The following is a 52,992-nucleotide window of genomic DNA, read 5'->3' on the forward strand; positions in this document are numbered from 1 at the left end:
GCTACGGCGGGTGGCGCGAGACATAAGGGGACCTCCAAGTACGATTCAGTATCGCTTCTTGGCGTCCGCTGCTGGGGGACCAGATCAGTGAGCCGCATGGATGCGGCGACCGAACCTCCAGGGACGGATTTACGGCGTCCCCTGCGCAGCCCACCCGCCCGGCCAACCCACAAAATCCACAACCCGCCCCAGCCACGAGGGGGCCCCGCCGATGGCAGCCAACTGCGCGACAGCGCCGCCCTGCGCGGAAACCCCGAAATCCCGGAACCATGCGCTCGCTCACGGATTGACCGGGCAATTGATGACAACGTTGTCCCCACCTGGCCCCGGACTCTTTCCCCGGTAACCCAGGTACCCCGTCCGCCCCCACCGTCGCCCCCCTCCCGGGCGACGTCCGGACCTGCGTCACGCGCGGCGCCATCCGGCCCGCGCGCCACCGGAAGTCGGAGATACACCATGTACGACAAGCTTGTGCAGAGTGCCGATGTACGCAGTGCCGTATGTTCCTCCCGCCCACCACGCCCTCGCCGACTGGCCTGGCTGCTGGCCTTGGCCGCCGGGGCGGCCGCCCTGCCCGGCCTGGCCCAGGCCGCCAGCTGTACCGGCGTGGCGCAGTGGGACCAGGCCAAAATCTACCGGGCCGGCGACACCCTGCAGAAGGGAGGGGTCCTGTACCGGGCGAACCAGGACATCTGGAACGCGCCGCCGGACCACCCGGCCGGGGCGCCCTACTACACCAACCTCGGCGCCTGTGATGGCAGCGGCGCCAACCAGCCGCCGGTGGTCAGCCTGACCTCGCCGGCCAATGGCGCCACCTTCAGCGCCGGCAGCACGGTCACGGTCAGTGCGACGGCCAGCGACCCGGACGGCAGCGTCAGCAAGGTCGAGTTCTTCCGCGATGGCAGTTCGATCGGCGTCGACACCAGCGCGCCCTACAGCGCCAGCTGGGCCAACGCCAGCGCCGGCAGTCACACCCTGCGCGCGGTGGCCACCGACAACAACAACGCCACCACCAGCACGCCCACCCTCACCATCACCGTCAACGCGGCCAGCGGCGACACCACCGCGCCCAGCGTGCCCGGCGGCCTGGCCGTGGGTACCCGCACCGCCAGCAGCATCGCGCTGAGCTGGAGCCCCTCCACCGACAACACCGGGGGCAGCGGCCTGGCCGGCTACGACGTGTACCGCGACGGCAGCCTGGTCGGCTCGCCATCCAGCGCCAGCTACGTCGATGGTGGCCTGACCGCATCGACCACCTACCGCTACCGGGTACGCGCCCGTGACAACGCCGGCAACGCCTCGGCACAGGGCACCGAGATCAGCGCCACCACGCTGGCCGGCAGCGGCGGCGGCACAGGCAAGCGTGTCATCGGCTACTTCACCCAGTGGGGCATCTACGGCCGCAGCTACCGGGTGAAGAACATCGACAGCAGTGGCTCGGCCGCGCGCCTGACCCACATCAACTACGCCTTCGGCAACGTGCGCAACAACCGCTGCGAAGTGGGCGTCACCCAGCCCTCGGACCCCAACACCGGCGCAGGGGGCGATGCGTTCGCCGATTACAGCAAGGCCTTCGGTGCCGGCGAGAGCGTCAGTGGCAGCGCCGATACCTGGGACCAGCCGCTGCGCGGCAACTGGAACCAGCTCAAGCAGCTCAAGGCAAAGTACCCGAATCTGAAGGTGCTGATCTCGCTGGGTGGCTGGACCTGGTCACGCGGCTTCTCCAGCGCGGCACGCCCGGAAAACCGCCAGGCCTTCGTCGCCTCCTGCATCGACGCCTATATCAAGGGCAACCTGCCGGTGACCGACGGTGCCGGTGGTACCGGTGCGGCGCTGGGCGTGTTCGACGGCATCGACATCGACTGGGAATACCCGGTGGCCTGCGGCATCGAATGTGGCAAGCCGGAGGACAACGCCAACTTCACCGCGCTGATGGCGGAGTTCCGCCGCCAGCTCGATGCGGTGCGTCCGGGCCTGCTGCTGACCGTGGCCGTGGGTGCAGGCATCGACAAGGTCCGCGTCACCGACCCGGCGGCGTACCACCCGTACCTGGATTACATCAACGTGATGACCTACGACTTCCACGGCGCGTGGGATGCGAAGACCAATCACCAGTCGGCGCTGTTCGATTCGCCCAACGACCCATCCACTGGCGACCAGAAGCTGTACAACAGCAACGACGCCATCGAGGCCTTCATCAGCCGAGGCGTGCCTGCCGCCAAGCTCAACCTGGGCATCGGCTACTACGGCCGTGGCTGGACCGGCGTGGCCAGCGGCAACAACGGCATGTACCAGACCGCCGGCGGCGCCGCACCGGGTACCTACGAGGCCGGCATCGAAGACTGGAAGGTGCTGAAGAACCTGGCCTGGCAGGGCTATACCGACAACACCGCCGGTGCCACCTGGATCTACAACGGCAGCACGCTGTGGAGCTTCGATACCCCGGCCAACATCACCCGCAAGATGGGCTACGTGAAAACGCAGGGCCTGGGTGGTGCGTTCGTCTGGGAATTCAGTGGTGACGATGCGCAGGGCACGCTGACAAAGGCGGTGAGTGATGGCCTGAAATAAGCAAAAAGCCGGGGACGCATAGCGTCCCCGGCCTCCACATGGATTCAATCTCCGCCGGGCATGGCCCGGCGACGTTGCGGTCAGCGCTTGGCGGACAGCTTTTCCAGCGCTGCACGGAGCTGCGCCGGCGGCAGGTAGCCGCCCAGCTGGGTGCCATCGGCCGCGAAGATGGCCGGTGTGCCGTTGACGCCCAGCTGCTGGCCCAGCGCGTACTGCATGGCCACCGGATTGGTGCAGTTCTTCGCCGGCACGCTGCCGCCACGCTTGGCATTGGTCAGCGCCTGGCGGCGATCGGCGGCGCACCAGACCGAGATCATGTCGACGTAATCCTTGCTGCCCAGGCCCATGCGCGGGAAGGCGAGGTATTCCACCGAAATGCCGTTGCGGTTGAGCTCGGCGATGTCCTGGTGCAGCTTGCGGCAGTAGCCGCACTCGATATCGGTGAACACGCTGATGGTGTACTTCGCGTTGGGCGCGGCAAACACGATGCGGTCACCGTGATTGGCCTTGGCCAGCAGGTCGCGGCGGTGGCCGAGCAGCCCTTCGCTATTGGCCGGGCCCTTGGCCTGGATGTCGTAGGGCTGAGACTGGAACAGGTAGCGACCGTCGTCGGACACGTACAGCAGCTGGCCGGACACCAGCACTTCGCGGAAGCCGGGGAACGGCGCCGAGCCGATGTAATCCACCTTGGAACCGGGGATGAGCGTGGCGAGCGCGGCGCGCACCGTCTGTTCGGAGGCGCCATTGGTGGCCGCAGCGCCCGGGCTGGCCTTGGCGGCCGCGGCCGCCGGGGCCTTGGCGGCGGGCGCCGCCGGTTGCGCGCAGGCGGTAAGGCTGACCGCGCTGAACAGTGCAGCGATGGCAAATCGGAACATGGGCAATCCGCTGGGAATCAGACCCCGGATTCTGACACAGGCGCGTGTGATGGGCCGCGACCGCGCGCATGCCCTGGGTGATGCGCCGCGCAGTCCGTTCAGCCGCGCGGGTGGTGCCGCGCGTGCAGCTTCTGCAGGTGTTCGCGTGCCACCAGAGTGTAGATCTGGGTGGTGGACAGTGAACTGTGGCCCAGCAGCATCTGCAGCGCGCGCAGGTCCGCGCCCCGGTTCAACAGGTGGGTGGCGAAGCTGTGGCGCAGGCCGTGCGGGCTGATCTGCGCCGGATCGATGCCGGCCACCTGCGCATGGCGTTTGACCAGGTGCCAGAACGCCTGCCGGGTCAGCGCATGCAGGCTCGGCTCGATGAACAACGGCGTCTGCCCATCGGCCAGCGCGTGCACCTTGCCCTTGCCCACCAGCTGCGGCCGCGACTGCTGCAGGTAACGTTCCAGCCAATGCTGCGATTCCTCGCCCAGCGGCACCAGGCGCTCCTTGCTGCCCTTGCCGGTCACCCGCAGCACGCCCTGGCGCAGGTTGACCGCGGTGGCCGGCAGCAGCACCAGCTCGCTCACGCGCAGGCCGGCGGCATACATCAGTTCCAGCATGGCGCGGTCGCGCAGGCCCAGCGGGCTGTCGATGTCCGGCGCGGCCAGCAGGGCGTCGATCTGGCTTTCGGCCAGCGCCTTGGGCAGCAGCCTGGGCAGCTTGGGCGGGTCGAGCAGCGCGCTGGGGTCTTCGCTGCGCTCGCCGCGGCGCACGCCATCGGCGAAGAACGCGCGCAGCGCCGACAGCAGGCGCGCGTTGCTGCGCGGCGACCAGCCATGGCGGGTGCGCCAGGCCAGGTAATCGAACAGGCCGGAGCGTTCGATGCCGGCCAGGCCGCCCTCGCGGCCATCCATCCAGCGCGCAAGCCCTTCCAGGTCACGCCGGTAGCTGTCCAGGGTGGCGCGGGCCAGGCCGTTCTCGGCCCAGATCGCATCGAGGAAGCGCTGGATGCGCACGCTGTCGTCGGCGCGCAGTTCCGGCAGCTGGGTAACCAGCTGGCGGCGTTCGGCAGGGGTGGAAATAACGGCCATGCGTGCAGGATACGAGGGCCACTGCGGGCGCGGCCAGCTTTGCGTATGCTCGGCGCATGTCCCGCCCTGCCACCGACACGGCCACTGCGGCCGCCACCGCAACGCCCCGCCCGCGTGCGCTGCTGCCGTGGCGCGTGCTGGCGATGGTCTATGACGCCTTGCCGGTGCTGGCGCTGTGGATGCTGGCCGGCACGCTGTTCACCCTGGCCTACACCTTCAGCGGCCATGCGCAACGCGAGAACATCGCGCCCTTCAGCGCCTGGCAGTGGCTGTTGTGGGCGGTGTGCTGGGCGGTGACCGGGTGGTACGCCACGGCCAGCTGGCGCCGCGGCGGGCAGACCCTGGGCATGCGGCCGTGGCGGCTGAAGCTGGAATCGCGTGATGGCACGCCGCTGCGGCGCCGCCAGCTGTGGCTGCGCTTCGCGGTGGCCACGCTGTCGCTGCTGCTGGGTGGGCTGGGCTTCTGGTGGGCGTGGCTGGACCGGCAGCGCCTGACCTGGCATGACCGCGCCAGCGGCACCCGCGTGGTGCGGATGCCGAAGCGCTGAGAAAACCCGCCGGGCATGGCCCGCTGCTACCCGAGTAGAGTCGAGCTTGCTCGACTACGCTGCTACCTGCGCCGGAACAGCCAGCCGGACACCGCCAGCATGACGATCGGCGGCAACGCGTAGGCAATGCGGTAATCGAATTTCAGCGCACCGGCCATGCGCCCGAAGAACAGCTGCAGCAGCCAGAAGCCCAGCGCGAACAGGATGCCCAGGAACAGGCGCTTGCCCATGCCGCCGCTGCGCAGCGAACCGAACGCGAACGGCACGGCGGCCAGGCACAGCGCCAGCACGTTCAACGGGTAGAACCAGCGGCTCCAGTAGATATCCTCAAAATCGCGGGCATCCAGGCCGTTGCGCTCGCGGTACTCGATGCTGGTGCTCAACTCGCTCAACTTCAGGTTGCGCGGCTTGGCGATGCCGGTTGCCAGCGCACCGGCATCCAGCCTGGAATCCCAGGGCTCGCGTGCGGCTTCCTCGCGGGTCGCGCCACGCTCGGCGAAGGTGTCACGCTTGACCCCGGTCAGCACCCAGCCGTCCTTGTCATGCTCGGCGGTGGCGGCGTGGGTCAGCGAGGCGATGTTGCCGTCTTCGGCGATGCGGTACAGGCGCACATCACGCAGGATCAGCCGCGTGCCCTTGTCACCGACCAGCTGCTCTTCGCCGCTGGCGGCATTGAGGAAGGTGTCACCCTCGCGTGCCCACAGGCCCGAATAGCGGGCCGTGGTCGCATTGGTGCCCCACTTGGCGCTCATCTTCAGCGCATCGGCGCGGTTCTGACCCCACGGTCCGAGCGTCTCGGCACTGATCACCATCAGGCCGGTCAGCAACGACAGGGCAATTGCCACCGAGACGCTGAGTCGCCGGCGCGACAGGCCCAGTGCGCGCAGCGCGGTCAGCTCGGAGGTCGCCGCAAGCTGGCCCAGCCCCATCAGCGCGCCGATCACCGCGGCGGTCGGGAACATCGTGTAGGCACGGCGCGGCACGGTGTACAGCACCCAGGCCGCGGCATGGCCCAGCGAATAGCCGTTCTTGCCGATGTCCTTGAACTCACCGGAGAAGGCCATCACCACGTCCAGGCCGGTCAACACCGCCCAGGTAAGCAGCACGGTGGTGAACACCGCACGGCCCAGGTAGAAATCGAAACGCATCGGTCGCAGCTTCATGCGCGGGCTCCCTTCGGGCGCGCCAGGCGACCATCGCGGAAATACATCCACAGTGCGAAGCCGAGCAGCGGCAGGGTCAGCCACCACAGGCCGACCGCAGGCGGAATCCTGCCGTTGGCGATCCAGCCACTGCCGATGAACATCAGGTTGGTACCAACCATGTAGGCAAGCAGGGCCAGCATCATCCGGCCATAGCGCTGCTGGCGCGGCGAGCTGCGGCCCAGCGGCACGGTCAGCAGGGCGAAGGCCAGGGCGATCAGCGGCGGAGCGATGCGGCGATGCAGCTGGGCCTTGGCCTCGGCGCGGTCGTCACCCAGCAGCTGCAGGGTCGGCATCAGCTCTGGGTCATCCTCGTCCTTGGCCTGGGCGCCGTCAGGCAGAGCCACGTCATTGCGGGCGAAGGTCGCCAGGCGGTAATCCAGCGCGCCGGCCAGCGGGCCCTCCACCTGGTGGCCGTCGTCCAGCTCCAGGAAGCGTTGCTGCTTGCCCTCGAAGAACATGCGGCCGCCGGCGGCGGAGACCACTTCCAGGCGGTCATCCTTCTGCCGCTGCAAAAACACCCGGCCAAGCGTGGTGCCATCGGGCGAGATCGAGGACAGGTAGACCACCCCGCCATTGGGCAGCGGGGTGAAGCGGCCCGGCTCCAGCCCGGCCATCAGCACGCTGCGGTTGGCGTTCTGGATCATCTGCTCGGCGGTGCGGCCGGCCCAGGGGCCCAGCCACAGCGAGCAGGCGCCGACCAGCACCACCACCGGCACCACCAGCAACAGCAGCGGCCGCAGCAGACGCTTGGGCCCCACGCCAATGGCGGTGATGACCGCCATTTCGGAATCGCGGTACAGGCGGGCGATGGACAGCAGCAGGCCCAGCATCAGTGCCAGTGGCAGGATGAGTGGCATGTAGGCGATGAACTGCAGGCCCAGCTGCGAGAACAGCAGCTTGGCCGGCAGCCGTCCGTCGGCGATGTTGCCGAGGATGTCCACCAGCACGCCGCCCACGCTGACCACCAGCAGGACGATCAGGGTAGCCAGGAAACTCTGGACGAAATCGCCCAGCAGGTATCGGTCGAGCTTCAGCATGGGGCGGTGGTTTAAACTCTGGGGTTCGTTCGCGGTGCCGCCCAGTCTACTGTCTGGGCGTAAACGGCCTGCGATTGTACGGACTCGCCAATGGAATCTGCTCAATGGCCCTCGAATTCACCCTGAACCACCTCGCGCCGGCCGTCGCCGGCGTCGACTGCCTGGTCGTCGGCGCCTATGCCGACCACTCCCTGACCCCGGCCGCCCAGGCCCTGGACGCCGCCAGCGGTGGCCGCCTGACCGCCCTGGCCCAGCGCGGCGACCTGTCCGGCAAGACCGGCGCCACCACCCTGCTGCATGACCTGCCGGGCGTCAGCGCTCCGCGCGTGCTGGTGGTCGGCCTGGGCGAAGCCGCCCGTTTCGGCGTCCCGCAATACCTGAAGGCCGTCGGCGACGCCGTGCGCGCGCTCAAGGCCGGCGCCGCCCGCAGCGCGCTGTTCACCCTGTCCGAAGTGGCCGTGAAGGACCGCGATGCGGCCTGGGCGATCCGCCAGGCGGTGATCGCCGCCGACCACGCTGCCTACCGCTACACCGCCACCCTGGGCAAGAAGAAGGCCGATGATGCCGGCCTGGCCCAGCTGGCCATTGCGGGTGACGACGCCCAGGCCCTGGCCCAGGGCCAGGCCATCGCCGCCGGTGTCGAGTTCGCCCGCGAGCTGGGCAACCTGCCGCCGAACTACTGCACCCCGGCCTACCTGGCTGAAGTGGGCGTGAAGTTCGCCGGCGAGCACGACGGCGCCGAAGCGGAGATCCTCGACGAGCACCAGATGGAAGCGCTGGGCATGGGCTCGCTGCTGGCCGTGGCCCGTGGTTCGGCCAACCGCCCGCGCCTGGTAGTGCTGAAGTGGACGGGCCTTTCAGGCGAAGGCGCCCGCGACGCCAAGCCGTACGTGCTGGTCGGCAAGGGCATCACCTTCGATACCGGCGGCGTCAACCTGAAGACCCAGGGCGGCATCGAGGAGATGAAGTACGACATGTGCGGTGGCGCCAACGTCATCGGCACCTTCGTCGCCGCCGTGAAGGCCAAGCTGCCGCTGAACCTGGTGGTGGTGGTGCCGGCGGTGGAAAACGCCATCGACGGCAATGCCTACCGTCCGTCCGACGTGATCACCTCGATGTCGGGCAAGACCATCGAAGTCGGCAACACCGACGCTGAGGGCCGCCTGATCCTGTGCGACGCGCTGACCTACGCGCAGCGCTTCGAGCCGGCCGCGCTGGTCGACGTGGCCACCCTGACCGGCGCCTGCCTGGTCGCGCTGGGCCACCAGACCGCCGGCCTGATGAGCAAGCACGACGACCTGGCCAACGAGCTGCTGGCCGCCGGCGAGCACGTGTTCGACCGCGCCTGGCGTCTGCCGCTGTGGGATGAGTACCAGCCGATGCTGGATTCCAGCTTCGCCGACGTCTACAACATCGGCGGCCGCTGGGCCGGCGCCATCACCGCCGGCTGCTTCCTGTCGCGCTTCGCCGAAGGCCAGCGCTGGGCCCACCTGGACATCGCCGGCGTGGCCAGCGACGAAGGCAAGCGTGGCATGGCCACCGGCCGCCCGGTCGGCCTGCTGAGCCAGTGGCTGCTGGACCAGGTCGCCCGCGCCTGACGCCGTACCTGCCCCTGGCCGGCGCCCGCCGGCCGGGGCATCCTCCGGCCTGCCCCCGCCCGGCATGCCGGGCCCCTGCCCGACCCGGACCCTGCCATGCCCCGCGCTGATTTCTACCTGATCGCCAAGCCCCGTTTCCTGACCGAGCCGCTGCGCCTGGTCTGCGAACTGGCGCGCAAGGCCAACGATGCCGGGCTGCCTGCCCTGGTGCTGGCCCGCGACCAGGCCCAGGCCGAAGAGCTGGACGAACTGCTCTGGTCGTTCGACGAGGATGCCTACATCCCGCACCAGATCGTCGGCGAGGACGTGGACGAGGAAGAGGCCGTGGTGCTGATTTCCATCCCCGGTGACGAGGCGCCGATGCGCCCGCTGGTCATCAACCTGCGCGACGAACCCTGGCTGGGCCAGTGCGAGCGCGTGCTGGAAGTGGTGCCGGCCGACCCGGAAGCGCGCGAACCGCTGCGCGAACGCTGGCGCCAGTACAAGACCGCCGGCTACGACCTGAACAAGCACGACATGTGAGCGCGGCGTGGCCCCCTTGATGGGCCGCCCCGCTGCCCTGATCCTTCAACGATTACCTCCTGGTTCCCCCGCATGACCCAACTCGCCTCCAGCTACGACCCGAAGTCCTTCGAGACCGACCTCTACGAGGCCTGGGAGAACGCCGGCCACTTCAAGCCGTCCGGCAAGGGCGAGCCCTACACCATCCTGCTGCCGCCGCCGAACGTGACCGGCACCCTGCACATGGGCCATGCCTTCCAGCAGACCCTGATGGATGCGCTGGTGCGCTACCACCGCATGCGTGGATACGACACGCTGTGGCAGGTCGGTACAGACCATGCCGGCATCGCCACCGAAATGGTGGTCAGCCGCAACCTTGCGCTGGAAGGCAAGGGCGAGACCCGCGATTCGCTGGGCCGCGAAGGCTTCATCGGCAAGGTGTGGGAGTGGAAGCAGCAGTCCGGTGACACCATCGAGCGGCAGATGCGCCGCCTGGGCACCTCGGCCGACTGGTCGCGCAGCACCTTCACCATGGACCCGCAGCCGTCCGAGGCGGTGGTCGAGGCCTTCGTGCGCTGGCACGAACAGGGCCTGATCTACCGCGGCCAGCGCCTGGTCAACTGGGACCCGGTGCTGAAGACCGCGATCTCGGACCTGGAAGTGGAGAGCGCCGAGGAAGACGGTTTCCTGTGGTCGATCGCCTACACACTGGATGAAGGCCTGAGCTACGAGCACGTCGAGCGCGATGCCGACGGCGTGGAAACCCTGCGCGAAACCCGCGATTACCTGGTCGTGGCCACCACCCGCCCGGAAACCCTTCTGGGCGATACCGCAGTGATGGTGCACCCGGAAGACGAGCGCTATGCGCACCTGATCGGCCGGAGCGTGGTGCTGCCGCTGACCGGCCGTCGCGTGCCGGTGATCGCCGATGACTATGTCGACCGCGCGTTCGGTACCGGCGTGGTCAAGGTCACCCCGGCGCACGATTTCAACGATTACCAGGTGGGCGTGCGTCACAGCCTGCCGATGATCAACCTGTTCACCCCGGTGGCGGCGCTGAATGAAAACGCGCCCGAACGCTTCCAGGGCATGGACCGCTACGAAGCGCGCAAGGCCGTGCTGGGCGAACTGGAGGACCTGGGCATCCTGGTCGAGACCAAGGCGCACAAGCTGCAGGTGCCGCGCGGCGACCGTACCGGCCAGGTGATCGAGCCCTACCTGACCGACCAGTGGTTCGTGAAGATGGACGAGCTGGCGCGTCGTGGCCTGGAACTGGTCGAGAACGGTTCGATTTCGTTTGTCCCGCCGAACTGGATCAACACCTATCGCCACTGGATGAACAACATCCAGGACTGGTGCATCAGCCGCCAGCTGTGGTGGGGCCACCGCATTCCGGCCTGGTTCGATGCCGCCACCGGCAGCTGCTACGTCGGCCGCAGCGAAGACGAAGTGCGCGCGAAGAACAACCTGGGCAGCGACGTGGTGCTGAGCCAGGAAAGCGACGTGCTGGAAACCTGGTTCTCCTCGCAGATCTGGCCGTTCTCCACCCTGGGCTGGCCGAACGCGCAGGCCATGGCCGAGCGTGGCTTCGACCGCTACCTGCCGTCGTCGGTGCTGGTCACCGGCTTCGACATCATCTTCTTCTGGGTGGCGCGCATGATCATGGCCACCGACAACCTGACCGGGAAGATCCCGTTCAAGGACGTCTACTTCACCGGCCTGATCCGCGACGGCCAGGGCCAGAAGATGTCCAAGAGCAAGGGCAACGTGCTCGACCCGCTGGACATCATCGACGGCATCAGCATCGACGACCTGGTGGCCAAGCGCACCGGCGGCCTGATGCAGCCGAAGATGGTGGAGAAGATCGAGAAGGCCACCCGCAGGGAATTCCCGGACGGCATCGCCGCCCACGGTGCCGATGCGCTGCGCTTCACCATCGCCGCGCTGGCCACCCACGGCCGCGACATCAAGTTCGACATGAACCGCGCCGAGGGCTACAAGAACTTCTGCAACAAGCTGTGGAACGCCAGCCGCTTCACCCTGATGAACACCGAGGGTGCTGCGTTCACCGGCGTGCCGCAGCCGCGCACCGATGCCGAGCGCTGGATCCTCGCGCGCCTGGCCGCGGTGTCCGCCGAGGCGCAGGGCCACTACGCCAACTACCGCTTCGACCTGCTGTCGCAGTGCCTGTACGAGTTCGCCTGGAACGAGTTCTGCGACTGGTTCCTGGAGCTGAGCAAGCCGGCACTGAACGGTGGCGACGCCGCCGACGCCGACAGCACCCGCCACACCCTGCTGTACGTGCTGGAAGCGCTGCTGCGCCTGCTGCACCCGCTCACCCCGTTCATCACCGAACAGCTGTGGCAGCAGCTGGCCCCGCGCCTGGGCCTGGCCGAAACCACGCTGTCGCTGCGCCCGTACCCGACCGCCGACGAATTCGCCGGTGATTTCGCCCAGGCCGAGGCCGACGTGGAATGGCTGAAGGCCGTAATCAGTGCCGTGCGCCGCGTGCGCAGTGAACTGAACGTGGCCCCGTCCAAGCTGGTGCCGCTGCGCCTGCAGGCCGGCCTCGAACTGGACCGCGTGCGCATCGAACGCTTCAGCGCCCCGCTGTCGTTCCTGCTGAAGCTGGACAGCATCCAGTGGCTGGGCGAAGGCGAAAGCGCGCCGCCGGCCGCCGCCGCGATCGTGGGCGAGCTGAAGCTGCTGGTGCCACTGGAAGGCCTGGTTGATCTCGACGCCGAGCGTGCGCGCCTGGACAAGGAGATCAAGCGCGTGGAAAGCGAGAAGGAAAAGAGCGAGGCCAAGCTGGCAAAGTTCACCGACAAGGTGCCGCCTGCGGTGGTCGAGCAGGAGCGCGTGCGCCTGGTCGACTGGAACACCCAGCTGGCCGGCCTGCAGGAACAGCGCGCGAAGCTGTACGGGCTGCAGGCACACGGCCGCCGGGCTTGGCCGGGCGCTACCGTGGCGGTGATTCATCGGTAGCGCCAGGCCATGCCCGGCGTTTCAGTTTCTGCCACATGGCATCATCGGCTGATGCCGCTTTCCCTATTCCTGCTGGTCCTGGCCGCTGCTGCCCTGCATGCCAGCTGGAACGCGATCGTCAAACGCGGGCCGGACAAGTTTCTCGGCACGGTGTTGGTGACCGGCAGCGCCGCACTGCTGTCGGCGGCCGCCCTGCCCTTCCTGCCCATGCCCGCGGCGGACAGCTGGCCGTGGCTGGCGGCGTCGGTGCTGCTGCAGGTGACCTATTACGGCCTGGTCGCACGCTGCTACCAGCAGGTGGACATGAGCCTGGCCTACCCGCTGATGCGCGGTTGCGCGCCGATTTTGGTCGCATTGGCCGGCAGCCTGTTCGGCCAGTCGTTGCCGCCGGCGGCGTGGCTGGGTGTGGTCCTGGTCAGCACCGGCATCCTGTGCATGGCGCTGGGCGCACGTCGCGGCCAACTCGGTCTGCCCCTGCTGACGGCGTTGATGATCGCCACCTACACGCTGGTCGATGCACAGGGCGCACGCCAGTCGGGCAGCGCGCTGGGCTACACGCTGTGGCTGTTCCTGCTGTCAGGTATTCCACTGCCGCTATGGGCGCTGTACACCCAGCGTGGTGCGGTGCTGGCCTATGCGCGCCAGCACTGGCCGCTGGGCCTGGCCGGTGGCGTCGGCACCACCGCATCCTATGCGATGGCGCTGTGGGCAATGACCCAGGTGCCGGCGGCGATGGTGTCGGCACTGCGCGAATCGTCGATCCTGTTCGCGCTGCTGGTCTCGGTGTTCGTGCTGCGCGAACGCGTACCGCGGGTGCGCTGGCTGGCGGCGGGCTTGATCGTGGCTGGCGTGCTGGCGCTGCGGATGGCGTAAGCCACCCATCGGTATCGGTATCGGTAGCGCCGGGCCATGCCCGGCGAGCGCAGCGGCCACGCGACGCCGATTACAGCGGCGGCATCGTCTGCAGGTCGTCGCCGACCAGCTCGATCGCCATCACCAGCGCATCCTCGCGGCCGTTGGCGGCCGGGTAATAGCGCGGGCGACGGCCGATCTCGTTGAAGCCTTCGCTGTGGTACAGCGCCAGCGCCGGGGTATTGGACGGCCGCACTTCCAGGAACACGCGCTGCGCGCCGCGGTCACCGGCCAGGCGCACCAGTGCACGCATCAGCTGCCGGCCGAGGCCGTGCGACTGCTCCAGCGGATCGATGCAGATGTTGAGCACATGAGCTTCGTCGGCGGCCAGGCTCAGCACGCCGTAGCCGATCAGCAGGCCGTCGCGTTCCATGGCCAGGCCGGGGTAGCCGGCGCGCAGGCAGTCCAGGAAGATGCCGCGCGTCCAGGGGTACGGATAGCCACGCACTTCGATGGCCATCACCGCATTGAGGTCGCTTTCGCGCAGGGCGCGCATCGATACCGGGCCCGGCCGGGCGACCGCACTCACGGCGCGCCCCGCTTGCGCAGCGCGCGCAGCTTCGGCCACAGCGCGCGCTTGGCCTTCGGATCGCGGCGCAGCTGTTCCAGCGGCCAACTGTCCATCAGGGCCTGCGTGGCCGGGTCATTCGGGTTGCAGCCGGACGCACGCAGCAGCGCGATCTGCAGGCGGTCAGGCAGGCGTACCGACGGCTGCCGGGCGTTGCCGCGGAGCAGCGGCCGCGATGCGGCCGGCGCCGTATCCGGGGCCGCCACCGGGGTGGTGCGTACTGGCGGTGCCGGGCGTTCGTACGGGGCCGCCGCGCGTTCGGTCGGCGCATCGGCCCGCCGCTGCGGCTGCCGTGGCGCTTCACTGCGCACCGGTGCAACGGCGGCTTCGGCCTCGGCCACGCTCAGCTGCAGCGCCGCATCCAGCTCGGCGGCCAGCTGGCCATCGTGGAAGACGGTGTAGCCCATGGCCTGCAGCCAGGCCTGCTGGGCCGGGGACCACAACACGGGCAGTTCCTCGCTCACGCCGCCTCGGGCTTCTTGCGCAGGCGCTGCAGGGCCCACATCACCGGGCCGGACAGCGCGTAGAGGATGCCCACCACGAACAGCACGCGCGGCAGGTCGATGACCGCGATGGCGATGGCCATCGGCACCAGCGCCAGCACCAGGAACGGCACCCGGTCGGAACGGGTGCCCCTGCCGGCACCGCCCTTGAAGCTCCAGAAGCGGATGCGGCTGACCATCAGCAGGGCCGCGACCACGGTGACGGCCAGCGCGACGAAGCGCAGCTCGTTGCCATTCCAGCCGAGGCTGCCATCGGCGAAGGCCCAGACGAAGGACATCATCAGCCCGGCCGCGGCCGGGCTGGCCAGGCCGACGAACCAGCGCTTGTCGACCACCGCCACCTGGGTATTGAAGCGGGCCAGGCGCAGCGCCGCGCAGGCGGCATACAGGAAGGCCACCGCCCAGCCGAGGCGGCCGAGCAGTTCGCCGTCGTACTTCAGCTCCGACAGCGACCAGTGGTACATCACCAGCGCCGGGGCCATGCCGAAGCTGACCAGGTCGGCCAGCGAGTCGTACTGCACGCCGAACTCGCTGCTGGTGCCGGTCAGGCGCGCGACGCGACCGTCCAGGCCATCCATCACCGCTGCCACGAACACGGCGATGCTGGCATTGACGAAATCGCCATTGGCCGCCGCGATGATCGCGTAGAAGCCGGAAAACAGGCCGGCGGTGGTGAACAGGTTGGGCAGCAGGTAAATCGTGCGCGAGCGCGGCGGCGGTGTGATCGGGTCCATGGAATCCAGTTTAATCGACTTGCCAGCCGTCGGCGGCAATGCTGCAATCGGCGTTCTACGCCCATTCCGCGGAGTTTGCCATGCGTGCCTTGTCCTGCCTGGGATGCCTGCTGCTGTTGGCCAGTGCCAACGCGGTGGCCGGACCCGTCTACAAATGGAAGGACGCCAAGGGGGTGACCCAGTATTCGGAGACGCCGCCGGCCGGGGGCAAATACGAAACCCGGGAGCAGGCCCGCGGCACGCAGCCGGCCGCACCGGCTCCCGCCGCCGAGGCCACGCCGGTACCGGAGCAGTGCAGCACCGCCCGCGCCAACGTGGCCCTGCTGGACGGCAGCGGGGAGGTCATGCAGGACACCGACGGGGACGGCAAGGCCGATACCGCGCTGACGCCGGAGCAGCGCAACGCGCAGAAGGGGTTGGCCGAAGCGGCGATCAAGGCCTACTGCCCGCCTGAAGGCTGAGTGGGTTCGGCAGGGCTTGCAGCCCTGCACCTGCTTGCAAGCCAAGGCAACGGCCAGAGCCAGAGCCAGAGCGGCATTCCGTGGGATGGCGGGGCACTGTGGGTGTGCGGGGACGCCGTAAACCCATCCATGGGGGCTTGGTCGCCGCTTGCTCGTGTGCGCTGTCCTGCGCACACGGCAAGACCGGGTTGGGCGTCCTGCCCAACCCGCCCGAGGCATGCCTCGGGCCCATGCGGCTCACACCCCGCAAACCCACAGTGCCCCGCCTTCGACAGTTGGTCGGCGGCTGTTGGTGGGTGCCGACCGTTGGTCGGCACATCTGTCAGATGTCGATTTTCATAATGAGATCGGGTTCCGTGCCGACCAACGGTCGACACCCACCACCATCAGCAGCGGGCGCCAACAGGCCGCAGAAATCTGTCGAAGGCGGGGTGGGTCCGGTTGAGGGGGCGTGAGCGCCATGGATGGCGCGACCGAGGCTCCATGGATGGATTTACGGCGTCCCCTGCCACTGGACCCACCCCGCCCAGCCACAGCAACCCGGCTTTTGACGTTGCTTCGGCCGTTGCCGTTGATTGCAGCGGGTGCAGGGCTGCCAGCCCTGCCGGTACAAACCCCCGGCCGGGCTGGCAGAATAGGCGTCTCTGCCGTTATCCGAAGCCGCCGATGCGCCTCTCCCAGTTCCACCTGCACACCACCAAGGAAACCCCCAGCGACGCCGAGCTGACCAGCCACCGGTTGATGCTGCGGGCGGGCATGATCCGCAAGCTGGCATCGGGCCTGTACACCTGGTCGCCGCTGGGCCTGCGCGTGCTGCGCAAGGTCGAGCGCATCGTGCGCGAGGAAATGGACCGCGCCGGTGCCGTCGAATTCCAGATTCCGACCATCCAGCCGAAGGAACTGTGGGAGCAGACCGGCCGCTGGGAAAAGTTCGGCCCGCAGCTGCTGAAGATCAAGGACCGCAAGGAACAGACCTTCTGCTACAGCCCCACCGCCGAAGAAGCGGCCTGCGATTTCGCGCGCAGCGAGCTGTCCAGCTACAAGCAGCTGCCGGTCAATTTCTACCAGATCCAGACCAAGTTCCGCGACGAAATCCGCCCGCGTTTCGGCGTGATGCGCGCGCGCGAATTCCTGATGAAGGATGCGTATTCGTTCCACCTGCACGATGACTGCCTGGTGCGCGAATACGAAAACATGAAGGCGGCCTACAGCCGCATCTTCACCCGCTTGGGCCTCGATTTCCGCATGGTGCAGGCCGATTCCGGCGCCATCGGTGGCGATGCCTCGCAGGAATTCCACGTCATCGCCGATTCGGGCGAGGACGCGCTGGTGTTCTCCACCGGCTCGGATTATGCCGCCAACATGGAAGCCGCCGTGGCCGCCGACCCGGCACCGCGCCCGGCTGCCACCGAAGCCATGCGCAAGGTGGACACCCCCACACAGAAGACCTGCGAGGACGTCGCCGCCCTGCTCGGCCTCGACCTGACCCGCACCGTGAAGTCGGTGGCGCTGATGACCGAGGCCGGCTTCGTGTTGGCCCTGGTCCGTGGCGACCATGACGTCAACGAGATCAAGCTGGGCAAGGTCGCCGGCCTGGAAGACCAGCGCTTCGCCAGCGAGGCGGAAATCGCCGAGTACCTGGGCAGCGTGCCGGGCTTCCTCGGCCCGGTCGCCCCGGCAAAGGCCATCCGCGTGGTGGCCGACCGTGAAGTGGCAGCCATGGCCGACTTCGTCGTCGGCGCCAACGAGGCCGGTTTCCATCTGGCCGGCGTCAACTGGGGCCGCGACCTGGCCGAGCCGGAAGTGGCCGACATCCGCAACGTGCAGGCCGGTGACCGCGCCGTGGACGGCGGCGAGCTGAAGATCGCCCGCGGCATCGAGGTCGGCCACGTCTTCCAGCTGGGCCGCAAGTACGCCGCCGCGCTCGACGCCACCGTGCTGGACGAGAACGGCAAGGCCGCGGTGATGGCGATGGGCTGCTACGGCATCGGCATTTCCCGCGTGGTCGCTGCGGCGATCGAACAGAACCACGATGACGCCGGCATCATCTGGCCCGAGGCGATGGCGCCTTGGCAGGTAGTGGTGTGCGTGATCAACCCGAAGGGCGACGCCGGCGTGGCCGAAGCGGCGGCCGGCCTGCTGCAGGAACTGCGCGATGCGGGCCTGGATGCGGCGCTGGACGACCGTGGCCTGCGCCCGGGCGCCATGTTCGCCGACATGGAACTGATCGGCGTCCCGCACCGGGTCGTGGTCAGCGAACGCGGCCTGGCCGCCGGCACCTTCGAATACCGTTCGCGCCGTGCCAGCGAGGCGGAAAGCCTCGACAAGACCACCCTGCTGCAGCGACTGCAGGGCTGATCAGAGAGACCGGGGCCTGCCCCGGTCTTTTTTTGCCTGTTTTGTGCGCACCAGCAACTCCGCCGGACATAATCCGGTCAAAATAGACGCATTGGGGCCGCCCGGCCGCCATGTCGCGACTGCCGATGTTTGTGCTGGGATTAATTCGTCATTATTCTGTCCCGCGACGCCACGGACCGGCTCGTCCCTGTCCCTAATTCAGTTTCCGGAGTAATCGTTAATGAGCATCGACCTGAGCGGCCTGTCGGCACGCGAGCTGGGCGCCCTGATCCGTACCGCCAAGAAGCAGCAGACCATCGTGGCCAAGCGTCGCCCGATCACCAAGGTGCGTGCCCAGCTGAGCAAGCTGGCGAAGGCCGAGGGTTACACCATCGAGGAACTGTTCGGTGATGCCCCGGCTGCCCCGCGCGCCCGCAAGGCAACGAAGGCCACCAAGGCACCGGCGAAGACCGCCGGCCGCAAGCTGGGCAAGGTTGCCCCCAAGTACCGTAATCCGGCCAACCCGAAGGAAACCTGGACCGGCCGTGGCAAGCAGCCGCGCTGGATGGCCGAACTGACCGCCAAGGGCGGCAAGAAGCCGGAAGATTTCCTGATCAAGAAGGCGTAAGGCCGAATATCAGGTTGGAATGAAAGACGCCGGCGAAAGCCGGCGTTTTCTATTCGGTAGCGCCGGGCCATGCCCGACGAGCGCAGCGGCAGTTCTCGCCGATCCGCCGGGCATGGCCCGGCGCTATTCGATCACAGTGTCTTGCGGGCCGGCATTAGCAGGTTGCCGAACAGCAGACCGGCCACGAGCGCCATCACCACGTTGAGCACGGTGAGGAACACGCTCTGCCCTGCGCCAACGTCCTGCTGCTGCACCAGGGTCAGCACGCCGCGCAGGCTGGTGCTGCCGGGCACCATCATGATGATGCCCGGCAGGCGGATGATCGCGCCCGGGCGCCCGACCAGGCGGCCGAACAGATTACCGCCGGCGGTCAGCAGCATCGCAGACAGGAAAATACCGGCCGGTGCGCCCCAGGCGTGGCCACCGAATTTGGAAATGGCATAACCGGCCACCGAGGCCGCCATCACCCACGGATAATCGCGGCGGTTGGCCTTGAACAGCATGGCGAAGGCGAATGCCGCGGTCAGCAGCGAGCCCCATTCCACCCATGGCCCCTGCGGCCGCGTGGCACGGATCACCGGCTCCAGGCCCAGCACATCGGCCAGGGTCACCGCGATCATCGCGCCGACGCTGAGTTTCATGATGGTGGTCAGCGCACCGGCGAAACGCGCAGTGCCCGATACCCAGTGCTGGCTGGCCAGTTCATTGACCGCATTGGTCAGCGACATGCCGGGCAGCAGCACCACCAGCGAAGCAATGATGACGGTATTGAGATTGAGCGCGCCGATGAACGCGGCCACCAGCGTGGCAACCATGCCAGCCAGCAGCGCGGCCAATGCCTCGGCGGCCTCGCGGGTGGCCGGGCGGCGGTCAGTGACCATGCCCAGCATGCCGATCATCAGACCAATGACACCGGCGGTGGCGATATCCAGCCACGGTAGCTTCCACATGCCGGCCACGCCGGCCGCGCCCAGGCTGAAGGACAGGATGGTGCGCAGCTTGCCGCGCCGGCCGGGATCCTTGTCCAGCTGGCGCAGGGCGGTATGGCCCTGGGCGATGCTCATGCGGCCGTTGGACACTTCCTCGGCGATGCGGTCGGCCACGCTCAGTTTGTGCAGGTCGTTCTCGCCCGGTGCCAGGCGGATCACCCGGGTGATGTCACTGGAACCGATGGCCTGCGCCGGATCGCTGAAGCTGAGGATGATGCCGGTGGGGTTGGACCACGGCTCACAGTCGAGATCGAGCTGGCGCGCCAGGGCCACCACGGCCGTTTCCAGGCGCTGTGCGGTGGTGCCGTAGCTGTGCAGGCGCCCGGCGATCTCGGAAACGAATGCCACGCGCTGTGCGTAGGTGGCCTGGGGCGTAGGGATCGTGTGAGCGTCTGCAGACATGCGCCGTAGTATTACCTACACGGGGCCCGGCAGGAGAAATTCATCCCGGTTCGACGCGGCGCGCAGGACGAAACGGTTATGCTGCGAACCGAATGGCCCCCATGACCCCGAACCACGCCCCCCGGCTTGAACAGGACGCCCACGATCCCGGGCTGATCCGCCTGTCCGGGCACTGGACCCTGAAGACCGCGCTGGACGCGGCCGAGGTGCTGCGTGACATTCCCGACACGTTGACCGGCATCGATGCCACCGGCATCGAACAGCTGGACTCGGCCGGCGTGCTGCAGGTGCTGCGCGTGGCCCATCGTGCCGACCTCGGCGAACAGGCACTGCAGTTCCGCCCGGACCACCAGGCGCTGGTGTGCACCATCGAGGAAGTGGCCGACGACCGCCCCAAGCCCAAGCGCGATTTCGGCGTGCTGGCCGCGCTCGAACGCCTCGGCGTCAGCGTCCATGCCACCGGCCACAACATCAAGGCGCTGTGCAGCTTCCTCGGCGAGAACCTGGTGAAGGCCGCGCGGCTGGTGAAGGAACCGCGGCGCTTCCGCCTGACCGCCACCGTACACCAGATGGAACAGGTGGGCCTGGATGCAGTGCCGCTGGTGGCGCTGCTGTCCTACCTGGTCGGCGCGGTCATCGCCTTTCTCGGCTCGACCATCCTGCGCGACTTCGGTGCGGAGATCTACGTGGTCGAACTGGTCAACATCGCCTTCCTGCGCGAGTTCGCCGTGCTGCTCACCGCCATCGTGCTGGCCGGCCGCACCGCCAGTGCGTTCACCGCGCAGATCGGTGCGATGAAGGCGCGCGAGGAGATCGATGCGATGCGCACGCTCGGCCTGGACCCGGTCGACCTGCTGGTGCTGCCACGCCTGCTCGCCCTGCTGGTGACCCTGCCGCTGCTGACCTTCATCGCGATGATCGCCGGCCTGGCCGGCGGCATCACCGTCGGCGCGTTCGACCTGGACATCCCGCCGCAGATGTACATCGCGCGCATGCACGAAACCATGGAAGTGCGTCACCTGCTGGTGGGCCTGTCCAAGGCGCCGGTGTTCGCGCTGGTGATCGGCCTGATCGGCTGCCTGGAGGGGCTGAAGGTGGAAGGCACCGCGCAGTCGGTGGGCGAGCGCACCACCTCCAGCGTAGTGCAGGCCATCTCGCTGGTGATCATCCTCGATGCGTTCGCCGCGTTGTGGTTCATGAAGATGGGCTGGTGACATGAGCACACACGACACCCCCACCGACACCGCCATGCAGGATACCCAGGGCCAGGACCTGGCCATCCGCGTGCGCGGGCTGGTCAACCGCTTCGGCAGCCAGACCGTGCACGAGGGCCTGGACCTGGACGTGCGCCGCGGTGAGATCCTCGGCGTGGTTGGCGGGTCGGGCACCGGCAAATCTGTGCTGATGCGCTCGATCCTCGGCCTGCGCGTACCCGACGAAGGACAGATCGAAGTGCTCGGCCGCGACGCGCGCGCCGACGATGCCGAAAGCCGCCTGCACATCGAGCGCAATACCGGCGTGCTGTTCCAGGATGGCGCGCTGTTCTCCTCGCTGACCGTTGGCGAGAACGTGCAGGTGCCGCTGAAGGAACACCATCGCGAGCTGCCCGAGCGCTGGCACTACGAACTGGCCCTGCTGAAGGTGAAGCTGGCCGGCCTGCCCGCGGATGCGATCAACAAGCTGCCTTCGCAGCTGTCCGGCGGCATGCGCAAGCGCGCCGGCCTGGCCCGTGCGCTGGCGCTGGACCCGCCGCTGCTGTTTCTGGACGAACCCACCGCCGGCCTGGACCCGATCGGCGCGGCCGCCTTCGACCGCCTGATCAAGACGCTGCAGGAGGCATTGGGGCTGACTGTGTTCCTGATCACCCACGATCTGGACACGCTCTATGCCATCTGCGACCGGGTGGCGGTGATCGCCGACCGCAAGGTGGTGGCCAACGCGCCGCTGTCCGAACTCGAGCAACTGGACCATCCATGGATCCAGGAATACTTCCACGGACCCCGTGCGCGTGCCGCACGCGGCGAACAGATCAAGAGTGCCTGAGCCATGGAAACCAAAGCCAACTACGTGCTGATCGGCGCGTTCACCCTGATCACCGGCCTGGCCCTGCTGGCCTTCGGCCTGTGGGCGGCCAAGTACTCCTCCGACCGCACCTGGCAGGAATACCGCGTGGTGTTCCGCGAGGCGGTCACCGGCCTGTCGGTCGGCAGCCCGGTGCAGTACAACGGCATCGCGGTGGGTTCGATCACCGAACTGAACCTGGTGCCCGATGACCCACGCCAGGTGGTCGCGCGCATCCGCCTGAACTCCAACACCCCGGTCAAGACCGATACCCGCGCCAAGCTGGCCATCACCAGCCTGACCGGTCCGTCGATCATCCAGCTCAGCGGCGGCACGCCGCAGGCACCGACGCTGACCACCGTCAACAAGGATCCGGCGCCGATCATCCCGACCACGCCGTCGGCCCTGCAGAACATCACCGACGTGGCCAACCGCATCGTCGAGCGCATGGACCAGGTCCTCAGCGACCGCAACGTGGCCTCGATCAATGCCACTCTGGCCAACCTGGAAACCATCAGCGGCGGCCTGGCCGACCGCGACCAGGGCACCCAGGCGCTGCTGCTCAGCGCGCGCGATGCCGCACGCAGCCTGGACACCACGCTGAAGACCACCAACGGCACCATCGAGCGCCTCGACAAGAACCTGGTGCAGCAGCTGCCGGGCATCATCGACAAGCTCGACGCCACCCTGGGCAAGCTCGATTCGGCGGCCGGCAATGCCGATTCGATCCTCGGCGAGAACCGCGCGGCCATCAACAGCTTCGCCAACGATGGCCTCGGCCAGCTGGGCCCGACCCTGAATGAACTGCGTGGCCTGATCCGCGACCTGCGCCGGGTCAGCGACCGCCTCGAGAACAATCCCGCGCGCTACCTGCTGGGCCGCGACGCACCGAAGGAGTTCGAACCCAAATGAGCCCGATGATCCTTCCGCGCCTGCTGCTGGCCGCCTCGGCCGTCACCCTGCTGGGTGGCTGCTCGATCCTTGGCAGTGGCGACAAGAGCCCGGTCACCCTGTACTCGCCCGCCGTGCAGGTGAAGGTGGACCCGAGCTGGCCGCAGGCCGACTGGCAGCTGGTGGTGTCCAAGCCCAGCGCCGCGCGCATGGTCGACAGCCCGCGCATCAACGTGCGGCCGACGCCGTCCGAGCTGGAGATCTACAAGGGTGCCAGCTGGGCGCAGCCGGCCACCGACATCATCGAGGACACCCTGCTGCGCGGCTTCGAGGATTCCGGCCGCCTGCGCGGCGTGGCCCGCACCGCCGCCGGCATCCGTGCCGACTACAAGCTGGCCACTGATATCCGCCGCTTCGAATCGGATTACCAGGGCCAGGCCACGCCGACGGTGGTGATCGAAGTGAACGCCAAACTGATCCACACCACCGACCAGCGCGTGGTGGCCGACCGCACCTTCCGCCAGGCACAGCCGGTGGGCAGCACCGACGTGCCGGCCGTGGCCGCCGCCTTCGAGCGTGGCCTGCAGCAGCTGGCGCAGGACGTGGTGGGCTGGACGCTGGTGAACGGACAGAACGACACGGCCGCACTGAAGCGCTGAGCCGTATCCGCTGCGCTCGCCGGGCCTGGCCCGGCGCTACCCCTTGTTCAATCCAGATAGCGACGGGCCATGCCCGACGGAACGCCCTCAGCGGGGCTGGATCCAGCGGAACGTCAGGTTGATGCGCTCGCCCTGCGCCCGTGCCATCTTCGGCAGCGCGTGCTGGTAGAAGCGCTGGGTGCTGCCGCCCATCAGCAGCAGGTCGCCGTGGCCGAGCAGGAATTCGGCCTTGCGCGCGGGATCGTCGCGCCGTCGCAGCAGGAAGCGGCGCGCCGAGCCCAGGCTGAGCGAGGCGATGAGCGGCGACGGCCCCAGCTCCGGTTCGTCATCGCTGTGCCAGCCCATGTAATCGCCGCCGTTGCGGTAGCGGTTGACCAGCACGCTGTTGAACGCACCAATGCCCTGCGCCTGCAGGCGCTCGCGCAGGGCCTGCAGCCGCGGCGGCCACGGCAGCGGCACGAACTCAGCACCGGAATAGCGATAGCGCGCCTGCGGATCACCGATCCAGCAGCTCAGCCGGGGCGAATCCACCCAGTTGCCGAACATGCGGATGCGGTGCACCTCCCACGGCAGTTCCGCCTGCAGGGCAGGCAGCAGCGCATCGGCGGCGGCGGTGGGCAGCCAGCCCGGCAGGTGCTGGACGTCGGCATCGGGCAGGTCGTAGGGAAACAGCATCGCGCCACGCTAGCACGGCAGCCGCCGCGATCCGGTTTGCCGTGATGGCCGCCAGCGTCGAAAATGCGTCCATGACCCTTTCCACGACGACCATGCCCGCCCTCGCCCGTCCTTCCCGGGGCGTGCTGCGATGAGCGGCAGCCTGCGCCAGGCCCTGTTCCCGCTGCTGCGTGCGGCCTTCCGGCTGCTGCCCCTGTCCGAGGGGCAGCGCGACCGGCTGCGGACCCGCCTGCTGGCCCGTCATGGTGACTGGGTGCCGCCGCCGCCCAAGGGTCAGCAAGATACCGCCGGCCCCCGTTCGGGCGCGCAGCTGCGCTGGCGTGCCGACGAGGCCGCGATCGGCCACCGCAGCTATCGGCAGGACGCCCTGCCCACCCCGCTGCCGGCCACCCTTGTCGCTTTCTACCTGCCGCAGTTCCACACCTTCGCCGAGAATGACGCGTGGTGGGGCAAAGGCTTCACCGAGTGGCGCAACGTCACCCGCGCCTTGCCGCAGTTCGAAGGCCACATCCAACCGCGCCTGCCTGCCGATCTCGGCTTCTACGACCTGCGCAACCCGCAGGTGATGCGCGACCAGGCGAAGCTCGCCGCCGAACATGGCATCGGCGCGTTCTGCTTCTACTACTACTGGTTCAGTGGCCGCACCCTGATGGAGGACCCGCTGCAGCAGTGGCTGGCCGATGACAGCATCGATCTGCCGTTCTGCCTGTGCTGGGCCAACGAAAACTGGGCGCGGCGCTGGGATGGCCGCGACGAGGACATCCTGATCGGCCAGCAGCACAGCGCCGAGGATGACCTGGCCTTCATCGCCCACATCGCACCGTACCTGCGTGACCGGCGCGCACTGAAGGTCGCTGGCAGGCCGATGCTGCTGGTCTACCGCCCGCACCTGCTGCCCGATGCACGGGCGACCGCGGAGCGCTGGCGCCGCTGGTGCCGTGACCACGGTGTCGGCGAGATCCATCTGGCGTACGTCCAGGGCTTCGAACGGCCCGATCCGCGCGACATCGGCTTTGATGCCGCCGTCGAATTCCCGCCGAACATGAGCAATCCTGCCTCGCTGTCGGCGCAGCAGTGGCTGCTCAATCCCGGATTCAACGGCGACGTGCGCGACTGGCGCGAACTGGCTGCCGAAATCGGCGCGCGGCCGCTGCCGGACTACCCGCTCTATCCCGGCGTCAATCCCGGCTGGGACAACGAAGCACGACGCTCCGGCCGTGGCCGGGTGTACCTGCACGCCTCACCGCGCGGCTATCGCGACTGGCTGCGCCGGACGGTGCACGAGCGCCTGGCGTCGGCGCCGCAGGACCAGCGCCTGGTCTTCATCAATGCGTGGAACGAGTGGGCCGAAGGCGCCGTGCTGGAACCGGATGCACGGCTGGGCCATGCCTGGCTGCAGGCCACCCGCCAAGCACTCTCGCCGGCGCCACCGGCCGTTGCCATGCGCCGCCCCTGCGTCGTCATCCATGCCTGGTACCCGGACGTGTTCGCGGAGCTGCTGGAGAGCATACGGGCAACCGGTATCGACTGGCGAATCGTCGTAACCACGACCACCGCGCGCGAGGAGGAGATGAGTCAGATCCTCGCCGCCAGCGGCCTGGCCGGCGAGATCCACGCGTTTGCCAACCATGGCCGCGACATCCTGCCCTTCCTGCATATGGCCGAGAGGCTGCTGGAGGAAGGCGAAGACATCGTGCTGAAGCTGCACACCAAGCGCTCCACCCACCGCGCTGATGGCGAGCAATGGCGCAATGAACTGATCGACCGCCTGGTGGCGCCCGAGCGCGCCGCCCGCATCGTCCAAGCCTTCCGCGAACAGCCGGGCCTGGGCCTGGTGCCCCCCGAGGGCCACGTGCAGCGCCTGGACTACTTCTGGGGTGCCAACGAACGCAATGTGCAGGGGCTCCTGAGCCGCTTCGGTGTACCGCAGGCGGACACCGGCACCGATACCTTCATCGCCGGCAGCATGTTCTGGGTCCGCTTGGGTGCGCTGCGGCCGATGCTGGACACCCATCTGCAACCGTCGCTGTTCGATACCGAAGCCGGGCAGGTGGATGGCACGCTGGCGCATGCCATCGAGCGCACATTCACGCTGGTCGCGCGCCATGCCGGTTTCCACCAGCAGGATGCTGCCGCCCTGCTCGGGCTTCCACCGTCGCAGGATACCCCTTACGAGTACGCCCGGCGCGGCTGAGTGCAGGAGGCCAGTCGGCCTCCTGCGGTCCCCTCGATCAGGCCTGCCGGAACGGCACGCCGGTCTTGTCCTTCAGCTCGTCATCGGCCACGCCCGGCGCCGCTTCCACCAGCACCAGGCCGTCGTCGGTCACGTCGAACACGGCAAGGTCGGTGATGATGCGGTCGACCACGCCGACGCCGGTCAGCGGCAGCGAGCATTCGGCCAGGATCTTGTGCTCGCCGTTCTTCGCGGTGTGCTCCATCAGCACCACCACGCGCTGCACGCCGGCCACCAGGTCCATCGCGCCGCCCATGCCCTTGACCATCTTGCCGGGCACCATCCAGTTGGCCAGGTCGCCCTTGTCGGTCACCTGCATGGCGCCGAGGATGGCCAGATTGACGTGGCCGCCGCGGATCATCGCGAAGCTGTCATGGCTGCCGAAATAGCTGGCACCGGCACGCGCGGTGACGGTCTGCTTGCCGGCGTTGATCAGGTCGGCGTCCACTTCGGCGTCGGTCGGGAACGGGCCGATGCCGAGCAGGCCGTTCTCGGACTGCAGCCACACGTCCACGCCTTGGGGAATGTGGTTGGCCACCAGCGTCGGCAGGCCGATGCCGAGGTTCACGTAGGCGCCATCGGTCAGTTCACGGGCGGCACGTGCCGCCATCTCGTCACGGGTCCACGCCATGTCAGTTGCCCTCCGCGCGGATGGTGCGCTGTTCGATGCGTTTCTCGGGATGCGCGTTGTGCACGATGCGGTGCACGTAGATGCCCGGCAGGTGCACCTGGTCCGGGTCGATGGCGCCCACCGGCACCACCTCTTCCACTTCCACGATGCAGACCTTGCCGGCCATCGCGCAGGCCGGGTTGAAGTTGCGCGCGGTCTTGCGGAACACCAGGTTGCCGGCTTCGTCGGCCTTCCAGGCCTTGACCAGGGCGACGTCGGCACGCAGCGCGGTTTCCATCACGTAGTGCTTGCCGTCGAACTCGCGGGTTTCCTTGCCTTCGGCCACCACCGTGCCGTAGCCGGTGGCAGTGAAGAAGGCCGGGATGCCCGCACCACCGGCACGCAGGCGCTCGGCCAGGGTGCCCTGCGGATTGAACTCCAGTTCCAGCTCACCGGCCAGGAACTGCCGTTCGAATTCCTTGTTCTCGCCCACGTAGGACGAAATCATCTTCTTGATCTGTCGCGTTTCCAGCAGCTGGCCGAGGCCGAAGCCATCGACGCCGGCATTGTTGGAGATCACGGTCAGGCCCTTGGCGCCGCTGTCGCGCAGCGCGGCGATCAGCGCCTCGGGAATGCCGCACAGGCCGAAGCCGCCCACGGCCAGGGTCTGGCCATCGGCGATGACGCCCTGCAGGGCCTCCGCCGCCGAAGCGAAGCGCTTGCTGCGCTTGCCGCCGGTCGTTGCCGGGTTGTTCATCTACGCCCTCACCTCGTTGATGTAATCGCACCATTCTAGGCCAGCATGCCGGCCGGTCACGTGGCGTTGCGGCATGGAAACGATTCCCACACGGGGCTGGCATTACACTACTGGACTGAACTCACCAAGGACTCGCTAGATGCCCCTGCCCGCCTTCAAGGCCTATGACATCCGCGGCCGCGTGCCGGAAGATTTGAACGAAGACCTGGCCCGCCGCATCGGCGTGGCCCTGGCCGATCAGCTCGCGCCGGGCCCGGTAGTACTGGGACACGACGTCCGCCTGACCAGCCCTGCCCTGCAGGACGCGCTCGCCGCCGGCCTGCGTGGCGTGGGCCGCGAAGTGATCGACATTGGCCTGTGCGGCACCGAAGAGGTCTACTTCCAGACCGACCACCTGGGCGCCGCCGGTGGCGTGATGGTGACCGCCAGCCACAACCCGATGGACTACAACGGGATGAAGCTGGTCAAGGAAAACGCGCGGCCGATCAGCTCCGATACCGGCCTGTTCGCGATCTCCGACGCCGTGGCCGCCGATACGGGCACGCCGCAGCCGCCGAGCGCGGCGCAGACCGCCCGCCACGACAAGCGCGCCTACATCGACCACCTGCTGAGCTACGTCGATGCCAGCAAGCTCAAGCCGCTGAAGCTGGTGGTCAACGCCGGCAACGGTGGCGCCGGTGCCATCGTCGACCTGCTCGCACCGCACCTGCCGCTGGAATTCATCCGCATCTGCCATGAACCCGATGGCAACTTCCCCAACGGCATCCCCAACCCGCTGCTGCCGGAAAACCGCGCCGCCACCGCCGAGGCCGTGCGCGAACACGGTGCCGACTTCGGCATCGCCTGGGACGGCGATTTTGATCGCTGCTTCTTCTTCGACCACACCGGCCGCTTCATCGAAGGCTACTATCTGGTCGGCCTGCTGGCCAAGGCCATCCTCGCCCGCCAGCCGGGCGGCAAGGTCGTGCACGACCCGCGCCTGGTCTGGAACACCGTCGAAATGGTCGAAGCGGCCGGCGGCGTGCCGGTGCTGTGCAAGAGCGGCCACGCCTTCATCAAGGAAAAGATGCGCGCCGAGGATGCGGTGTACGGCGGCGAGATGAGCGCCCACCACTACTTCCGCGAATTCGCCTACGCCGACTCCGGCATGATCCCGTGGCTGCTGATCGCGCAGCTGGTGTCCGAGAGCGGCCGCTCGCTGGCCGACTGGGTGGAGGACCGCATGGCGGCGTTCCCCTGCAGCGGCGAGATCAACTTCAAGGTGGCTGACGCCAAGGCGGCCGTTGCCCGCGTGATGGCACACTTCGCCGCGCAGTCGCCGGCGCTTGACCATACCGATGGCATCAGCGCCGATTTCGGCGACTGGCGCTTCAACCTGCGCAGCTCCAACACCGAACCGCTGCTTCGCCTGAATGTGGAAGCCCGCGGTGATGCCGCGCTGCTGCAGGCACGCACCGACGAGCTCTCCCGCCTTATCCAGCAGTAATCAAGGAAGATCATGAGCAACATCCAGCCTGTCATCCTGTCCGGTGGCTCCGGCACCCGCCTGTGGCCGCTGTCGCGCGAGGCCTATCCGAAGCAGTTCCTGCCGTTGGCCGGCCAGCTGACCATGCTGCAGGCCACATGGCAGCGGGTAGCCCCCATCGCCAGCCGCGGGCCGCTGGTGATCGCCAACGAGGAACACCGCTTCGTCGCCGCCGAACAGCTGCAGCAGGTCGGCGCGGCGCCTGCCGCGATCATCCTCGAGCCAGTTGGCCGCAACACCGCGCCGGCGATCGCGGTAGCTGCCCTGGAAGCCACCCGTGACGGCGCCGATGCGCTGCTGCTGGTGCTGCCCTCGGACCACGTGATCACTGATGAAGCAGCATTCCGCAGCGCGGTGCAGGCGGCTGCCAGCGCGGCCGAAGCCGGCAAGTTGGTGACCTTCGGCATCGTGCCCACGGGCCCGGAAACCGGCTACGGCTACATCAAGGCGGCCAATGGCCAGGGTCTTCGCGCCGTCGAGCGTTTCGTCGAGAAACCCGACCTGGAAACCGCCAGCGGCTACGTGGCCAGCGGCCAGTACTACTGGAACAGCGGCATGTTCCTGTTCAAGGCGTCGCGCTACCTGCAGGAGCTGGAACGCTTGCAGCCGGCGATGCTGGCCGGCAGCCGCACGGCGTGGCAGCAGTCGCGCCGCGATGCCGATTTCACCCGTCTGGACAAGGACGCGTTCGCCGCGGTGCCGTCCGATTCCATCGACTACGCAGTGATGGAAAAGACCGCCGACGCGGTGGTGATTCCGCTCGACGCAGGCTGGAACGATGTCGGCTCGTGGACGGCGTTGCGCGATGTCTCGCAGCAGGATGGCGACGGCAATGCCCACCAGGGCGATGTGATCGCCATCGACTGCCGCAACACCTACGCCTACGGCCAGCGCCTGGTAGCGATGGTCGGCCTGGACGACGTGATCGTGGTGGAGACCGACGACGCGGTGCTGGTCGGCAAGGCCGACCGCATGCAGGAGGTCAAGACGGTGGTGGCGCAGCTGAAGGCCGATGGCCGCAGCGAAGCCAGCTGGCACCGTAAGGTGTACCGCCCGTGGGGCGCCTACGATTCGATCGACAACGGCGAGCGTTTCCAGGTCAAGCGCATCACGGTCAAGCCGGGTGGCACGCTGAGCCTGCAGATGCACCACCATCGCGCCGAACACTGGATCGTGGTCAGCGGCACTGCCGAGGTGACCCGCGGCGACGAAGTGATCCTGCTGAGCGAGAACCAGAGCACCTACATCCCGCTGGGCGTTACCCATCGCCTGCGCAATCCGGGCAAGCTGCCGCTGGAGCTGATCGAAGTGCAGTCCGGCAGTTACCTGGGCGAGGATGACATCGTGCGCTTCGAGGACACCTACGGGCGCAGTTGATCAGGCGCCATCGGGCTTAACGGTAGCGCCGGCCCATGGCCGGCGGGCGCAGCGGCTTGCAGGCACCCGCCGGGCATGGCCCGGCGCTACCGCTATCAGGCGATTTCAGCCATGACCCGCTTCAGGCCGTCCTGCCAGGACGGCAGCACGATGCCGAAGTCCTGCTGCAGCCTGCGGTTGTCCAGCACCGACCACGCCGGACGCTTGGCCGGGGTCGGGTACGCGGAACTGGGAATCGCCTCGATGGCCGGCACCTTCGCCAGCACGCCCGTGGCCAGCGCCTCGGCGAAAATCGCTTCGGCAAACCCATGCCAGCTGGTCTGGCCGCTGGCGGTCAGGTGCCAGGTACCCGACAGCTGGGCCGGGTGCTGCAGCGCCTGTGCGGTGACATCGGCGATCAGCGCGGCCGGGGTCGGCGTGCCGATCTGGTCAGCCACCACCCGCAGCTGATCACGCTCGGCGCCGACCCGCAGCATCGTGCGCAGGAAATTTGCGCCGTGCGAGGCGTACACCCACGCCGTGCGGAAGATCAGGTGGCGGCCACCGGCGGCGCGCACGGCGTCTTCGCCATCCCGCTTGCTGGTGCCATAGACGCCCAGCGGTGCGGTCGCTTCGTCTTCGCGGTAGGGAGCGCTGCCCTGGCCATCGAACACGTAGTCGGTGGAGTAATGCACGAACGGCACGCCGTGGGCTGCACACCAGCGCGCGATCACGCCCGGCGCCTGCGCGTTGGCCGCGAACGCGGCCTCCACGTCCTGCTCGGCACGGTCGACTGCCGTGTAGGCGGCGGCATTGACCACGACCGACGGCTGCAGGCGGTCCAGCAGCGCCGGCAGGCTGTCGGGCTGGCCGAAATCGGCTACCTCGCACGCACTGCCATCGGGCAGCTGGCCGCTGCGCGTGGTCGCCAGCACCGGCCCCAACGGGGCCAGTGCGCGCAGCAATTCCTGCCCGACCTGCCCGTTACCACCAAAGACCAGCAAGGTCATGCGCTGTAGACCGGCAGACGGTCCTCGGCGATGTCCTTCAGGAAGGGCGCGCTCTCATCCTTGGCCGACAGGGTCGGTGCGCTCACCGGCCAGTCCACCGCGATGTCGGCATCGTTCCAGCGCACGCCGGCATCGAAGTCCTTCAGGTAGACCTCGGTGCACAGATAGCTGAACACTGCACGCTCGGACAGCACGGCAAAGCCATGGGCGAAGCCCTCTGGAATCCAGAACTGCTTCTTGTTCTCCGCGCTCAGCACCACTGCTTCCCACTGGCCGAAGGTCGGCGAGCCGCGACGGATGTCGACGGCTACGTCATAGACCTCGCCTTCCAGCACGCTGACCAGCTTGCCCTGCGGGCGCGGCCACTGGTAATGCAGGCCGCGCAGCACGCCCTGCGCCGAGGTCGAGACGTTGCTCTGCACGAACCGGTCCGGCAGACCCAGCGCAGCGAAGCGCTCGGCATTCCAGGTTTCAAAGAAATAACCACGGGCATCACCGAACACCGCCGGCTCGATCACCACGCAGCCGGGCAGCTTGGTTTCAATCACTTTCACGGAACGACTCCACGCAGGGCGAGCTTGTGCAGGTACTGGCCGTAGCCATTCTTGATCAGCGGGGCGGCCAGCGCCTCCAGCTGCTCGGCATTGATCCAACCCTGGCCGAAGGCGATTTCCTCCGGGCAACAGACCTGCAGGCCCTGACGGGTCTGGATGGTCTCGATGAAGTTGGAGGCTTCCAGCAGGGACTGGTGGGTGCCGGTATCGAGCCAGGCATAACCGCGGCCCAGCGCTTCCAGGTGCAGCTTGCCCTCGGCCAGGTAGCGCTTGTTGAGATCGGTGATCTCCAGCTCGCCACGCGGCGACGGCTTCAGTTCGGCAGCATGGGCGCTGGCGTTGCCGTCGTAGAAGTACAGGCCAGTGACGGCGTAGTTGGAACGCGGGTTCTCCGGCTTTTCCACCAGGTCCACCACCTTGCCGCTCGTGTCGAACTCGGCCACGCCGTAGCGCTCCGGATCATTCACCCAGTAGCCGAACACGGTAGAGCCGTCCACGCGCTCGTCGGCGCGCTTGAGCACCTCGCGCAGGCCGTGGCCGTGGAAGATGTTGTCACCCAGCACCAGGCAGCTCGGCTTGCCGGCCACGAAGTCGCGGCCGATCAGATAGGCCTGCGCCAAGCCGTCGGGGCTGGGCTGCACGGCGTACTGGATGTCCATGCCCCACTGCGAACCGTCGCCCAGCAGCTGCTGGAACAACGCCTGTTCGTGCGGGGTGTTGATGATCAGCACTTCACGGATGCCCGCCAGCATCAGCACGCTGAGCGGGTAGTAGATCATCGGCTTGTCGTACACCGGCAGCAGCTGCTTGCTGACGCCCTTGGTGATCGGATACAGCCGGGTGCCGGAGCCGCCGGCCAGGATGATGCCTTTACGCTGCGTCATGTTCTCTCCGGGTTTCAGGCGCTGGTGCCGATGCGCTGCAGGCGGTAGCTGCCGTCGAGCACGCCGTTGACCCATTCCTGGTTGTCCAGATACCAGTCAACGGTGAAGGCGATGCCCTGCTCGAAGGTGTAGGCCGGTTCCCAGCCCAGGTCGTTCTTCAGCTTCGAGGCATCGATCGCGTAGCGGCGGTCATGGCCGGGGCGGTCAGCCACGTAGGTGATCTGGCTGCTGCGCGGCTGACCATCCTCACGCGGGCGGCGCGCATCGAGCAGCGCGCAGATCGCCTGCACGACTTCGATGTTCTGCTTTTCCGAGTTGCCGCCGACGTTGTAGGTCTCGCCCACCTGGCCCTTGGCCAGCACGGTACGGATCGCTTCGCAATGGTCGGTGACGAACAGCCAGTCACGCACCTGCTTGCCGTCGCCGTATACCGGCAGCGGTTCGCCGGCCAGCGCCTTGGCGATCACCAGCGGAATGAGCTTTTCGGGGAAGTGGTACGGGCCGTAGTTGTTGGAGCAGTTGGTGGTGAGCACCGGCAGCCCGTAGGTGTGGTGGAACGCGCGCACCAGGTGGTCCGACGCGGCCTTGGACGCCGAGTACGGCGAATTGGGCGCATACGGGGTGGTCTCGCTGAACTTGCCGGTCTCGCCCAGGGTGCCGTACACCTCGTCGGTGGATACGTGCAGGAAGCGGAAGGCCGCGCCCTGCTCGGCCGGCAGGCCCTTCCAATGGTCGCGCACCGCTTCCAGCAGGCCCAGGGTGCCGACCACATTGGTCTGGATGAAGGCACCCGGACCGTCAATGGAGCGGTCGACATGGCTTTCGGCGGCGAAATTCAGCACCGCGTCGGGCTGGTGTTCGGCCAGCAGGCGGGCCACCAGGGCGCTGTCGCCGATGTCACCCTGCACGAACACGTGGTTCGGGTTGCCGTCCAGGCTGGACAGGGTCTTCAGGTTGCCGGCATAGGTCAGCGCGTCGAGATTGACGACCTTGACGCCGCGGGCGACGGCTTCGAGAACGAAGTTACCGCCAATGAAACCGGCGCCGCCGGTGACAAGCCAAGTGGACACTGCCTGTGCTCCTGAAAGTAATTCGAGGGACCGGGACCCTCGTGGTCCCGGCAAATCAACGCGAAAGCATACAACGGGCATCCTTCAACGCGTTATCACGGAGGTGAACTGGCACCGACCGGACTGCTGCGTTGCAGCACACAGGCTTTCACCATACGCATTCGCATGGTCACCCCAAGCCAGCTAGAATCGGGGTCCCACCCCCGAACCGGTTGCTGTGCGAGGACCGGACGTTTCCCGTTACTGTGATCCGGCCAGCGGCCGGCACTACAAGGATCGAGTACCAGATGAAAATCCTCGTCGCGTACAAGCGCGTGGTGGACTACAACGTCCGCATTCAGGTCAAGCCGGACGGTTCCGGCGTGGTCACCGACGGCGTCAAGCTGTCGCCCAATCCCTTCGATGAAATCGCGCTGGAAGAAGCCCTGCGCCTGCGCGACAAGGGCATCGCCTCCGAAGTCGTGGTCGCCACCATCGCCCCGGCCGACGCTCAGGCACACCTGCGCAATGGCTTGGCCATGGGTGCAAACCGTGCCATCCACGTCGTCACTGACCAGGCCATCCAGCCGCTGACCGCGGCCCGCACCCTGCTCAAGCTGGTCGAGAAGGAACGGCCGGACCTGGTGATCCTCGGCAAGCAGGCCATCGACGACGATGCCAACCAGACCGGCCAGATGCTGGCCACGCTGTGGGGCCGCCCGCAAGCGACCTTCGCCAGCAAGCTGGACGTTGCCGACGGCAAGGCCACGGTCACCCGCGAAGTCGACGCCGGCCTGGAAACGCTGGAAGTGGACCTGCCGGCCGTGGTCACCACCGACCTGCGCCTGAACGAACCGCGCTTCATCAAGCTGCCGGACATCATGAAGGCCAAGGCCAAGCCGCTGGAGAGCCTGCAGCTGGCCGACCTCGGCGTTGAAGCCGCCGATACCTTCAAGACCACCCAGTACGCCGCGCCGTCCAAGCGCAGCAAGGGTGTGATGGTCAAGGACGCAGCCGAACTGGTTGCCGCACTCAAGCAGAAGGGGCTGCTGTAATGAGCAAGATTCTCGTCATCGCCGAGCACCACGACGGCAAGCTCAACGCCGCCACCGCCAAGACCGTCAGCGCCGCCGCCGCCATCAGCGGTGCCAGCATCGACGTGCTGGTGCTGGCCGCCGACCCGGCCGCCGTGGCCGCTGAAGCCGCGAAGATCGCCGGCGTCGCCAAGGTCCTGACCGTGGCCAACGCCGCCAACGCGCAGGCCATCGCCCAGGTGCTGGCCCCGCAGATCGCGCAGCTGGCCAAGGGTTACACCCACGTCTTCGGCCCATCGACCACCTTCGGCAAGGACCTGATGCCCTGCGTGGCCGCCCTGCTGGGCGTCAACCAGGTGTCCGACCTCATGGCCGTGGAAGGCAGCCACACCTTCAAACGCCCGATCTACGCCGGCAACGCCATCATCACCGTCGAAGCGCCGGCCGACCAGATCGTGGTCGCCACTGTGCGCGCCGCGTCGTGGCCGGAAGCGGCCCAGGGTGGCAGCGCCGCCGTTGAAGCCGCCAGCGTCGATGCGGCCCTGCCGGCGCACACCCGCTTCGTCGGCTTGGCCGCCGGTGCCAGCGACCGCCCGGACCTGCAGAGCGCCAAGCGCGTGGTCTCCGGTGGCCGTGGCGTAGGTTCGGAAGAGAACTTCAAGGTCATCTTCCAGCTGGCCGACAAGCTTGGTGCCGCCGTCGGTGCCTCGCGCGCCGCAGTTGATGCCGGCTACGTGCCCAGCGACCTGCAGGTCGGCCAGACCGGCAAGATCATCGCGCCGGAACTGTACGTGGCCGTCGGCATCAGCGGTGCCATCCAGCACCTGACCGGCATCAAGGACGCCGGCACGATCGTGGCCATCAACAAGGACGCGGATTCGCCGATCTTCGAGATTGCTGATATCGGGCTGGTGGGGGATCTGTTTGCGATCCTGCCGGAGCTGGAAAAGGCGCTTTGACACCTTTGCCGATCGCCGTATGGGGGCGCCGTCCGCGTCGCTCCCCGTCACCCGGATGATTGCGACTGCATGATGCCGCGCTTCGTTCGCTTCCTGCTGTCCGGCGGCTCGGCCGCTGCGGCCGAATACCTCGTGTTCATCGCGCTGCAGAGCGCGCTGGGCAGCGCTTGGCTTGTACTGAGCCAGTCAACCAGCTTCGCCTGCGGCTTCGTCGTCAGCTTTCTGATGAACCGCCATTGGGTGTTCCGCAGCCAAGGCAACTGGCGCAGCGAGCTGGCGCGTTACGGCGCGCTGGCCGCCATCAACCTGGTGCTTGGCAACCTGGCCATGCTGTTGCTGGTGGACCACCTGCACCTGCATGTGCTGCTGGCAAAGTTCGTGGTCATGGGCATGATCGCGGCCTGGAACTACCTGATCTTCTCGCGCTTGGTGTTCAAGCCCACGACGGGCGCGTGACGTAGCAATCGAGGGGCCGGCAGCACCGGCCCCATCGGCACTCAGTCCCGCCGGCGCGCCCGGAACGGGGCGAACAGGGGATGCAGTACTTGGCGCGGGACGCTGGCGATGTCATACCCGATGAAGGCCAGCAGGAACTGCAGCCCACTCACGACCGCAATCGACGGCAGGACCACCGTACCGACGGCAGAGGCCTGCTGGGACTCCAGCGCCTGCCACCAGTGCCAGCCGCCGTAGAGCACGCCGCTGGCCAGCAGGCACGTGCCCGCCAGCAGCTCGAACGATGCAATGGACAGGTCGCGCAGGAAATAACGGTAGCCGATGCGCTTGAACAGGTTGCGCGCGTGCTTATAGGAGAACTCTGTCAGCACCTGGCCGATCTTGAGATTGCTCTCCTCGTCGCCGTAAGTCGCGTCCATCGGCACGTCGCACACCACCGCCCGCATGATGTTCAGGCGGAAGAGGATGTCGGTCTCGAAGAAATAGCGCCGGCTGATCGACGCATACGGCAGCCGCGCTGCGACATTGGCATGGATGGCGGTGTAGCCGTTGGTCGGGTCGAACACATCCCAGTAACCGGTAGATGCCTTGGTCATGAAGGAAAGACCGAGGTTGCCGACGCGCCTGACCAGCGGCATGCGGCGGATGTTGGACAGATCCCAGAAGCGGTTGCCCTTGGTGTAGTCGGCCTGGCCTTTCAGGATCGGGCCGATGAAGAGCGGCACCAGCGTGGGATCCATCTGCCCATCGCCATCCACCTTGACCAGGATAGACATGCCATCGGCAATCGCACGCTGGTAGCCCGTCATCACGGCTCCACCCACGCCCTGGTTCTGCTCGTGGCGCAGCACCACCACGCGCGGGTCCCGCGCCTGCTGTTCGATGAAGTCCCCGCTCGCATCCGGGCAGCGGTCGTCAACGCAGTAGATCGCATCGACCTCCGGACCAATGGCATCGATGACGCCCAGGATGTGGCGGCGGACCTTGTAGCAGGGAATCACCACGGCCACCTGCTGGCTCGGCGCTTCCATCGTGGCCTCAGACATGGCTTGCCTCACTGGATTGCGTTGGGCGGTCGCGCCAGAAGCTGCGACCGTGCACTGCCCGGCCCAGCACGAAGACCGCCAGCAGCGTGCTCAGTGGTGCCAGGAAGTAGTAATAGCGGAAATCATTGGCCATCGACGTTGCCATCGGCAGCACCATCTGCATCAGGATGAACAGCGAAAGGATCCACAGCGGACGGCCGGGTGCGATGAACACCAGCAGCGCCAGCAGCAGCACGAAGGCCGGCAGCAGGTTCCACACGAACACGTTCTGTACCGTGCCGCGGGTATCCACGAAACGGGAAACGAACTTGCGCTGGAATTCAACCAGCATGCCGGGACGTTCGCCACGCTCGAAGCGTTCGAGCACATCGCACTTGTCCGGGTCCATGCCGAACACCGTCGGGCAGTTCTCCATGATCGCCAGGTCATAGAACTTCATGCCGCCGAAGGCGGTGCTCGGCTGCAGCGTCGCCAGCATCATCTGCAGGCGGTCCGAACCGCACTGGGAGACATTGAGCAGGCAGAGCCGTGCGGTGCGGCGCAGGATCAGGCCGTACGCCTCATCGAGCTCCTGCGGGTCCGTCAGCACCACCTCGTTCATCAGGTAATCCGGGCGGTACTTCTCCGCATAGTCCGGCCCGAACACGCGGGCGGCCAGCGCCTGGTCCTGGCCAGGGTCGTTGCTGGTGTATCCACTCCGGTTGGCCACCATGCCCAGGAACGGCCCGGACACCGCCGAGATCTTCAACTTGGACAGGTGCGCGACATCATTCTTCACCAGGGGTGAAGCGGTGACCACCGACATCAGCAGCCAGCCGACGACCGCCGCCACGAAGGCCGCCCGATAGGGGCGTGCCGCCCACAGCTGGCGCACGCCGATGGCCAGCGGCAGCAGCAGGAAATTGATCGCCATGCCATGGCGGGTGGCAACGATGAGGAACAGCGACACGCCAAGCAGCACTGCATCGGCACGGCCCGCAAGCACGCCGGTCTGCCGCGACTGCAGCACCAGCGTTGCCAGGAACAGCAGGCAGTACGCGCAGAGCACGTCCTTCCAGATCATGCCCAGGTACAGATAGGTGCTGGGCATTGCCGCCCACAGCGCCACGCCAAGTACGATCCACGCGGGCCGGCTGACCATGCGCGCGAACAGCGTGGCACTGCGCAGATACAGCGTCGCGCAGAACAGGATCTGCAGCGTGGTGTAGATGCTGAAGGATTCGAACGGCACGGCCAGCCAGCGGATCAGCAGTGCGTTGAGGACCGGGTGGTAGGAGGTGTACTCGCCACGCAGCGCTTCCTGGGTGATGAACACCGTATCGTGCGTCGCGAAGCCCGGCCAGGAGAACAGCCGCGCCATGATCATCACCAGCACGCCGAGTGCCAGCAGCAGCAGCGCGATGCGTGGGCGCTCGATCGGCAGCAGCCAGCGCGCCGTGCGCTTCATTGGACCTTCTTTCATCATTTCCCCATCACCTGCATGCAACTCTCCCAGCGACGGGCGACTGCCTCGTCGAACATGTCCGGCCCCACGCGCGACACGGCGCGTGCAGCGATCTCATCCACCGCCAGCTGCCGATCGACCAGTGAAACGATCCGGTCAGCCCAGGCATCGGCGGTATTGTCGATCAGGATGCGGTCGTCTCGCGCATCATCCGCATAGGAAGGCACGTTCGATGCCAGCGTGGCTATGCCCATGGCGGCGTAGTCCAGCACCTTGATGGAGCTCTTGCAACGATTGAAATCCGAGCCGAGCAGGGGCGCCATGCCAGCATGGAAGCCGCGCAGGCGGGAGAACCAGTACACGAAGGCCGGATAGGACGCGCCGACGTGGACCGGCGGGCTCTGGCCTTCCATCCAGGGCCGGCTGCCGGCGTCCGCAGCGTTGACGCCCACCAGGGTCAGCGAGAACCCGCCGGGACGCTTCTGCCAGACCTGCTGCAGTGCCGCGTCGAGCAGTCGGAAATCGTCGTCGTGGGTCCGCGTTCCCATGTACAGCAGGCGCACCGTCCCCGTGGCCGGAAGCGTCAGCGCCGCCCCTGGCGCTGCCTGCCACAGATCGGCATCCAGCGCGTTGGGCATCCACTGGGCGGTACCGCCGGCAGCGTTGATCACATCGGCCAGCGGGCGCGTCGAGCACCAGGTGACATCGGCAAGGGTGATCGAGTTGCGGACCGCATCGATGACAGCGGCGTAGGCGTCCCGCTCGGGATGCTCGTCCATGGCCAGCAGGTTGTCGTCCAGGTCGTAGACCAGCGCTGCCCCCTGCCGTCCCGCCTCGGCGATCATCGCCAGGCCGGATGCAGCAATGACGGCGCCGCGGTTCCACAGCACCAGGTCGGGTGCAAAGGCGGACAGCTCTTCCGGCATCAAGTAGCGGACATCGGCAGCGAAGCGCTCGGTGAACGCGTGCAGGCGGATGCTCGCGCACGGCGACATCACCGTGCCGTAGCGCTCGGGGATCACCGCAATCCGCAGGGCGTACTGCGAGCGCAGCGCAGGACGCAGCTCCGTGCCAAATCGCTGTTTCATGCGGTTTCCTTTTCGTACAGACCTTCCAGCCACGTCACCAGGGCCTGCACCGCATTGGCCGCAGTCGCGTCATGGGCCAGCATCAATGCATTGGGAACGCCTTCCAGCCGCTCGGTGAAGGCACCGAGGCGGTTGGCGGCAATCGGCCGGCCATCGCGCAGGGCGTGCGACAGGGTGTAGGAGTAGGTTTCCGGGGCCTGGGAAAGGAACAGGAATGCATCGGGATCATGCGCCTCGATCAGCTCATCCAGATCCTGCTCCGCATAGGGACCGCTCCAGCTGAATCCCGGGTTCCTGGACAAGTCCGTCTGCGGATAGCCGATCAGGTGGAACGCCAGCGGTGCACGCACACGTCGCGCCTCCTCGGCAATGGCCAGCAGGTGGTTCAGGCCCTTGTGCGCGGCCATCACCCCCAGTAGCAGTACGCGGTAGGGTCGCGCGCCACGCCCAAGCCGCCCCGGATTCGTGTCGACGCTGGACTCGTGGTAGACGGCCTGCACGGGAATGCCGGTGTAGCGCTGCATGCGCTGCGCCGCATCCTGGCTCGGTGCGAACACGGCCTGCGCGCCCAGCAACGGCCACTGGTTGCTGGCGCGCCAGTTGCGGATGTCCGCTGCGCCGTTGGACGGGCGCTCGGCGATGCAGCTGTCACAGCCGTTTTCACCGGGCTCGCCGCAGTAGTTGCCGCTAGCGTCGGTCAGGGTGATCTGCGGGCAGATCGCATAGTTGTCATGCACGTGGAAGCTGTAGGGCAGCCCGGTCAGCGCCACCGCGCGACGCACCGATGGTCCGAACCCGACCAGATGGTGGATCTGCAGCATACCGGTGCCCAGTCCCTGCAGCATCGCGGCCAGCTCGTCGGGCGTGCGGTAGCGGAACAGGAACTCGAAGCCATCGAAGTCCGATGCATGGCTGACGCTGACCAGCCCTGTCCCGTTGTTGTCTTCCATCGGCCGTACGATCACCACTTCGCCGGTCTCGGCCAGCGAGGCACGCATGGCCTGCACGGCACGCTCGGTGCCTCCGCCCCAGGTGTGGGTCAACAGCACGGAGACCGGACGCGCCCTCGCTTTCCAGACTTCCAGGGTCAGCCGCACGCGCGCCGAGAAACCCGGATCCATCGAACAGAACCGGGCAACCTGCGAACCGTAATCGGGGTAGCGCTCGTCTATGATCTTCTGCGCGATGATCTTGCCGGGCTTGCTGTCGTCGGCGAAGCTCACTTCACCCACGTGTTCGACGAACACGTCCATGGCCAGGCGATGGCGGAAACCGAGGCGACCCGAGCGCATGCAGAAGTCGTTCTCCTCGCCGTAGCCCTTGCCGAAGGCCTCGGCATCGAACAAGCCCGCCTTTTCCAGCGCGCCGCGGGAGATCAGCATGCAGAAGCCGACGCCGGTGGGAACGTCCACGGCCACACCGACATTGATGCGGCGGGTCAGGCGGTCCAGTGCCGACGCATCCATCCCCTCGGGCAGGGCGTTCGCGCCCAGCTGGGGATAGCTGCAGATCGTGGCGTTGTTGGACAGCGCCGTGACCGAGCCGACATCGGCCTCCAGATGGGAAACCATGCGGTCGACCCAGTCACCGGTGACGATCGTGTCACTGTTGAGCAGCAGGGCACCGATGCTGTCAGCCTGCTGCAGGGCGTGCGCCATGCCGGCGTTGACGGTCAGTACGAAGCCCAGGTTCTGCGGGTTCTCGGCCAGGCGTACCGACGGCTCGCGGCTGGCCAGCTCACGCAGGTAGGCGGTCACTTCCGGCTCGGGCGAGCAGTCGTTGTAGATGTGCAGCCGGGTACGACTGCGGTTGTGTGAGCGCAGCACCGAATCGATGCAGTTCCGCGTCTCTTCGAGGCCGCGGTAGACCGGCAGGACGATGTCGACCACGCCGTCCTGGTGCGGCGCATCGGCAGGCGCCACGGGCGCGGCAAGATCGGCCAGCGACAAGGGCCGCTTGCCCAGCTCGCGACCACCACGGCGGCCCACCGCCAGGTAGTGCGCCAGCGCGTTCATGCCGGTCAGCGCAACATCCGGATTCTGGTCCAGATACTGTCGCGCGTTGAATTCGGGTCCCGGGCTGCGTCCTTCCGCCGCGCCATGCGCGAAGAAATGTGCGAACGGATCGTTGCCTGCCACATCCGGATAGGTTTCCAGATACCACGCCGGCGCGAAGTACGGATTGGGCAGGCGCCCTTCAGGAATGCCGTCGTAGAGGAAATGCAGCAGCGGATTGGTGCCGCTGTCGCGCACGTCAGGGTACTGCTTGAGGTACCACTCCTGGTCGAACAACGGGTGTGGCGTTCCCGAGTTGCGGTAATCCACCATGTACTGGCCGAGCACTGGCCGCAGGCCGCTGGACGACGGTGCGGTGAGGCGGCAGTAGCGCGGATCGAACCACGGGCTGGGCGCCAGGCCAAGGCGCTCGCCGATGCACAGGTACTGCATCAGCGCATCAAGCGGGGACGCCTTGAGGCCGAAACGCGCGCAGTACCAGGCCGGGTCGAACAGCGGGCTCGGTGACTTCCCTTCGGCATTGCCGAAGGACAGGAAATGGCTGGGGCCTTCGGCCGCCGCCCCGGACGAACGCAGGATGAAGCGCGCATACCAGTGCCAGTCACAGACCCCCGCGCGGCGGGCAACCAGCAGCTTCAGGCGATCGGGAACCGGTGCGAACCAGTTGATGGACAGCACCTTGGCCGCCACCCGCTTGAGGCCACGCTTGAGTAGGGTCTTGTCGATGGACATGTAGGTGCCTTGCGGGTTCCTGTTTACTCAGCGGCCAAGGACACGGCGCCACCACGGGCGCACGAGGAGATTCAGTTTACGGTCCTGCTCGTCAAGGCGCGGGATCACCGACGCCACCACATTGGCGACCGAGACTTCACGGGAATGGTCCAGTGCCTGGCGCGTGTCGCTCATCCCTTCGATGACGCGGCGCTCCAGCAATGAGAGGCCCTGCGCCAGGTTCGGCAGCTGCGACTCGACCACCGCGTAATGCTCCTCGGTGACGTCACTGTTTTTTTCCAGCAGCGCGTGCAGGCGTGCTTCCTCGGCGTTGAGCCGACTGACTTCTCCGTTGAGCCGCCCGATCTCGCCGTGGGCGGCAGTCAGGCCCTGGTTCACCCGCTCGATCTCTTCCACGTTCTTGATGTTGCGACCCAGTGCGTCGAAGAACTGGTTGATGGTGGCGAACTGGCCATCACGCGCAGCCTCTGAAAGCTGCAGCAGTGCCTGCGGCTGCTCCTCGCCCACCAGCAGCACGCCCAGCCCATGGGTGTGGGTGAATTCGAAGGACGGGAACTGCGAGGAAATCTCGCTCCAGTACTGCCACACGCCAAACCCGCGCTCGCGCACGCAGCTGTCGTGGAACAGCACGACCGCGCGCGGCGACAGCTTGCTGCGCCACGTCTCGAAGTCTTCGCGGACGGCTTCGTAGGTGTGCAGGCCATCAACGTGTAGGACGTCGACCGATCCATCCGCGAAGTACTCCAGCGCCTGGTCGAAGCGCATCCGCATCATCTCGGAAATGCCGGCGTAATGACGCTGCTGGTAATCGCGGAGTTCGGCGTAGATTTCATTGCCGTAGAAACCGGCATGCTCGTCGCCTTCCCAGGTATCCACCGCGAACACACGCGCACTGACCTGCTGGGTTTCCACCGCCTGGCAGAACGCCAGGAACGAGGCGCCGTTGTGCGTACCCAACTCCACGATGCTCTTTGGCCGCACGACTTCCACCAGCCAGCTGGCGAACGGAATGTGCCCAAGCCACGCGCTGTGCGGCAGCTTGCGGGGCATCATCAGCATGTTCGGCGACAACGGGAAATCGATCATCTCAGTCTCTATCACGTGAACGACGCCGCAGCGTCCGGGTCGGCCAGCGCGGCCGTAATGAATGCATCGATGCTGGGGCTGCACAGCAGCGACTCAAACTGCTTGATGCGCTCCACCGGCCAGTTCCACCAGGCGATGTGCAGCAGCTGCTCGATCTGCGCTTCGCTGAAACGCATGCGCACGACGCGGCCAGGGTTGCCCGCGACGATGGCGTAGGGCGGGACGTCCTTGCTGACCACGGCACCGGCGCCGATGCAGGCGCCGTGACCCACGGTCACTCCGGAGAGAACCAGCGCGCCATGGCCGATCCACACATCGCTGCCGATGCGGGTCACGCCCTTGCTGTGCGGATGCCCGTCCTGGCCCGCACCCGGCGAATTGAACGCAATGCGCAACGGATGGGTGGTGACCCAATCCATGCGATGCTCGCCGCCACCGAAGATCAGTACGTCTTCGGCGAAGGAACAGAACGCGCCCACTTCGATGCGCTCGCCGGCGCTCCACAGCTTGAACGTGGCACCGCCGTAGGTGAAGCGGCCGATGCTGACACGCGGGTCGTCGGTGGTCAGCGGCGGAATGAAGCCATGGTTCATTCCGCTCCCCCTACCCGCTTCATGGTGACCTCATCGAAGGGGATGCCCACCAGGCCATAACGCAGCTTGGGCGAGGCGACCTTGATCAGCACCGCGTCATGCAGCCACGCATGCTGGGTGTTGGCGAACGGATCGCCGTCGGCAATGGAAACGGTCATCGAGTAATCGCCGTTGGGCAGCATCGGCAACGTGAAGCGGAAACTGGCCTCAAGCGTCGTGCCGGCCTCGACCTGCATCGGCGGCTGGATGTAGGTGAAGGTGTGCTCGCCGAACAGTGACTGGCCAAGCCGGTCCTTCACGAAGAAACCGATCAACGGACTGGACAGCGCCTGGTGTGCAGTGGCGCGCACACGCAGCAGCACATCCTCGCCACCGGCGAACGAGGTGAGGCTTTCGCCCTGCGGATCGCTGAGCAGCACCGAATCGATGCTGGCGACACCGGACTGCCAGCCAGCCGAATTGGCTACGTTGTCGAACATTTCCAGGCGCGTCTCATGCTCCACCTGGGCCTTGGACCGCGGCTTGGCCGGCGCCGCCTCACGCGAGGCTTGGCGCGAGGTCAGCTTCACCGTGTCGCCGTATACCTCCTGCGAGCAGTACTCGATGTAGGCGTTGCAGGTGTCCTCGGCGGTACCGTGCATGACCATGTCGCCACGGTTGAGCCACACCGCGCTCTGGCAGAAGTTGAGCACCGAGGAGGTGTCATGGCTGACGAACAGCAGCGTGCCGGTTTCGCGGAACTTGCGCAGGAAGCGCATGCACTTCTGCACGAAGATCGCATCGCCCACGGCCAGCGCTTCGTCGATGACCAGGATGTCCGCATCGACGTGCGCGATGACCGCGAACGCCAGTCGCACGTACATGCCGCTGGAGTAGGTTTTCACCGGCCGGTCGACGAAGTTGCCGATGTCGGCGAAGGCGATGATGTCGTCGAACCGGGCGTCGATCTGCTCGCGAGTCAGCCCGAGGATCGAGGCGCTCAGGTAGACGTTCTCGCGCCCGCTGAATTCGGGGTTGAACCCCGCGCCGAGTTCCAGCAGGGCCGCCACGCGCCCCTTGACCTCGACCGTTCCGGAGGTGGCCTGCAGGGTGCCGCAGATGATCTGCAGCAGCGTCGACTTGCCCGACCCGTTGCGGCCGATGATGCCGACCGTGTCTCCGCGCCTCACTTCGAAGTCGACGCCCTTCAGCGCCCAGAACTCGTCGTAGTAGCGGCGCGGCGCCAGGCCTGCGGCACGGCGCAGGCGCGGCAGCACGGCCTGCTTCAGCCGCTGGTGCGGCTGGTCATAGATCTGGAAGCACTTGGTGACGCCGCTGACCCGGATGGCGACATCGCTGGAGGGATCAGAGGACATCGGCAAACCCCCGGCGCATTTTCTGGAACGTCGCGAAACCGAACCACGCGACAAGCGCGGCCCCCACTGCGTATTTGCCCAGCCCGATGAAGTCCGGGGCATGGCCCCACAGCAGGACCTCACGCGCCTGTTCGATGATGAACGTGAGCGGGTTGAGATAGATGTACGGCCGCAGCTTCTCCGGCAGGGCCTGCACCGGATACAGCACGGGTGCCATGAACAGCATCACCGTGGTGACGATGCCGGTGACCTGGCCGATGTCACGCAGGTAGACACCCAGTGCCGCCAGCAGCCAGGACACGCCCATGGTGCCGACCACCAGCGGGAAGATCACCACCGGCAACCACAGTGCGGTCAGCGGGATCGAACCGCGCAGGAGCAGCTGGGCGATCAGCAGTACCAGCACCGAAACCATCGAATGGAACAGGGTGGCGCCCATCGCGACCCACGGCAGGGTCTCCAGCGGGAACACGACGCGCTTCACGTAGCTGGCACTGTTGAGTATCAGCCCCGGTGCACGGTTGATGCACTCGGCGAACACGCCGTGGACGATGATGCCGACGAACAGGATGACGGCGAAATCACCATGGCTGCTGGTTTCCAGGCCCCAGCGTGCCTTGAACACCACCGAGAAAACGAAGGTGTAGACCGCCAGCATCAACAGCGGATTGAAGAAGGACCACGCCAGCCCGAAGACCGAACCTCGATACCGGCTGATGACCTCACGCTGGGTCAGCTGCCAGATCAGCATGCGATTGGAGACCAGGCTGCGGACAAGCGCACCCGGCGAACTGCCGAACTCGGCGTGGATGCCGCTCATTCAGCAGCGCCCGCCAGCGCCTTTTCCAGATCCACCTGCAGATCCCCCAGGTCCTCCACGCCCACGCTCAGGCGCACCAGCGCATCGCTGATCCCCAGCTGCTCGCGGCGTTCCACCGGAATCGAGGCATGGGTCATCACCGCCGGGTGGTTGACCAGGCTTTCCACGCCGCCCAGCGACTCGGCCAGGGTGAACAGTTCGGTCTTCTCGCAGAAGCGCTTTGCCGCTTCGAAACCGCCCTTGAGCACGATCGAGACGATGCCGCCGTAGCCGGCCATCTGCTTGCCGGCCAGCTCATGCTGCGGGTGCGAGGGCAGGCCCGGGTAGATGACCTTCTCCACCGCCGGGTGCTTGTCCAGCCACTGGGCCAGGGCCAGGGCGTTGGCGCAGTGTGCCTTCATGCGCAGCGGCAGGGTCTTCAGGCCACGCAGGGCGAGGAAGCTGTCGAACGGGCCCTGCACGCCACCCACCGAGTTCTGCAGGAAGGCCATCTGCTCGGCCAGTTCGGCGTTGTCGCCGGCCACGACCATGCCGCCGACCATGTCCGAGTGACCATTGAGGTACTTGGTGGCCGAGTGCAGCACCAGGTCCGCGCCCAGCTCCAGCGGACGCTGCAGCATCGGCGAGGCGAAGGTGTTGTCGACCACCACGATCAGGCCATGGCGCTTGGCGATGGCGGCCACCGCGGCGATGTCCACGATCTTCAGCATCGGGTTGGTCGGGGTCTCGATCCAGACCATCTTCGTGTTCGGCGTGATCGCCGCTTCGAAGGCTGCCAGGTCGGTCAGGTCGACGAAGCCGAAATCCAGGCCGGCGGTGCGGCGGCGCACACGCTCGAACAGGCGGAAGCTGCCGCCGTAGATGTCGTCCATCGCCACCACGTGGCTGCCGGCATCCAGCAGCTCGATCACGGTGGAGGTCGCCGCCATGCCCGAGGCGAAGGCGAAGCCACGGGTGCCGCCTTCGAGCGAGGCCACGCAGCGCTCATAGGCGAAGCGGGTCGGATTGTGCGTCCGCGAGTACTCGAAGCCCTGGTGCTCGCCCGGGCTGGACTGGGCATAGGTCGAGGTGGCGTAGATCGGCGGCATCACCGCGCCGGTACTCGGGTCGGGCGACTGGCCGCCATGGATGGCCAGCGTGGCCAGGGCCAATGGCGAAGAGGGGTTGGACATGTCGTTTTCCTGCGTAGCGCCGGTGACGGTGCCGTCAAAGGATCGGGAGTCTATCAGCGCCGCCTTAACGGCTTTTGACGCAAATAGACTAACGTGAATGCGCGATATTCGCGGATCGTCGCGTTATTGGACGCGACGGCGCAGATAGTTCAGCAGATCGATGCGGGTGATCAGGCCGAGGAAGGTGGCGCCGTCCATCACGATGGCCACCTGGCCGCGGTCGAACACCGGCAGCAGGGCCTCGATCGGTGACTTCACGTCCAGGCGGTCCAGCTTGCTGACCATGGCCGTGGCGACCGGATCGCGGAAGCGGGCCTCGTCACCATAGACATGCAGGAGCACGTCGCTTTCATCGACGATGCCGACCAGCTGGTCGCCGTCCATCACCGGCAGCTGCGACACGTCGTACAGCTTCATCCGCTGGTAGGCGGTGGTCAGCAGGTCGTTCGGGCCGATCACGACAGTGTCGCGCTGGCCATACGGGCGCAGGATCAGGTCGCGCAGGTCGCCGTGCTGCGGGCGCTCCAGGAAGCCGTTGTCCAGCATCCAGTAGTCGTTGTACATCTTCGACAGGTACTTGTTGCCGGTGTCACACACCAGCACCAGCACCTTCTTTGGCGTGGTCTGTTCCTTGCAGTACTTCAGCGCTGCTGCCAGCAGGGTGCCGGTGGACGAACCACCGAGGATGCCTTCCTTGCCCAGCAGCTCGCGGGCGGTGTGGAAGCTCTCGGCATCGGTGATGGCATACGCCTTCTTGACGCGGCTGAAGTCGGAGATCGACGGCAGGAAGTCCTCGCCGATGCCTTCCACCAGCCAGCTGCCCGACTTGTCGTTCAGGTTGCCGTCGTTGATGTACTCGGCCAGGATCGACCCGACCGGATCGGCCAGCACCAGCTCGGTCTTCGGCGACAGCGTGGCGAAGGCGCGCGACAGGCCGGTCATGGTGCCCGAGCTGCCGCAGCCGAACACGATGGCGTCGAGGTCACCGCCCATCTGCTCGAGGATTTCCGGGCCGGTGCCGAATTCGTGCGCGGCCGGGTTGTCCGGATTGCCGAACTGGTTGATGAAGTACGCGCCCGGGGTCTGGTCGGCGATGGTCTTGGCCAGGTCCTGGTAGTACTCCGGGTGGCCCTTGGCCACGTCCGAACGGGTCAGGCGCACTTCGGCGCCCATCGCCTTCAGGTTGAAGATCTTTTCGCGGCTCATCTTGTCGGGCACGACCAGAATCAGCTTGTAGCCCTTCTGCTGCGCCACCAGTGCCAGGCCCAGGCCGGTATTGCCGGCAGTGCCTTCGACCAGGGTCGCGCCGGGCTTGAGGTCGCCGCGCTGTTCCGCTGCTTCGATCATCGACAGACCGATGCGGTCCTTGATCGACCCGCCCGGGTTGGCGTTCTCGAGCTTCAGGTAGAGCTCGCAGACACCGGTTTCCAGGCGCTGGGCCTTGACGATGGGGGTCTGGCCGATGAGTTCGAGGACGGAGGAATGGATGGGCATTCGGAAACTTCGCTTCGCGCCACGCTGGGCCGGACAGATGATTATCCGCCGGATGGCTGCGAAAGTCAGGAGTGGAGCGTGCCGACCAACGGTCGGCACCCACCAGGGCGCGGACGGCACCCACCAAGGCAATGAGCGCTTGGCTGGCAGCCCAAGGAGATGCGGACGGCCCCGGATCGACGAGGAGACCAGTACCGCCCGCATCGGTGGACTGAAGGTATGTACGCGTGCAGGCCGTTGCCTGCGCGCCAGGGCACCACCGCCGGTGGTGCCCTGGCGCGGCCGCCGTTGCCGGCAACCGCGGGGCCATCGTTGGCCGCGTCACGCCGTTCCCGGCGCGACGTGAGCGTCAGTGCGTGGGGGACGTCGTTGCGAGCGGTGTTTCGTACATACGCATAAGGCGTTGCTTGGCCAGCAGCTTCTCGCGCTTCATGCGACCCAGGGTGACATCATCGATCGGGAGTACACCCAACTCCGCGTCCATGCACTTCTTGTTCAACTTGCGGTGCTGGTCATGGAGTGCCCGGAACTCCGGATCACGCGCGCGACGGGCGTCGATCTCGCTCTGGGGCTGATCTTCAAACATGATGGACCTCCTTCGACAGATACACGAACGCCCCGGCCGCAAGGCACGGGGCGTTGTTCATGGAGGAGCGCCGGTCGATTGCCACATGGGTGCCCACAACGACCTGCGGCACTGGCCTGCGCACGTTGGTCTGCTGCGGTTCGCGCCCTGCTTTCATCGGCCCGGCCCTCCCATCGTCCGGTCCGCGGCATTGCGTCCCGGACGATTGACCCTACGCCTGCTCCGGGCCGGGTACAAGACCCCCGCGACAAAAAGACCGAACCCCGCCGGGGCGGGGTTCAGGCTGAATGCTCAATGCAACGAAAAACAAACGAATTCAAGCAATTACGGGGCGATGATGACCTCGACCGAGCGGGCCTTGGTGGACGCTGCCTTCTTGCCACTAACCTGGATCCGGCTGCTGGCGACACCGGCTGAGACTAGCGCATCACGCAGGGCTTCGGCACGCTTCTGGCCGACGCCATTGGCGCTGTCATAGGCCTCGATGCGGACCCGGCCCTTCTTGCCGATGTTCAGATACTCGGCCAAGGCCTTGGCCTGGTTCTTCGCACCGCCGGACAGGCTGGCCGCACCGGCCCCGAAGGCATCACCACCGAGGGTGAAGACCTCGCCGCGGGCGTCGAACTTCGAGCCCGGCAGCTTCTGCCCGGACACCAGCTCGGCTTCCTCGCGGGCCAGCTTGGCGGCGTTCTGCTGGGCCGAGCTGAGGCGCTGCTGCTGCTTGCCGGCCACGCTGGTCAGGGCGTTCTCGGCGTCCTGGCGGGCCAGGGTCTCGGCTTCGGCGGCCTGGCGCAGGCGCTCGGCCTCCTCGGCCTGCATCTGCGCCTGCATGCGCAGCTGTTCGGCTTCCTGGCGGGCACGGGCGGCGTCGCGGCGGCTGGCTTCGATCAGCAGGTCGCTGCGGGTGCGGTCCAGGCGGTCGACCTCGCGGGCGGCCAGGGCGGCGCGCACGCTGGTTTCGGCAATCTCGACCCGGCGCTCGGCCAGGTAGGTGGCCAGTTCCTGGTCGCGGCGCTTGGCCTTGTCCAGGGTGGCGATGGCCTGCTGGGCCTGCATGCGCTCGAAGGCGGCCAGCTCAGCAGTGTCGGGATTGGCCTGGATGTTCATCAGGCGCTGGCTCAGCTGTCCGACCATCGGGTTGTCGGCGGCGACAGCCAGGGCCGGGAGGGACAGCGCGGTGGCCAGGGCCAGGGCGGAGATCGACTTCATCGACGGTCCTCCCCGGTCGACAGCTGGCGCTGCAGCTGGTTGACCTCGTTGCGGCGCAGCTGCAGCTGGGCCGTGGCGGTGGCTTCCTCGCTGCGGGCACGGGCCAGATCGGCGTCGGCAGCGGCGCGCAGGGCCAGTGCCGGGGCGTTCTTGCGCTCGCGGCGGTCGCCGGCGGCGCGCTGTGCCTGCTCCAGGCCCTGGCGGGCCAGACCGATCAGGTCCGGGGCGTACTGGTCGGCGTCGGCCTGGGTGGCCTTGTCCACCGCCTGCCGGGCCTGGGCCAGTTCCTGTGCGCCATCCTGCGCCCAGACGGGAGCAGAGAGTGCGAATGCAAACGCCATCACATACAGGCTGTGGCGCATTCGTGCGAAGCTAAGTCGTTTCATTGGGGAGGCCGTACCGGTTGTCGGTTCACGGCCATTGTCGTCAAGCCGACACCGTGCTTGCAACGGGCGCCGGCAGTTTCGTTGGGGAAAATTCGCAATGGATATCGGCTACTTCCTGAAGCTGATGACCGAAAAGAACGCTTCGGACATGTTCTTGACCACCGGTGCGCCGGTCTACATCAAGATCGAGGGCAAGCTGTACCCGCTCGGCAACACCGGGCTGCCGCCGGGCATGGTCAAGAAAATCGCCTATTCGCTGATGGACGAGGGCCAGGTGCCCCAGTTCGAGCGCGAGCTGGAACTCAACATGGCCATCGCCCTGGCCGATGCCGGGCGCTTCCGTGTCAATGTGTTCAAGCAGCGGGGCGAGGTCGGCATGGTCATCCGCGCCATCCGCAGCCGGATTCCGAGCATCGAAGAGCTCAACCTGCCGCAGGTGCTGAAGGACGTCATCATGACCCCGCGTGGGCTGGTGCTGGTGGTGGGGTCCACCGGCTCGGGCAAGTCCACTTCGCTGGCGTCGATGATCGACCACCGCAACAGTACGACCACCGGGCACATCCTCACCATCGAGGACCCGATCGAGTACCTGCACAAGCACAAGATGTCGATCGTCAACCAGCGTGAGGTCGGCCTGGACACCCATGCCTTCCACAACGCGCTGAAGAACGCGATGCGTGAAGCGCCGGACGTGATCCTGATCGGCGAGATCCTGGATGCCGAGACAATGGAGGCGGCCATCGCCTTCGCCGAAACCGGCCACCTGTGCCTGGCCACCCTGCACTCCAACAACGCCGACCAGACCATCGAGCGCATCCTCAACTTCTTCCCGGAAAGCGCGCACAAGAACGTGCTGATGAACCTGGCGCTGAACCTGCGTGCGGTGATCAGCCAGCGCCTGGTGAAGAACAAGGAGGGCCGTCGCCTGCCGGCCACCGAGGTGCTGATCAACACGCCGATGATCCGCGACCTGCTGCGCCGCGGCCAAGTGCATGAGATCAAGGCGGCGATGGAATCCTCGCTGGAGGAAGGCATGGAGAGTTTCGACCAGTGCCTGTTCCGCCTGGCCAAGGCCGGGGTGATCGAGCAGGAGGAAGCGCTGCGTGCGGCCGACTCGCGCGACGGCCTGGCCCTGAAGTTCCGCTTGTCCGAGGGTGGCAGCGGCGAGCACGACCCGTACGCCGACTTCTCCTCGCCCACCCAGACCAGCATCACCCACGGCTTCTGAGCCGCACGGACGCCGGGCATGGCCCGGCGCTACCTTGAGAAACGGGCGTGGCCCCGCGTTATCCGCGGAGACGGGCGTGGCGCGGTGATTCCGGT

The 52,992-nt window shown here is 67.0% G+C and carries 46 protein-coding genes and 2 pseudogenes; 20 read left to right on the top strand and 28 right to left on the bottom strand.

Annotated features, from left to right (window positions below; translation table 11 throughout):
- Positions 1-456 precede the first annotated feature (456 nt).
- Positions 457-2,571 (top strand): glycosyl hydrolase family 18 protein, encoded by a 2,115-nt coding sequence (locus tag AC1VXD_RS12820; RefSeq protein ID WP_482992356.1) that lies wholly within the window; start codon positions 457-459, stop codon positions 2,569-2,571.
- A gap of 80 nt (positions 2,572-2,651) precedes the next feature.
- On the opposite strand, the gene AC1VXD_RS12825 is transcribed toward AC1VXD_RS12820, so the two are convergent.
- Together AC1VXD_RS12825 and xerD are read right to left on the bottom strand one after the other, a co-directional pair.
- Positions 2,652-3,446, bottom strand: coding sequence for a DsbC family protein (locus AC1VXD_RS12825; RefSeq protein WP_482992357.1), 795 nt, complete (start codon positions 3,444-3,446; stop codon positions 2,652-2,654).
- A gap of 98 nt (positions 3,447-3,544) precedes the next feature.
- A complete protein-coding gene (gene xerD / locus AC1VXD_RS12830) occupies positions 3,545-4,522 on the bottom strand; it encodes a site-specific tyrosine recombinase XerD (protein WP_482992358.1) in 978 nt (325 codons plus the stop codon).
- A gap of 56 nt (positions 4,523-4,578) precedes the next feature.
- Here xerD and AC1VXD_RS12835 point away from each other — a divergent pair, with 56 nt between their 5' ends.
- Positions 4,579-5,070: an RDD family protein gene (locus AC1VXD_RS12835; protein WP_482992359.1), complete on the top strand. Its 492-nt coding sequence runs from the start codon at positions 4,579-4,581 to the stop codon at positions 5,068-5,070.
- 62 nt (positions 5,071-5,132) lie between these two features.
- On the opposite strand, the gene lptG is transcribed toward AC1VXD_RS12835, so the two are convergent.
- Both lptG and lptF read right to left on the bottom strand, forming a co-directional pair.
- The gene (gene lptG / locus AC1VXD_RS12840) at positions 5,133-6,233 is read right to left on the bottom strand and encodes an LPS export ABC transporter permease LptG (RefSeq protein ID WP_482992360.1); all 1,101 of its coding nucleotides are present in this window, start codon (positions 6,231-6,233) and stop codon (positions 5,133-5,135) included.
- A complete protein-coding gene (gene lptF / locus AC1VXD_RS12845) occupies positions 6,230-7,312 on the bottom strand; it encodes an LPS export ABC transporter permease LptF (RefSeq protein ID WP_482992361.1) in 1,083 nt (360 codons plus the stop codon). The genes lptG and lptF overlap by 4 nt, the downstream gene beginning before the upstream one ends.
- A gap of 104 nt (positions 7,313-7,416) precedes the next feature.
- Here lptF and AC1VXD_RS12850 point away from each other — a divergent pair, with 104 nt between their 5' ends.
- The 4 genes and pseudogenes from AC1VXD_RS12850 to AC1VXD_RS12865 all read left to right on the top strand — a co-directional run bounded on the left by AC1VXD_RS12850 (position 7,417) and on the right by AC1VXD_RS12865 (position 13,269).
- Positions 7,417-8,910 carry a leucyl aminopeptidase gene (locus AC1VXD_RS12850; RefSeq protein WP_482992362.1) on the top strand — a complete coding sequence of 498 codons (1,494 nt, stop codon included), beginning with the start codon at positions 7,417-7,419 and terminating at the stop codon, positions 8,908-8,910.
- Positions 8,911-9,006: 96 nt separating this feature from the next.
- Positions 9,007-9,432, top strand: coding sequence for a DNA polymerase III subunit chi (locus AC1VXD_RS12855; protein ID WP_108745936.1), 426 nt, complete (start codon positions 9,007-9,009; stop codon positions 9,430-9,432).
- Positions 9,433-9,504: 72 nt separating this feature from the next.
- Positions 9,505-12,330 (top strand): annotated as a pseudogene (locus AC1VXD_RS12860) (valine--tRNA ligase); the annotation flags it as partial.
- Positions 12,331-12,447: 117 nt separating this feature from the next.
- Complete coding sequence (locus AC1VXD_RS12865) at positions 12,448-13,269, top strand: EamA family transporter (RefSeq protein ID WP_482992363.1); 822 nt, start codon at positions 12,448-12,450, stop codon at positions 13,267-13,269.
- A 70-nt stretch (positions 13,270-13,339) separates the two neighbouring features.
- On the opposite strand, the gene rimI is transcribed toward AC1VXD_RS12865, so the two are convergent.
- From rimI to pssA, 3 genes are read right to left on the bottom strand one after another with little or no spacing between them, the layout of a single operon-like run.
- Positions 13,340-13,837: a ribosomal protein S18-alanine N-acetyltransferase gene (gene rimI, locus AC1VXD_RS12870; RefSeq protein WP_482992364.1), complete on the bottom strand. Its 498-nt coding sequence runs from the start codon at positions 13,835-13,837 to the stop codon at positions 13,340-13,342.
- On the bottom strand, positions 13,834-14,340 hold the full coding sequence (locus tag AC1VXD_RS12875) for a hypothetical protein (protein ID WP_482992365.1): 507 nt from the start codon (positions 14,338-14,340) through the stop codon (positions 13,834-13,836). The genes rimI and AC1VXD_RS12875 overlap by 4 nt, the downstream gene beginning before the upstream one ends.
- A complete protein-coding gene (gene pssA, locus AC1VXD_RS12880; protein ID WP_482992366.1) occupies positions 14,337-15,113 on the bottom strand; it encodes a CDP-diacylglycerol--serine O-phosphatidyltransferase in 777 nt (258 codons plus the stop codon). The genes AC1VXD_RS12875 and pssA overlap by 4 nt, the downstream gene beginning before the upstream one ends.
- A gap of 80 nt (positions 15,114-15,193) precedes the next feature.
- Between pssA and AC1VXD_RS12885 the strand changes: the two genes are divergently transcribed.
- The 3 genes and pseudogenes from AC1VXD_RS12885 to AC1VXD_RS12895 form a co-directional block, all read left to right on the top strand.
- Positions 15,194-15,574, top strand: a complete 381-nt coding sequence (locus AC1VXD_RS12885; protein ID WP_482992367.1) for a DUF4124 domain-containing protein — start codon at positions 15,194-15,196, stop codon at positions 15,572-15,574.
- A gap of 666 nt (positions 15,575-16,240) precedes the next feature.
- Entirely contained in the window at positions 16,241-17,932 is a 1,692-nt protein-coding gene (locus tag AC1VXD_RS12890; protein WP_482992368.1) for a proline--tRNA ligase, read from the top strand.
- Positions 17,933-18,152: 220 nt separating this feature from the next.
- Positions 18,153-18,533, top strand: a pseudogene (locus AC1VXD_RS12895) (H-NS histone family protein); the annotation flags it as partial.
- Positions 18,534-18,670: 137 nt separating this feature from the next.
- Here AC1VXD_RS12895 and AC1VXD_RS12900 read toward each other — a convergent pair.
- Positions 18,671-19,930: a threonine/serine exporter family protein gene (locus tag AC1VXD_RS12900; RefSeq protein WP_482992369.1), complete on the bottom strand. Its 1,260-nt coding sequence runs from the start codon at positions 19,928-19,930 to the stop codon at positions 18,671-18,673.
- Positions 19,931-20,022: 92 nt separating this feature from the next.
- Between AC1VXD_RS12900 and AC1VXD_RS12905 the strand changes: the two genes are divergently transcribed.
- Genes AC1VXD_RS12905 through AC1VXD_RS12920 form a run of 4 tightly spaced genes read left to right on the top strand, consistent with a single transcriptional unit; the run spans position 20,023 to position 23,541 of the window.
- Positions 20,023-21,144, top strand: coding sequence for an MlaE family ABC transporter permease (locus AC1VXD_RS12905; protein ID WP_482992370.1), 1,122 nt, complete (start codon positions 20,023-20,025; stop codon positions 21,142-21,144).
- A gap of 1 nt (position 21,145) precedes the next feature.
- Complete coding sequence (locus AC1VXD_RS12910; protein WP_482992371.1) at positions 21,146-21,973, top strand: ABC transporter ATP-binding protein; 828 nt, start codon at positions 21,146-21,148, stop codon at positions 21,971-21,973.
- Positions 21,974-21,976: 3 nt separating this feature from the next.
- Positions 21,977-22,903, top strand: a complete 927-nt coding sequence (locus AC1VXD_RS12915) for an MlaD family protein (protein ID WP_116863408.1) — start codon at positions 21,977-21,979, stop codon at positions 22,901-22,903.
- A complete protein-coding gene (locus tag AC1VXD_RS12920; protein ID WP_482992372.1) occupies positions 22,900-23,541 on the top strand; it encodes an ABC-type transport auxiliary lipoprotein family protein in 642 nt (213 codons plus the stop codon). Before AC1VXD_RS12915 ends, AC1VXD_RS12920 begins: the two co-directional genes overlap by 4 nt.
- Before the next feature lie 87 nt (positions 23,542-23,628).
- On the opposite strand, the gene AC1VXD_RS12925 is transcribed toward AC1VXD_RS12920, so the two are convergent.
- On the bottom strand, positions 23,629-24,216 hold the full coding sequence (locus AC1VXD_RS12925; protein WP_482992373.1) for an alpha-ketoglutarate-dependent dioxygenase AlkB family protein: 588 nt from the start codon (positions 24,214-24,216) through the stop codon (positions 23,629-23,631).
- 130 nt (positions 24,217-24,346) lie between these two features.
- Between AC1VXD_RS12925 and AC1VXD_RS12930 the strand changes: the two genes are divergently transcribed.
- Positions 24,347-26,410, top strand: coding sequence for a glycoside hydrolase family 99-like domain-containing protein (locus tag AC1VXD_RS12930; protein WP_482992374.1), 2,064 nt, complete (start codon positions 24,347-24,349; stop codon positions 26,408-26,410).
- 37 nt (positions 26,411-26,447) lie between these two features.
- Here the strand turns inward: AC1VXD_RS12930 and AC1VXD_RS12935 are convergent, their stop codons facing one another.
- Positions 26,448-27,080, bottom strand: coding sequence for a CoA transferase subunit B (locus AC1VXD_RS12935; RefSeq protein WP_482992375.1), 633 nt, complete (start codon positions 27,078-27,080; stop codon positions 26,448-26,450).
- Position 27,081: 1 nt separating this feature from the next.
- Complete coding sequence (locus AC1VXD_RS12940; protein WP_313179814.1) at positions 27,082-27,816, bottom strand: CoA transferase subunit A; 735 nt, start codon at positions 27,814-27,816, stop codon at positions 27,082-27,084.
- 139 nt (positions 27,817-27,955) lie between these two features.
- On the opposite strand from AC1VXD_RS12940, the gene AC1VXD_RS12945 reads away from it, so the two are divergent.
- Complete coding sequence (locus AC1VXD_RS12945; protein ID WP_482992376.1) at positions 27,956-29,302, top strand: phosphohexomutase domain-containing protein; 1,347 nt, start codon at positions 27,956-27,958, stop codon at positions 29,300-29,302.
- Positions 29,303-29,314: 12 nt separating this feature from the next.
- On the top strand, positions 29,315-30,718 hold the full coding sequence (locus tag AC1VXD_RS12950; RefSeq protein ID WP_482992377.1) for a mannose-1-phosphate guanylyltransferase/mannose-6-phosphate isomerase: 1,404 nt from the start codon (positions 29,315-29,317) through the stop codon (positions 30,716-30,718).
- Between the two features lie 95 nt (positions 30,719-30,813).
- Here the strand turns inward: AC1VXD_RS12950 and rfbD are convergent, their stop codons facing one another.
- From rfbD to rfbB, 4 genes are read right to left on the bottom strand one after another with little or no spacing between them, the layout of a single operon-like run.
- The gene (rfbD, locus tag AC1VXD_RS12955) at positions 30,814-31,707 is read right to left on the bottom strand and encodes a dTDP-4-dehydrorhamnose reductase (RefSeq protein ID WP_482992378.1); all 894 of its coding nucleotides are present in this window, start codon (positions 31,705-31,707) and stop codon (positions 30,814-30,816) included.
- Positions 31,704-32,261, bottom strand: a complete 558-nt coding sequence (rfbC, locus tag AC1VXD_RS12960; RefSeq protein ID WP_108767651.1) for a dTDP-4-dehydrorhamnose 3,5-epimerase — start codon at positions 32,259-32,261, stop codon at positions 31,704-31,706. Before rfbC ends, rfbD begins: the two co-directional genes overlap by 4 nt.
- Complete coding sequence (gene rfbA / locus AC1VXD_RS12965; protein WP_482992379.1) at positions 32,258-33,145, bottom strand: glucose-1-phosphate thymidylyltransferase RfbA; 888 nt, start codon at positions 33,143-33,145, stop codon at positions 32,258-32,260. The genes rfbC and rfbA overlap by 4 nt, the downstream gene beginning before the upstream one ends.
- Before the next feature lie 14 nt (positions 33,146-33,159).
- Positions 33,160-34,215: a dTDP-glucose 4,6-dehydratase gene (rfbB, locus tag AC1VXD_RS12970; protein ID WP_482992380.1), complete on the bottom strand. Its 1,056-nt coding sequence runs from the start codon at positions 34,213-34,215 to the stop codon at positions 33,160-33,162.
- A 287-nt stretch (positions 34,216-34,502) separates the two neighbouring features.
- On the opposite strand from rfbB, the gene AC1VXD_RS12975 reads away from it, so the two are divergent.
- The 3 genes from AC1VXD_RS12975 to AC1VXD_RS12985 all read left to right on the top strand — a co-directional run bounded on the left by AC1VXD_RS12975 (position 34,503) and on the right by AC1VXD_RS12985 (position 36,643).
- On the top strand, positions 34,503-35,249 hold the full coding sequence (locus AC1VXD_RS12975; protein ID WP_482992381.1) for an electron transfer flavoprotein subunit beta/FixA family protein: 747 nt from the start codon (positions 34,503-34,505) through the stop codon (positions 35,247-35,249).
- The gene (locus AC1VXD_RS12980) at positions 35,249-36,187 is read left to right on the top strand and encodes an electron transfer flavoprotein subunit alpha/FixB family protein (RefSeq protein WP_482992382.1); all 939 of its coding nucleotides are present in this window, start codon (positions 35,249-35,251) and stop codon (positions 36,185-36,187) included. The genes AC1VXD_RS12975 and AC1VXD_RS12980 overlap by 1 nt, the downstream gene beginning before the upstream one ends.
- A 69-nt stretch (positions 36,188-36,256) precedes the next feature.
- Positions 36,257-36,643, top strand: coding sequence for a GtrA family protein (locus AC1VXD_RS12985; RefSeq protein ID WP_482992383.1), 387 nt, complete (start codon positions 36,257-36,259; stop codon positions 36,641-36,643).
- 41 nt (positions 36,644-36,684) lie between these two features.
- Here the strand turns inward: AC1VXD_RS12985 and AC1VXD_RS12990 are convergent, their stop codons facing one another.
- From AC1VXD_RS12990 to AC1VXD_RS13050, 13 genes are all read right to left on the bottom strand, one after another.
- Positions 36,685-37,653 (bottom strand): glycosyltransferase, encoded by a 969-nt coding sequence (locus AC1VXD_RS12990; RefSeq protein WP_482992384.1) that lies wholly within the window; start codon positions 37,651-37,653, stop codon positions 36,685-36,687.
- Between the two features lie 28 nt (positions 37,654-37,681).
- On the bottom strand, positions 37,682-39,136 hold the full coding sequence (locus AC1VXD_RS12995) for a hypothetical protein (protein WP_482992385.1): 1,455 nt from the start codon (positions 39,134-39,136) through the stop codon (positions 37,682-37,684).
- A 14-nt stretch (positions 39,137-39,150) separates the two neighbouring features.
- Positions 39,151-40,221: a glycosyltransferase family protein gene (locus AC1VXD_RS13000; protein WP_482992386.1), complete on the bottom strand. Its 1,071-nt coding sequence runs from the start codon at positions 40,219-40,221 to the stop codon at positions 39,151-39,153.
- Positions 40,218-42,968 carry a glycosyltransferase gene (locus AC1VXD_RS13005; RefSeq protein WP_482992387.1) on the bottom strand — a complete coding sequence of 917 codons (2,751 nt, stop codon included), beginning with the start codon at positions 42,966-42,968 and terminating at the stop codon, positions 40,218-40,220. Before AC1VXD_RS13005 ends, AC1VXD_RS13000 begins: the two co-directional genes overlap by 4 nt.
- Before the next feature lie 27 nt (positions 42,969-42,995).
- Positions 42,996-44,054, bottom strand: a complete 1,059-nt coding sequence (locus tag AC1VXD_RS13010; RefSeq protein ID WP_482992388.1) for a class I SAM-dependent methyltransferase — start codon at positions 44,052-44,054, stop codon at positions 42,996-42,998.
- A gap of 11 nt (positions 44,055-44,065) precedes the next feature.
- Positions 44,066-44,647: a CatB-related O-acetyltransferase gene (locus tag AC1VXD_RS13015; protein ID WP_482992389.1), complete on the bottom strand. Its 582-nt coding sequence runs from the start codon at positions 44,645-44,647 to the stop codon at positions 44,066-44,068.
- Positions 44,644-46,002, bottom strand: a complete 1,359-nt coding sequence (locus AC1VXD_RS13020; RefSeq protein ID WP_482992390.1) for an ABC transporter ATP-binding protein — start codon at positions 46,000-46,002, stop codon at positions 44,644-44,646. The genes AC1VXD_RS13015 and AC1VXD_RS13020 overlap by 4 nt, the downstream gene beginning before the upstream one ends.
- Complete coding sequence (locus AC1VXD_RS13025) at positions 45,992-46,822, bottom strand: ABC transporter permease (protein ID WP_482992391.1); 831 nt, start codon at positions 46,820-46,822, stop codon at positions 45,992-45,994. Before AC1VXD_RS13025 ends, AC1VXD_RS13020 begins: the two co-directional genes overlap by 11 nt.
- Positions 46,819-47,994 carry a cystathionine gamma-synthase gene (locus AC1VXD_RS13030; protein ID WP_482992392.1) on the bottom strand — a complete coding sequence of 392 codons (1,176 nt, stop codon included), beginning with the start codon at positions 47,992-47,994 and terminating at the stop codon, positions 46,819-46,821. The genes AC1VXD_RS13025 and AC1VXD_RS13030 overlap by 4 nt, the downstream gene beginning before the upstream one ends.
- A gap of 123 nt (positions 47,995-48,117) precedes the next feature.
- Positions 48,118-49,488, bottom strand: a complete 1,371-nt coding sequence (locus tag AC1VXD_RS13035) for a pyridoxal-phosphate dependent enzyme (RefSeq protein WP_482992393.1) — start codon at positions 49,486-49,488, stop codon at positions 48,118-48,120.
- Between the two features lie 349 nt (positions 49,489-49,837).
- Positions 49,838-50,074 carry an HP1242/YdcH family protein gene (locus AC1VXD_RS13040; protein ID WP_004141535.1) on the bottom strand — a complete coding sequence of 79 codons (237 nt, stop codon included), beginning with the start codon at positions 50,072-50,074 and terminating at the stop codon, positions 49,838-49,840.
- 324 nt (positions 50,075-50,398) lie between these two features.
- Positions 50,399-51,283 (bottom strand): OmpA family protein, encoded by an 885-nt coding sequence (locus AC1VXD_RS13045; RefSeq protein ID WP_482992394.1) that lies wholly within the window; start codon positions 51,281-51,283, stop codon positions 50,399-50,401.
- Entirely contained in the window at positions 51,280-51,645 is a 366-nt protein-coding gene (locus AC1VXD_RS13050; protein ID WP_079220525.1) for a DUF4398 domain-containing protein, read from the bottom strand. The genes AC1VXD_RS13045 and AC1VXD_RS13050 overlap by 4 nt, the downstream gene beginning before the upstream one ends.
- A 121-nt stretch (positions 51,646-51,766) precedes the next feature.
- Between AC1VXD_RS13050 and AC1VXD_RS13055 the strand changes: the two genes are divergently transcribed.
- Positions 51,767-52,897 (top strand): PilT/PilU family type 4a pilus ATPase, encoded by a 1,131-nt coding sequence (locus tag AC1VXD_RS13055; protein ID WP_108767636.1) that lies wholly within the window; start codon positions 51,767-51,769, stop codon positions 52,895-52,897.
- The last annotated feature ends 95 nt before the right edge of the window (positions 52,898-52,992 follow it).

It is taken from the genome of Stenotrophomonas sp. STEN054 (assembly GCF_056854535.1).

Bases quoted from the DNA above. Each gene is read 5' to 3' on its own strand.
- AC1VXD_RS12980 (WP_482992382.1), top strand. From the start codon at position 35,249: ATGAGCAAGATTCTCGTCATCGCCGAGCACCACGACGGCAAGCTCAAC.
- AC1VXD_RS13015 (WP_482992389.1), bottom strand. From the start codon at position 44,647: ATGAACCATGGCTTCATTCCGCCGCTGACCACCGACGACCCGCGTGTC.
- AC1VXD_RS12865 (WP_482992363.1), top strand. From the start codon at position 12,448: ATGCCGCTTTCCCTATTCCTGCTGGTCCTGGCCGCTGCTGCCCTGCAT.
- AC1VXD_RS12835 (WP_482992359.1), top strand. From the start codon at position 4,579: ATGTCCCGCCCTGCCACCGACACGGCCACTGCGGCCGCCACCGCAACG.
- AC1VXD_RS12935 (WP_482992375.1), bottom strand. From the start codon at position 27,080: ATGGCGTGGACCCGTGACGAGATGGCGGCACGTGCCGCCCGTGAACTG.
- AC1VXD_RS12910 (WP_482992371.1), top strand. From the start codon at position 21,146: ATGAGCACACACGACACCCCCACCGACACCGCCATGCAGGATACCCAG.
- AC1VXD_RS13035 (WP_482992393.1), bottom strand. From the start codon at position 49,488: ATGCCCATCCATTCCTCCGTCCTCGAACTCATCGGCCAGACCCCCATC.
- AC1VXD_RS12855 (WP_108745936.1), top strand. From the start codon at position 9,007: ATGCCCCGCGCTGATTTCTACCTGATCGCCAAGCCCCGTTTCCTGACC.
- AC1VXD_RS12995 (WP_482992385.1), bottom strand. From the start codon at position 39,136: ATGAAGCGCACGGCGCGCTGGCTGCTGCCGATCGAGCGCCCACGCATC.
- AC1VXD_RS13000 (WP_482992386.1), bottom strand. From the start codon at position 40,221: ATGAAACAGCGATTTGGCACGGAGCTGCGTCCTGCGCTGCGCTCGCAG.
- AC1VXD_RS13050 (WP_079220525.1), bottom strand. From the start codon at position 51,645: ATGCGCCACAGCCTGTATGTGATGGCGTTTGCATTCGCACTCTCTGCT.
- lptG (WP_482992360.1), bottom strand. From the start codon at position 6,233: ATGAAGCTGCGACCGATGCGTTTCGATTTCTACCTGGGCCGTGCGGTG.
- AC1VXD_RS12945 (WP_482992376.1), top strand. From the start codon at position 27,956: ATGCCCCTGCCCGCCTTCAAGGCCTATGACATCCGCGGCCGCGTGCCG.
- AC1VXD_RS12940 (WP_313179814.1), bottom strand. From the start codon at position 27,816: ATGAACAACCCGGCAACGACCGGCGGCAAGCGCAGCAAGCGCTTCGCT.
- AC1VXD_RS12900 (WP_482992369.1), bottom strand. From the start codon at position 19,930: ATGTCTGCAGACGCTCACACGATCCCTACGCCCCAGGCCACCTACGCA.
- AC1VXD_RS12825 (WP_482992357.1), bottom strand. From the start codon at position 3,446: ATGTTCCGATTTGCCATCGCTGCACTGTTCAGCGCGGTCAGCCTTACC.
- AC1VXD_RS12885 (WP_482992367.1), top strand. From the start codon at position 15,194: ATGCGTGCCTTGTCCTGCCTGGGATGCCTGCTGCTGTTGGCCAGTGCC.
- AC1VXD_RS13025 (WP_482992391.1), bottom strand. From the start codon at position 46,822: ATGAGCGGCATCCACGCCGAGTTCGGCAGTTCGCCGGGTGCGCTTGTC.
- AC1VXD_RS12905 (WP_482992370.1), top strand. From the start codon at position 20,023: ATGGCCCCCATGACCCCGAACCACGCCCCCCGGCTTGAACAGGACGCC.
- AC1VXD_RS13010 (WP_482992388.1), bottom strand. From the start codon at position 44,054: ATGATCGATTTCCCGTTGTCGCCGAACATGCTGATGATGCCCCGCAAG.
- AC1VXD_RS12920 (WP_482992372.1), top strand. From the start codon at position 22,900: ATGAGCCCGATGATCCTTCCGCGCCTGCTGCTGGCCGCCTCGGCCGTC.
- AC1VXD_RS13045 (WP_482992394.1), bottom strand. From the start codon at position 51,283: ATGAAGTCGATCTCCGCCCTGGCCCTGGCCACCGCGCTGTCCCTCCCG.
- AC1VXD_RS13030 (WP_482992392.1), bottom strand. From the start codon at position 47,994: ATGTCCAACCCCTCTTCGCCATTGGCCCTGGCCACGCTGGCCATCCAT.
- AC1VXD_RS12930 (WP_482992374.1), top strand. From the start codon at position 24,347: ATGAGCGGCAGCCTGCGCCAGGCCCTGTTCCCGCTGCTGCGTGCGGCC.
- AC1VXD_RS12890 (WP_482992368.1), top strand. From the start codon at position 16,241: ATGCGCCTCTCCCAGTTCCACCTGCACACCACCAAGGAAACCCCCAGC.
- AC1VXD_RS12915 (WP_116863408.1), top strand. From the start codon at position 21,977: ATGGAAACCAAAGCCAACTACGTGCTGATCGGCGCGTTCACCCTGATC.
- AC1VXD_RS13005 (WP_482992387.1), bottom strand. From the start codon at position 42,968: ATGTCCATCGACAAGACCCTACTCAAGCGTGGCCTCAAGCGGGTGGCG.
- AC1VXD_RS13020 (WP_482992390.1), bottom strand. From the start codon at position 46,002: ATGTCCTCTGATCCCTCCAGCGATGTCGCCATCCGGGTCAGCGGCGTC.
- xerD (WP_482992358.1), bottom strand. From the start codon at position 4,522: ATGGCCGTTATTTCCACCCCTGCCGAACGCCGCCAGCTGGTTACCCAG.
- pssA (WP_482992366.1), bottom strand. From the start codon at position 15,113: ATGGACCCGATCACACCGCCGCCGCGCTCGCGCACGATTTACCTGCTG.
- AC1VXD_RS12985 (WP_482992383.1), top strand. From the start codon at position 36,257: ATGATGCCGCGCTTCGTTCGCTTCCTGCTGTCCGGCGGCTCGGCCGCT.
- rfbA (WP_482992379.1), bottom strand. From the start codon at position 33,145: ATGACGCAGCGTAAAGGCATCATCCTGGCCGGCGGCTCCGGCACCCGG.
- lptF (WP_482992361.1), bottom strand. From the start codon at position 7,312: ATGCTGAAGCTCGACCGATACCTGCTGGGCGATTTCGTCCAGAGTTTC.
- AC1VXD_RS13040 (WP_004141535.1), bottom strand. From the start codon at position 50,074: ATGTTTGAAGATCAGCCCCAGAGCGAGATCGACGCCCGTCGCGCGCGT.
- AC1VXD_RS12975 (WP_482992381.1), top strand. From the start codon at position 34,503: ATGAAAATCCTCGTCGCGTACAAGCGCGTGGTGGACTACAACGTCCGC.
- rfbD (WP_482992378.1), bottom strand. From the start codon at position 31,707: ATGACCTTGCTGGTCTTTGGTGGTAACGGGCAGGTCGGGCAGGAATTG.
- AC1VXD_RS12850 (WP_482992362.1), top strand. From the start codon at position 7,417: ATGGCCCTCGAATTCACCCTGAACCACCTCGCGCCGGCCGTCGCCGGC.
- AC1VXD_RS12950 (WP_482992377.1), top strand. From the start codon at position 29,315: ATGAGCAACATCCAGCCTGTCATCCTGTCCGGTGGCTCCGGCACCCGC.
- AC1VXD_RS12820 (WP_482992356.1), top strand. From the start codon at position 457: ATGTACGACAAGCTTGTGCAGAGTGCCGATGTACGCAGTGCCGTATGT.
- AC1VXD_RS12925 (WP_482992373.1), bottom strand. From the start codon at position 24,216: ATGCTGTTTCCCTACGACCTGCCCGATGCCGACGTCCAGCACCTGCCG.
- AC1VXD_RS13055 (WP_108767636.1), top strand. From the start codon at position 51,767: ATGGATATCGGCTACTTCCTGAAGCTGATGACCGAAAAGAACGCTTCG.